Source organism: Haliea sp. E1-2-M8 (genome assembly GCF_030649675.1).
Classification (GTDB): domain Bacteria; phylum Pseudomonadota; class Gammaproteobacteria; order Pseudomonadales; family Halieaceae; genus Haliea.
Map to the genome: position 1 here is coordinate 56490 of NZ_JAUTDR010000005.1, position 57212 is coordinate 113701.

49 protein-coding genes and 1 tRNA gene (2 of these 50 cut by a window edge) are annotated in these 57212 nt (G+C 63.8%); 23 read left to right on the top strand and 27 right to left on the bottom strand.

From position 1 onward, the window contains the following. The 4 genes in view from Q6D67_RS05595 to Q6D67_RS05610 are tightly spaced (each overlapping or abutting the next) and all read left to right on the top strand, a layout consistent with a single transcriptional unit that may run on beyond the window. On the top strand, positions 1–1087 hold the 3' portion of the coding sequence (locus Q6D67_RS05595) for a monovalent cation/H+ antiporter subunit D family protein (RefSeq protein ID WP_304704603.1). 407 nt of this gene lie to the left of the window's left edge; the window shows 1087 of its 1494 coding nt (coding positions 408–1494); the start codon falls outside the window, past its left edge; its stop codon occupies positions 1085–1087. Then, on the top strand, positions 1087–2553 hold the full coding sequence (locus tag Q6D67_RS05600; RefSeq protein ID WP_304704604.1) for a monovalent cation/H+ antiporter subunit D family protein: 1467 nt from the start codon (positions 1087–1089) through the stop codon (positions 2551–2553). Before Q6D67_RS05595 ends, Q6D67_RS05600 begins: the two co-directional genes overlap by 1 nt. Continuing rightward, positions 2550–2798 carry a hypothetical protein gene (locus tag Q6D67_RS05605; RefSeq protein ID WP_304704605.1) on the top strand — a complete coding sequence of 83 codons (249 nt, stop codon included), beginning with the start codon at positions 2550–2552 and terminating at the stop codon, positions 2796–2798. Before Q6D67_RS05600 ends, Q6D67_RS05605 begins: the two co-directional genes overlap by 4 nt. Continuing rightward, positions 2791–4479 carry a Na(+)/H(+) antiporter subunit D gene (locus tag Q6D67_RS05610; protein WP_304704606.1) on the top strand — a complete coding sequence of 563 codons (1689 nt, stop codon included), beginning with the start codon at positions 2791–2793 and terminating at the stop codon, positions 4477–4479. The genes Q6D67_RS05605 and Q6D67_RS05610 overlap by 8 nt, the downstream gene beginning before the upstream one ends. Positions 4480–4491: 12 nt before the next feature. Here the strand turns inward: Q6D67_RS05610 and Q6D67_RS05615 are convergent, their stop codons facing one another. The 9 genes from Q6D67_RS05615 to Q6D67_RS05655 form a co-directional block, all read right to left on the bottom strand. After that, entirely contained in the window at positions 4492–5907 is a 1416-nt protein-coding gene (locus tag Q6D67_RS05615) for a M20/M25/M40 family metallo-hydrolase (protein WP_304704607.1), read from the bottom strand. 19 nt (positions 5908–5926) lie between these two features. Next, a complete protein-coding gene (locus Q6D67_RS05620; protein WP_304704608.1) occupies positions 5927–7150 on the bottom strand; it encodes an amidohydrolase family protein in 1224 nt (407 codons plus the stop codon). Between the two features lie 106 nt (positions 7151–7256). After that, a complete protein-coding gene (locus Q6D67_RS05625) occupies positions 7257–9581 on the bottom strand; it encodes a TonB-dependent receptor (RefSeq protein ID WP_304704609.1) in 2325 nt (774 codons plus the stop codon). 2 nt (positions 9582–9583) lie between these two features. Continuing rightward, positions 9584–11236 carry a tetratricopeptide repeat-containing sulfotransferase family protein gene (locus tag Q6D67_RS05630; protein ID WP_304704610.1) on the bottom strand — a complete coding sequence of 551 codons (1653 nt, stop codon included), beginning with the start codon at positions 11234–11236 and terminating at the stop codon, positions 9584–9586. After that, on the bottom strand, positions 11217–12518 hold the full coding sequence (locus Q6D67_RS05635; RefSeq protein ID WP_304704611.1) for an APC family permease: 1302 nt from the start codon (positions 12516–12518) through the stop codon (positions 11217–11219). Before Q6D67_RS05635 ends, Q6D67_RS05630 begins: the two co-directional genes overlap by 20 nt. Continuing rightward, complete coding sequence (locus Q6D67_RS05640; protein WP_304704612.1) at positions 12515–14527, bottom strand: S9 family peptidase; 2013 nt, start codon at positions 14525–14527, stop codon at positions 12515–12517. The genes Q6D67_RS05635 and Q6D67_RS05640 overlap by 4 nt, the downstream gene beginning before the upstream one ends. Further along, positions 14524–17043 (bottom strand): CehA/McbA family metallohydrolase, encoded by a 2520-nt coding sequence (locus tag Q6D67_RS05645; RefSeq protein WP_304704745.1) that lies wholly within the window; start codon positions 17041–17043, stop codon positions 14524–14526. The genes Q6D67_RS05640 and Q6D67_RS05645 overlap by 4 nt, the downstream gene beginning before the upstream one ends. A 5-nt stretch (positions 17044–17048) precedes the next feature. Continuing rightward, positions 17049–17534 (bottom strand): GNAT family N-acetyltransferase, encoded by a 486-nt coding sequence (locus tag Q6D67_RS05650; RefSeq protein WP_304704613.1) that lies wholly within the window; start codon positions 17532–17534, stop codon positions 17049–17051. A 66-nt stretch (positions 17535–17600) separates the two neighbouring features. After that, a complete protein-coding gene (locus tag Q6D67_RS05655; protein WP_304704614.1) occupies positions 17601–18551 on the bottom strand; it encodes a 3-keto-5-aminohexanoate cleavage protein in 951 nt (316 codons plus the stop codon). Positions 18552–18639: 88 nt separating this feature from the next. Between Q6D67_RS05655 and Q6D67_RS05660 the strand changes: the two genes are divergently transcribed. The 3 genes from Q6D67_RS05660 to nhaC are packed head-to-tail and all read left to right on the top strand — an operon-like array spanning position 18640 to position 22527. Then, complete coding sequence (locus tag Q6D67_RS05660) at positions 18640–19665, top strand: LysR family transcriptional regulator (RefSeq protein ID WP_304704615.1); 1026 nt, start codon at positions 18640–18642, stop codon at positions 19663–19665. Next, entirely contained in the window at positions 19662–20990 is a 1329-nt protein-coding gene (locus Q6D67_RS05665) for an aspartate aminotransferase family protein (RefSeq protein WP_304704616.1), read from the top strand. Before Q6D67_RS05660 ends, Q6D67_RS05665 begins: the two co-directional genes overlap by 4 nt. 22 nt (positions 20991–21012) lie before the next feature. Next, positions 21013–22527, top strand: a complete 1515-nt coding sequence (gene nhaC / locus Q6D67_RS05670; protein ID WP_304704617.1) for a Na+/H+ antiporter NhaC — start codon at positions 21013–21015, stop codon at positions 22525–22527. A 48-nt stretch (positions 22528–22575) separates the two neighbouring features. Here nhaC and Q6D67_RS05675 read toward each other — a convergent pair. The 6 genes from Q6D67_RS05675 to Q6D67_RS05700 all read right to left on the bottom strand — a co-directional run bounded on the left by Q6D67_RS05675 (position 22576) and on the right by Q6D67_RS05700 (position 28369). Further along, positions 22576–22651, bottom strand: a tRNA-Ala gene (locus Q6D67_RS05675). A 230-nt stretch (positions 22652–22881) separates the two neighbouring features. Continuing rightward, entirely contained in the window at positions 22882–24285 is a 1404-nt protein-coding gene (locus Q6D67_RS05680) for an L-serine ammonia-lyase (protein ID WP_304704618.1), read from the bottom strand. Positions 24286–24352: 67 nt separating this feature from the next. After that, a complete protein-coding gene (locus tag Q6D67_RS05685) occupies positions 24353–25090 on the bottom strand; it encodes a sulfotransferase (RefSeq protein ID WP_304704619.1) in 738 nt (245 codons plus the stop codon). Between the two features lie 7 nt (positions 25091–25097). Beyond that, complete coding sequence (gene gltX / locus Q6D67_RS05690) at positions 25098–26591, bottom strand: glutamate--tRNA ligase (RefSeq protein WP_304704620.1); 1494 nt, start codon at positions 26589–26591, stop codon at positions 25098–25100. A 125-nt stretch (positions 26592–26716) separates the two neighbouring features. Continuing rightward, positions 26717–27235: a hypothetical protein gene (locus Q6D67_RS05695; protein WP_304704621.1), complete on the bottom strand. Its 519-nt coding sequence runs from the start codon at positions 27233–27235 to the stop codon at positions 26717–26719. A 126-nt stretch (positions 27236–27361) separates the two neighbouring features. After that, the gene (locus Q6D67_RS05700; protein WP_304704622.1) at positions 27362–28369 is read right to left on the bottom strand and encodes an LLM class flavin-dependent oxidoreductase; all 1008 of its coding nucleotides are present in this window, start codon (positions 28367–28369) and stop codon (positions 27362–27364) included. A gap of 219 nt (positions 28370–28588) precedes the next feature. Between Q6D67_RS05700 and Q6D67_RS05705 the strand changes: the two genes are divergently transcribed. The 3 genes from Q6D67_RS05705 to Q6D67_RS05715 are packed head-to-tail and all read left to right on the top strand — an operon-like array spanning position 28589 to position 32462. After that, the gene (locus tag Q6D67_RS05705; protein WP_304704623.1) at positions 28589–29629 is read left to right on the top strand and encodes a Fe(3+) ABC transporter substrate-binding protein; all 1041 of its coding nucleotides are present in this window, start codon (positions 28589–28591) and stop codon (positions 29627–29629) included. Next, the gene (locus Q6D67_RS05710) at positions 29620–31290 is read left to right on the top strand and encodes an iron ABC transporter permease (protein ID WP_304704624.1); all 1671 of its coding nucleotides are present in this window, start codon (positions 29620–29622) and stop codon (positions 31288–31290) included. Before Q6D67_RS05705 ends, Q6D67_RS05710 begins: the two co-directional genes overlap by 10 nt. After that, the gene (locus Q6D67_RS05715; RefSeq protein WP_304704625.1) at positions 31287–32462 is read left to right on the top strand and encodes an ABC transporter ATP-binding protein; all 1176 of its coding nucleotides are present in this window, start codon (positions 31287–31289) and stop codon (positions 32460–32462) included. The genes Q6D67_RS05710 and Q6D67_RS05715 overlap by 4 nt, the downstream gene beginning before the upstream one ends. Here the strand turns inward: Q6D67_RS05715 and Q6D67_RS05720 are convergent. Continuing rightward, positions 32407–32718 carry an antibiotic biosynthesis monooxygenase gene (locus tag Q6D67_RS05720; RefSeq protein ID WP_304704626.1) on the bottom strand — a complete coding sequence of 104 codons (312 nt, stop codon included), beginning with the start codon at positions 32716–32718 and terminating at the stop codon, positions 32407–32409. The two genes, Q6D67_RS05715 and Q6D67_RS05720, sit on opposite strands and share 56 nt — an antisense overlap. Before the next feature lie 106 nt (positions 32719–32824). Between Q6D67_RS05720 and dusA the strand changes: the two genes are divergently transcribed. The 3 genes from dusA to Q6D67_RS05735 are packed head-to-tail and all read left to right on the top strand — an operon-like array spanning position 32825 to position 35249. Next, a complete protein-coding gene (gene dusA / locus Q6D67_RS05725; protein ID WP_304704627.1) occupies positions 32825–33838 on the top strand; it encodes a tRNA dihydrouridine(20/20a) synthase DusA in 1014 nt (337 codons plus the stop codon). A gap of 17 nt (positions 33839–33855) precedes the next feature. Further along, complete coding sequence (tal, locus tag Q6D67_RS05730; RefSeq protein WP_304704628.1) at positions 33856–34809, top strand: transaldolase; 954 nt, start codon at positions 33856–33858, stop codon at positions 34807–34809. Then, a complete protein-coding gene (locus Q6D67_RS05735) occupies positions 34806–35249 on the top strand; it encodes a TerB family tellurite resistance protein (RefSeq protein ID WP_304704629.1) in 444 nt (147 codons plus the stop codon). Before tal ends, Q6D67_RS05735 begins: the two co-directional genes overlap by 4 nt. A gap of 35 nt (positions 35250–35284) precedes the next feature. On the opposite strand, the gene Q6D67_RS05740 is transcribed toward Q6D67_RS05735, so the two are convergent. The 7 genes from Q6D67_RS05740 to hrpA form a co-directional block, all read right to left on the bottom strand. Further along, the gene (locus Q6D67_RS05740) at positions 35285–35767 is read right to left on the bottom strand and encodes an STAS domain-containing protein (RefSeq protein ID WP_304704630.1); all 483 of its coding nucleotides are present in this window, start codon (positions 35765–35767) and stop codon (positions 35285–35287) included. 1 nt (position 35768) lies between these two features. After that, positions 35769–36953 (bottom strand): PP2C family protein-serine/threonine phosphatase, encoded by a 1185-nt coding sequence (locus Q6D67_RS05745; protein ID WP_304704631.1) that lies wholly within the window; start codon positions 36951–36953, stop codon positions 35769–35771. Positions 36954–37077: 124 nt separating this feature from the next. After that, positions 37078–37797, bottom strand: a complete 720-nt coding sequence (locus tag Q6D67_RS05750; RefSeq protein WP_304704632.1) for a VacJ family lipoprotein — start codon at positions 37795–37797, stop codon at positions 37078–37080. A gap of 90 nt (positions 37798–37887) precedes the next feature. Continuing rightward, a complete protein-coding gene (locus tag Q6D67_RS05755; RefSeq protein WP_304704633.1) occupies positions 37888–38625 on the bottom strand; it encodes a DUF2063 domain-containing protein in 738 nt (245 codons plus the stop codon). Next, on the bottom strand, positions 38618–39475 hold the full coding sequence (locus Q6D67_RS05760) for a DUF692 domain-containing protein (RefSeq protein WP_304704634.1): 858 nt from the start codon (positions 39473–39475) through the stop codon (positions 38618–38620). Before Q6D67_RS05760 ends, Q6D67_RS05755 begins: the two co-directional genes overlap by 8 nt. After that, positions 39475–39774, bottom strand: coding sequence for a hypothetical protein (locus tag Q6D67_RS05765; RefSeq protein WP_304704635.1), 300 nt, complete (start codon positions 39772–39774; stop codon positions 39475–39477). Before Q6D67_RS05765 ends, Q6D67_RS05760 begins: the two co-directional genes overlap by 1 nt. Positions 39775–39914: 140 nt before the next feature. Further along, complete coding sequence (gene hrpA, locus Q6D67_RS05770; RefSeq protein WP_304704636.1) at positions 39915–43670, bottom strand: ATP-dependent RNA helicase HrpA; 3756 nt, start codon at positions 43668–43670, stop codon at positions 39915–39917. Positions 43671–43762: 92 nt separating this feature from the next. Between hrpA and Q6D67_RS05775 the strand changes: the two genes are divergently transcribed. Continuing rightward, entirely contained in the window at positions 43763–44230 is a 468-nt protein-coding gene (locus Q6D67_RS05775; protein ID WP_304704637.1) for a MaoC/PaaZ C-terminal domain-containing protein, read from the top strand. Positions 44231–44307: 77 nt separating this feature from the next. On the opposite strand, the gene Q6D67_RS05780 is transcribed toward Q6D67_RS05775, so the two are convergent. Beyond that, positions 44308–44814: a hypothetical protein gene (locus Q6D67_RS05780; protein ID WP_304704638.1), complete on the bottom strand. Its 507-nt coding sequence runs from the start codon at positions 44812–44814 to the stop codon at positions 44308–44310. Positions 44815–44992: 178 nt separating this feature from the next. On the opposite strand from Q6D67_RS05780, the gene Q6D67_RS05785 reads away from it, so the two are divergent. Genes Q6D67_RS05785 through Q6D67_RS05800 form a run of 4 tightly spaced genes read left to right on the top strand, consistent with a single transcriptional unit; the run spans position 44993 to position 51543 of the window. Continuing rightward, positions 44993–45751 carry an SDR family NAD(P)-dependent oxidoreductase gene (locus tag Q6D67_RS05785; RefSeq protein WP_304704639.1) on the top strand — a complete coding sequence of 253 codons (759 nt, stop codon included), beginning with the start codon at positions 44993–44995 and terminating at the stop codon, positions 45749–45751. Positions 45752–45762: 11 nt separating this feature from the next. Continuing rightward, positions 45763–47778, top strand: a complete 2016-nt coding sequence (gene mnmC / locus Q6D67_RS05790; RefSeq protein WP_304704640.1) for a bifunctional tRNA (5-methylaminomethyl-2-thiouridine)(34)-methyltransferase MnmD/FAD-dependent 5-carboxymethylaminomethyl-2-thiouridine(34) oxidoreductase MnmC — start codon at positions 45763–45765, stop codon at positions 47776–47778. After that, positions 47775–48557, top strand: a complete 783-nt coding sequence (locus Q6D67_RS05795; protein ID WP_304704641.1) for a glutaminyl-peptide cyclotransferase — start codon at positions 47775–47777, stop codon at positions 48555–48557. The genes mnmC and Q6D67_RS05795 overlap by 4 nt, the downstream gene beginning before the upstream one ends. A 34-nt stretch (positions 48558–48591) precedes the next feature. Next, positions 48592–51543: an insulinase family protein gene (locus tag Q6D67_RS05800; protein ID WP_304704642.1), complete on the top strand. Its 2952-nt coding sequence runs from the start codon at positions 48592–48594 to the stop codon at positions 51541–51543. Positions 51544–51621: 78 nt separating this feature from the next. On the opposite strand, the gene Q6D67_RS05805 is transcribed toward Q6D67_RS05800, so the two are convergent. Continuing rightward, positions 51622–52134 (bottom strand): Spy/CpxP family protein refolding chaperone, encoded by a 513-nt coding sequence (locus Q6D67_RS05805; protein WP_304704643.1) that lies wholly within the window; start codon positions 52132–52134, stop codon positions 51622–51624. 169 nt (positions 52135–52303) lie between these two features. On the opposite strand from Q6D67_RS05805, the gene Q6D67_RS05810 reads away from it, so the two are divergent. From Q6D67_RS05810 to Q6D67_RS05820, 3 genes are read left to right on the top strand one after another with little or no spacing between them, the layout of a single operon-like run. Beyond that, the gene (locus tag Q6D67_RS05810; protein WP_304704644.1) at positions 52304–53002 is read left to right on the top strand and encodes a response regulator transcription factor; all 699 of its coding nucleotides are present in this window, start codon (positions 52304–52306) and stop codon (positions 53000–53002) included. Further along, a complete protein-coding gene (locus Q6D67_RS05815) occupies positions 53002–53961 on the top strand; it encodes a HAMP domain-containing protein (RefSeq protein WP_304704645.1) in 960 nt (319 codons plus the stop codon). Before Q6D67_RS05810 ends, Q6D67_RS05815 begins: the two co-directional genes overlap by 1 nt. A gap of 12 nt (positions 53962–53973) precedes the next feature. Continuing rightward, a complete protein-coding gene (locus Q6D67_RS05820) occupies positions 53974–54357 on the top strand; it encodes a cell wall metabolism sensor histidine kinase WalK (protein WP_304704646.1) in 384 nt (127 codons plus the stop codon). 21 nt (positions 54358–54378) lie between these two features. Here Q6D67_RS05820 and Q6D67_RS05825 read toward each other — a convergent pair whose 3' ends face one another. Beyond that, complete coding sequence (locus tag Q6D67_RS05825) at positions 54379–55131, bottom strand: SDR family NAD(P)-dependent oxidoreductase (protein WP_304704647.1); 753 nt, start codon at positions 55129–55131, stop codon at positions 54379–54381. A 212-nt stretch (positions 55132–55343) separates the two neighbouring features. On the opposite strand from Q6D67_RS05825, the gene Q6D67_RS05830 reads away from it, so the two are divergent. Both Q6D67_RS05830 and Q6D67_RS05835 read left to right on the top strand, forming a co-directional pair. After that, positions 55344–56102, top strand: a complete 759-nt coding sequence (locus tag Q6D67_RS05830; protein WP_304704648.1) for an SDR family NAD(P)-dependent oxidoreductase — start codon at positions 55344–55346, stop codon at positions 56100–56102. Between the two features lie 49 nt (positions 56103–56151). Beyond that, complete coding sequence (locus Q6D67_RS05835) at positions 56152–56346, top strand: hypothetical protein (RefSeq protein WP_304704649.1); 195 nt, start codon at positions 56152–56154, stop codon at positions 56344–56346. On the opposite strand, the gene Q6D67_RS05840 is transcribed toward Q6D67_RS05835, so the two are convergent. Further along, positions 56313–57212: the 3' portion of an alkene reductase gene (locus Q6D67_RS05840; protein ID WP_304704650.1), read on the bottom strand. Its footprint extends 174 nt past the window's final position; 900 of the gene's 1074 nt are visible here — the last part of the coding sequence; the start codon falls outside the window, past its right edge — the gene reads right to left on this strand; it ends in the stop codon at positions 56313–56315. The genes Q6D67_RS05835 and Q6D67_RS05840 overlap by 34 nt on opposite strands.

Below are 57212 nucleotides of genomic sequence, written 5' to 3' on the forward strand. Positions count from 1 at the left end.
CGTGTTCGTGTTCATGGAAATTTCCTCCCTGGCCACCTACATCCTGATTGCCGCCGGCCGCGACCGGCGCGCGCTGTCGGCGGTGTTCAAGTACCTGATCATCGGCACCATCGGCGCCACTTTCTACCTGATCGGGGTCGGCTTCATCTACATGATGACCGGCACGCTGAATTTCGCCGACATGGCCCTGCGCCTGGATGACGTCATTGAAACCCGCCCGGTCATTATCGCCGCGGGCTTCATCACCATCGGCCTGGCGCTGAAAGCGGCCATTTTTCCGCTACACATCTGGTTGCCGCGCGCGTACACCTATGCGCCCAACGCGGTCACCGTTTTCATTGCCGCCTGTTCCACCAAGGTTGCTATCTACGTCCTGCTGCGGTTCAACTTCACTGTGTTTCACGGCAACCTGCTGGGCCACTCCGACCTGTTCAGCGTGTTCATCATTCCCCTGGCGCTGTCGGGCATCCTGCTGGCGTCCGCGATAGCCATTTACCAGGGCAACGTGAAGAAGATGCTGGCCTTCTCTTCAGTGGCGCAAATCGGCTACATCGCCCTGGCTGCAGGCCTGGCCTCCCAGGCTGGCCTGATGGCGGCGCTGCTGCACATGTTCAACCACGCGCTCGCCAAGGGCACCCTGTTTCTGTGTGTACTCGCATTTATCCTCACTTCCCGCAGCGCCATTATCACCGATTTGCACGGCATTGGTCGCCGCATGCCCTGGACCATGGCGGCCTTTGTCCTCGCAGGTCTCAGTCTGATCGGCGTACCGGGCACTGCAGGCTTTATCAGCAAGTGGTACCTGATAGTCGCCGTGATGGAAGTGCCGGGCTGGGGTGTGCCGCTGGTCATGGCGATTATCGCCAGTTCCCTGATGGCCGTGGTTTACCTGTGGAAGTTCATTGAGGCCGCCTACTATGGTGAACCGCCACCCGGCGGGGATACGGCAGCGTTGGAAGTCACGCTGCCACTGCGCGCGCTGATCTGGGTGGCGGCCCTGAGCAACGTCTACTTCGGGCTGTTCCCGCAGCTGCCGCTGGCCCTGGCCCAGAGCGGTACCGGCACCCTGCTCGGAGGCCTGAACTGATGGGCGCGAACAGCCTGCCAATCATTCTGCTGGTGCCACTGCTCGGTGCAATCGGCATTGCCCTGACCGGGCGCTGGCCCAATGTCCGGGAAACGATCAGCCTGGTTACCGCACTGGCACTGGCGGTGCTGGTATTCTCCTGGTTCCCGGAAGTTCTGGACGGTGCGCGCCCTCGTTTCACGCTGTCGGAGCCGCTGCCCGGTCTGTCCCTGGCGCTGTCCCTGGAGCCGCTGGGGATGATGTTTGCCTGTATCGCCTCGTTCCTGTGGATTATCAATACCATCTACTCGATTGGCTATATGCGCAGCAACAATGAGAAACACCAGACCCGGTTCTATATTTGTTTCGCACTGGCCATCGCCGCCGCGATGGGCATAGCCCTGTCCGACAACCTGTTCACCCTGTTCCTGTTCTACGAGATTCTCACCCTCTCGACCTACCCTCTGGTGGCGCACAAGGGCGACCCCAAAACCATTGCCTCGGCCCGTGTCTATCTCGGCATACTCATCGGCACCTCCATTGGCCTGTTGCTGCCTGCCATTATCTGGACCTATGTCGCGACCGGCACCACCACCTTCACCCTGGGCGGCATCATCCAGGGCAACGTGCCAGGCCCTGCGGTAGGACTGCTGCTGGGGCTGTTTGTGTTCGGTATCGGCAAGGCCGCGGTGATGCCGGTGCACCGCTGGCTACCGGCGGCCATGGTGGCGCCCACCCCGGTCAGCGCCCTGCTGCACGCGGTGGCGGTAGTGAAGGCAGGCGTCTTTTGCGTCACCAAGATCATCATCTACATATTTGGCGTCGACTTCCTTTTCAGCCAGCCCAGCGCCCAGTGGCTGCAGTATATCGCGGCATTTACCATTATCAGCGCCAGTATTGTGGCGCTGTACCAGACCAACCTCAAGCGCATGCTGGCCTACTCCACCATTGCCCAGCTGTCCTATGTGATCATGGCAACGGTGATCCTCAAGCCGTTGGCAGAGATTGGCGCTGCCGTGCACATCGCGGCTCATGCCTTCGGCAAGATCACCCTGTTTTTCGCCGCCGGCGCCATTTACACAGCCGCCCACAAAACCGAGCTGTGGCAGCTGGCGGGCATCGGCAGGCGCATGCCCATTACCATGGCAGCCTTTACCATTGGTGCGCTGAGCATGATCGGCGTGCCTCCAACTGCCGGCTTTGTCTCCAAGTGGTTCATCCTGGCCGGCGCCTTCCAGGCGGAGAATTACCTGGCGATCTTCACCATCATTGCCAGCACGGCCCTGAATGCGATGTATTTCCTGCCCATCGTCTATTTTGCCTGGCTGGCCCCGGACGCGCCCGACGTCGACATGAACCACGGCGAAGCGCCGGCGGCCATCCTGCTGGCGCTGGGGGTGACCGCCACCCTGACCATTGTCTTTTTCTTCTTCAATCAGCCCCTGCTGGATCTCGAAGGCCAGCTGGTGCAGAGTCTGCCGCTATGAACGCACCCGACAATCATTGGCTCACCCGCCCCGGCACCATCCGCTGGCTGTGGATCATCGGCTACAGCACCCTCGCCATCACCGTTGGCCTGCAGTGGCTGATACCGATAAAGGGCTATTTTGGTGTGGATAGCTGGCTGGGGTTTGGCGCCCTGTTCGGCTTCTTCAGCTGTGTGTTGATGGTGTTTGGTGCCAGGCTACTCGGCGTTCTGCTAAAACGCCCGGACACCTACTACGATGTTTGAATCCCTGCCACCTGCCCTCGCCCTGATCGGCGGTGCGCTGCTGACCGCAGCGATCAGCTCGCGCCAGATCCGTGCCTTCGTGGTCATTGGCGCACCGCTGGTGTGCCTGTACGGCATCTGGCAGGTTCCCGATGGCGTGAGCCTTGAGGCGTCCTTCCTCGGCTACACACTGGAACTGGTGGAGGGCAGCCCCGTACGCAGGCTCTTTGCCACTATTTTTGCCCTCATGGCGGCGACCGGCGGCCTGTTTGCCTTCAACCACGCCCGGCGCACCGAGCTGGTCGCAGCCCAGTTCTATGCCGCCGGTGCGGTCGGCGTCTGCTTCGCCGGCGACCTGCTGACCCTGTTCCTGTTCTGGGAGCTGATGGCCCTGTTTTCCACGGTGGTTGTGTGGTGCGGAGGCACGGAAAAGGCGCGTGCCGCGGGCGTGCGCTACGCCATCATGCATCTGCTGGGCGGCGTGATTCTGAAGGTGGGCATCGAAGGTGTGCTGATCAGCACCGGGTCGCTGGATGTGCGGCCACTGCAGGCGACGGATTTCAATACCTGGATGATCCTGATCGGCATCCTGATCAATGCCGCCGCGCCGCCCCTGTCGGCCTGGCTATCCGACGCCTACCCGAACGCCAGCCCCACCGGCTCGGTCTACTTGTCCGCCTTCACCACCAAGACTGCAATTCTCGCCTTGATCCTGCTGTTCCCGGGCGAATCGATCCTGATCTGGGTTGGCGTGTTCATGATCTTCTACGGCATCATCTATGCCCTGCTGGAAAACGACATCCGCCGCATCCTGGCGTTCTCCATCGTCAACCAGGTGGGTTTCATGGTCTGTGCCGTGGGGATCGGCACCGAGATGGCGATTAACGGCGCCGCCGCCCACGCCTTTGCCCATATCATCTACAAGGCCCTGCTGTTCATGAGCGCGGGCGTGGTGGTGATGCGTACCGGCATGCACCTGTGCACCGACGTCGGCGGCCTGTTCCGCACCATGCCCATCACCATGTGGTGTGGCATCATCGGGGCGCTGGCGATCTCCAGCTTCCCGCTCACTTCCGGCTTCACTACCAAGAGCATGATTTCCCAGGCCTCCGTCGACGAGGGCCTGATGCTGGTGTACTTCCTGCTGGCCGCTGCTTCCGCGGGCGTGTTCCTGCACGCGGGCATCAAGTTTCCCTGGTTTGTATTTTTCCAGAAAGACTCCGGGCTGCGGCCCAAGGATGCGCCCTGGAACATGACCCTGGCGATGCTGTTCTTCGCCGGAATGTGCATCCTGCTGGGGGTTTTCCCGCAGCTGCTCTACCCGCTGTTGCCCTACGCCGTGGAGTATGAGCCCTACAAGGCAAGCAAGGTGCTGTTCTACCTGCAGCTGCTGCTGTTCTCCGGGCTCGCCTTCTTCCTGCTGTTACCGTGGATGCAGCGCACCCTCACCATCTCGCTGGATGTGGACTGGCTCTGGCGCAAGGGCCTGCCGCTGCTGGCGCGCTTTGGGGCAAGGGTGGGTTCGCCGCTGGTCAATGCGGCACAATCCCGGCTCGACGATGCCTTCAATGCGGTCACCACCTCAGCGCGCAACACCATGGGCCACGCCGGCCCCCTGGGGCGTTCCTGGGAGATCGGCACCACCGCCCTGTGGATTGTGCTGCTGCTGATGGTGTACGTGTTCGCCTACTACCTGTTCTGAGTAGTGGCCGGGTCAGTCCCCGGCCAGGTCAGTCAACAGTGCGTGCCAGAGGGTCAGCGAGTTCGGCAGGCTGAATACGGTAACGCGCTCGTTGAGGCCGTGGGCAAATTCATCCTCCGGCTTCAGGAATATACCCGTCAAGGTGTAGCTGGGTATTCCGGCAGCGCGGAAGTGCAGCGCGTCAGTGGCTCCGGAAGCCATGGCGGGAACGATAGGCACCCCGGGATAATCGATATGCACAGCCTGCTCTATCGCCGCGAACAGGTCCTCCCGCAGGGGTGAGGGATCGCTCGCTATCGGATTGTCCAGAATCGCCCAGGACAGAGTATCGTCCGCGACCACCGCCTGCAGTTCTGCCAGGGTTTCCTCAATCCCGATGCCGGGAAAAATTCGACAGTTGATGGTCGCAGTGGCGGACTGTGGCAGTGCGTTCTCGGCGTGACCCGCGCTGAGCATGGTTGCCACACAGGTTGTGCCCGTAGTGCCCGCGTACTCTGGATGCTCCCGCAGCAGGGCTACTGCTGCAGGATCGTCGGAACCGTCCGCAAACGCCTGCATGGCGGCGCCGACTTCACCCCCGACCAGCGGCGCGCTGCGAGCGAAGAACGAACGCGTCAGTTCCGTAGCCATCACGGGGAACTCATGGGCCTGCAGCTTGCGCAGAGCCTGCGCAAGGTCGTAGATTGCATTATCCTTGCGTGGCAATGAGCTGTGACCGCCGGGATTGCGTGCGGTCATGGTAAAGGTGGCGTAGGTCTTTTCCGCAGAGGTGACGACAAAGGAAAAAGGATTACCATCTTCGTCAAGCTGGCCACCGCCACCATCCACCACAAAGGCGAATTCCGCATCAATCAATTCGCGGTACTGGCTGGTCAGCAATTGCGTCGTGGCCATCTCGGTCTCCTCGTCGCCGGTAAAGGCAATGACAAGATCCCGCGAGGGGACAAAGCCCTCGGACTTCAGGCGCAGGAACGTGGTAGTGAGCACGGCGATATCAAATTTGTTATCCGCCACACCGCGACCGAAATAAAAGCCGCCCTCCTCAATCAGGGTGAAGGGGTCGCGCTCCCAATCCTCCGGATAAGCGTCCACGACATCCATATGCGCCGAGAGAAGAATCGGTTTTTTGCCGGAGCGTCCATCGCCGCGATAGCGCACCACCAGGGCAGCTGTATCGGCGTGAGGAATCACCATGACATCCTCCTGCGGGAAGCCGCCCACGAGAAAACGCTGCTCGAGGAAGCTTGCAAGCCTCGGCACCTCGCCGAACCCTGCCGCCGTGCGCATCGGAATACTGTCGCGCAGAATGTCGAACGCCACGCGGTGGAAGGGCACAGCCTCTTCCTCCAGTACTGCCTCCTGGGCAGTGGTGGTTGTCGCGGCCATCGCCACGGTTATCATGCCTAGCCAACGCGTTATTGCTGCCATTTGTAGTCTGTCCTCGCTCTCAGTTGCGTGCCGGCTCAAGGTAAACCGAGCCGCCCTTCATGACCGCGACCACGGTCTCCAAAACGGTTATATCTTCAAGTGGGTTGCCTGGCACGGCAACCAGGTCGGCCCACTTGCCGGGGCCAATCGACCCGACCTGCTCTTCCCAACCCAGCATTTCAGCGGCCGACAGGGTCGCGGCGCGGATCGCCTGCATCGGTGTCATACCATAGCGCACCATCCAGGCAAACTGCAGCGCGTTGTCGCCGTGAGGGTATACCCCGCTGTCGGTGCCATAGGCCAGCCTGACGCCGGCCGCATGCGCCTTGCGGAAGTTTTCCCGTTGCACGTCTGCCGTGGCATCGTTCTTGGCCAACATTTCTGCCGGCCAGCCCTCCAGTCTGCCCGCGCGGTCGATGTATTCCGCGTTGTAGATGTCCGCTACCAGCCAGGTGCCGCGCTCGCGCATCAATTCGATACTCTCAGCATCGAGCAGGGAGCCGTGTTCAATGGAGCGCACCCCCGCGCGCACCGCGGCCTTGATACCCTCGGCACCATGGGCATGGGCGGTGACGTAAACCCCGTACTGTGCTGCCTCTGCAACGGCGGCCCGCAGTTCTTCCTCACTGAGCTCCTGGGCACCGATTTGGGTACCCGTGGTCAGTACCGCCCCGGTAGCCAGGGTCTTGATGAACGTTGCTCCATTCTGAATCAAGGTGCGCACCCGCTCGCGAACCTCGTCCGGTGAGCGGACCACGCCAAAGCGCAAATCCGCAGGAACCGCAACATCGAACGCCTGCCCGGTGATATCGCCAGCGCCCCCAGGTACCGTTATATAGGCACCGACCACCGCCATGCGCGGCCCGGGGACGATACCGCCATCAATGGCGTCGCGCAGGGCAACGTCGTTGAACGCCCGCCAAACCCCCACATCGCGCACCGTGGTGAAGCCGGCCAGCAGCGTTCTTTCGGCGTGGGCCACACCCTGCAATACACTCTGTGCAGCGGTCATTTCCAGCGGTGCCAGCACGTTCGCACTCTGGGCAGAGTCCGCCAGATGCGTATGCATATCCATCAGCCCGGGCAGCACTGTCCAGGCCGACCAATCGTGCACTGTGGCATTTTCGGGCACCGCCGCGGCAGACCAGGGCTGCACCGCCAGGATCCGGCCGCCCTGAATGGTGATCATCTGGTCCGACAGCAAGCGTTCGTTGACGATATCCAGAAGACTGCCGGCACGCACGACCGATACCACCTCCCCGGCGGAACTCCCGATCAACGGCAGCAGTAACAAGAGGGCCGTCAGGACAGCCCTGCACAGCCCGGTTCTCCACCACCCAGCCACCGGCCTAGAATCGCTGGCCAAAGCGGATTCCGTAACGGGCAGGTCGGTTGGTGTAAATCGGCAGGTCGACAAAATTGTCCTGACTGGCAAGGATAACCGCGCGTTCGTCGAAGATATTGTCGGCGAACAGTTCCAGCGTCCAGGAACCTTTCTCGACACCGAATGCAACGTTGACCAGATTGTAGGACGGCTGTCGTATACGGCTGCTTACGTCGAGCGAGTTCCAGCTGTCGTCAGTGTAGGACCAGGCCGTCTGGATATAGGCGGGGAAGCTGCCAATGTCCATGGTATAGCGGCCCGTTGCAGTCAACTTGAGCTCCGGCACGAAGGGCATTGCGGTCCCGTCGGGGGCGGTAACGATGCCAGCGTCGCGAGCATCCTCGCCCTGAAAATAGTCCTCATCCAGTTTGGCATCGTTGTAGCTGCCGGAGAAGGTCAGGGTGAGATCCCGGGTCGCGGCAAAGCTGGTATCGAACTCAAAACCCTGGGTCCGGGCCTGCCCCACGTTGGTAATCAGGGTCAGGGGCGAAATGGCGAAGTCCAGGAAAGAGTACTGGAAGTCCTCCCATTCAAGCATGTACACCGCACCGTTGAACCGGAGGCGATTGTCGAGATAAGTGGATTTCCAGCCTATCTCATAGTTGTAAACAAAGTCCTGCTCGTAGGCCGGCGCGATCACGCCCGTCAGCGCCCGGTTCACCCCGCCGGGGCGGAAGCCCTTGGAGTAGGTGGCATACATCAGCACATCGTCGCTGAAGACATAGGACGCATTCAGCTTCCAGGTCTCACCATCCTCTTTGACTTTCTTGTCCAGGTTGGGGTGGTCGATACACGGGTATGCCGAACAGTAAGTGGAACCGGTATTGCCGTAGTAGCCCTTGAGAGAGTTCTCCAGCTCGTAAAAGCGCATACCGGCAGTCACAGAGAGCGCAGTGGTCAGGTCATAGGTTACTTCGCCGAACAGGGCCCGGTCCTCGTCGGTGCGCAGCTGTTTGGTAACCCAGACCAGGGGCTCACCCGGAATCGGCGAAAATTCCTCGCCGGTTGGAACATCCGGCGCCAGCCAGCGAAAGTCAAAGTCGTGTTCGTGCTTCTGGTAGAAGGCACCCGCTATCCAGCGCAGGCGGCCCTCGCCGTCGGAAGAGATGCGGATCTCATGGCTCTGGCGCTTGAAGTTTTCATCGCCGGTTATGCTCTGGGTGGGATCAGCACAATCTCCCAGCTCATCATAGTAGAGGCAGTAGTAGCCGTAGTCTGCGTACAGATCCTCGAAATACTCCGCATACCAGCTATAGTCTGTGTCTGATTCGTTGTCGCGATCCAGCAGCGCACCGGCGTAGACCACATCCAGGGTGCCGATCCGACCGTTCAGGGTCAATGTCCCCTGCACGAACTCATCGTCCGCGAATTCATCGCCAAAGCTGCGGTATTTGCGATCACCGAGATCATCCGGGCGGTGGGCCCAGACACCTTCGGACTCCTGCTTCTGGTAGGCAACGGCGGGCGTTACGGTCCAGTTTTCGTTGAGATCAATCTTCAGTGCAGCGCGCAGCCCCTGGGTCTTGACGTCATTGAAGTCGTCTTCCACGTAGGCGCTGTTGTCGATGCTGATGCCCGAGGCCGCGTAGTTGCGCTCGCCGTAGACATTGTCGATATAGCCGCCCTCTTTCTCATGCCACATGACCAGACGCAGGGCGGCGGAGTCGGACAGGGGCTGGTTGACGAACCCTTCCAGGGTATAGCCCGCTTCGCCGCCGTCCACCTGGTTGCCCGCTACGTCGTAGCCGGCAGAGAACTCCGACGGATCGGGCTGGTTGGTAATGATGCGCATGGTACCGGCCTGGCTGCTGGAGCCGTACAGCGTACCCTGGGGGCCTGCCAGGGTTTCTATCCGCGCAATATCGTAAATGTGCAGGTCGAGCACATTGTTGATGGTCGTGATCGGCTGCTCATCCAGATATACCGCTACGCTGGGCTGGGACCCGGAGTGGATACCGTCACCACCGGAGGAAATACCGCGCATGTAGACCTGCGCCAGGCCCGGCGCGTAGGACACGTAGGACACGGTGGGCAGAAATTGAATGTAGTCGTCAAAGCCCTTGATATTGAGATCCTGGATCGACTTGCTGGTGAGCGCCTGCACTGCCAGCGGCACATCCTGCAGGTTGCCAGCGCGCTTGGTGGCAGTCACGATGACTTCCTCCAGCATCGCGTTCTGGCCCCAGGCCGGAGTCTGCAGGGCAGCAGAGGCTACCAGCGCGGACAGGGCCGCCTGTATCGTGTGTCGCTTCCTGATGCCGACAGGCACCTTGCGAATTGGCTTGTTCATAGTCATCCTCTCGAGTCAGCTGGTTTTATTGGATACCGCGCCAACAGCTCCGGGCCCAGCGCTGTAATCAGCGGCCCCAGGTGCGGTAGAAAGTGGCGCCAGTGTTCTACAGCGTCAGTGAATACAGGCTGGCGCACCTGTTCACTGCTTGCGGTGCGCACAGCGCGCTGGTTTTCATGGAAGGCAAGACAGCCGCTTTCAAATTCCAGGCCGCAATAGTCGAGAAGCTTGCGCACCTGGGGTTCAAAGTCGGCCACCAGTTCCTCGTACTGAACCCGGTGGACACGGCCTGGAAGCACGGTGTCGTAGTGGTCCATCAGTGCCACATAGTCCCGGTAGTAGTGACCGATGTCCTGCAGGCTGTAACTGAAGCGCTGGCCCCGGGCAAAATACTGTTTGAACCCGCTGAGGCAGCAGGCCAGAGGATGGCGCCGCGCATCAATGATCTTCGCTTGCGGCAGCATCAGGTGAATAAGCCCTATGTGCTCGAAGTTGTTGGGCATTTTGTCGATAAACAGCGGGGCCGCATCGCGGTAGCGCCGGGTACGGCGCAGGTACTCTTCACCCAGCTCCCGCAACTCAACGGGCCCGAGCTCCGCAAGAACTTCGGGGTAGCGCGAGTCTTCAGCGGGGCGTTGCTTCCCTCCCAGACGACGGGCCATCGCGATAATGTCGGGTAATTCCTGGGTGCCTTCGACACGGCTGTGGCTGGCAAGAATTTGCTCCAGCAGCGTCGATCCGGCCCGCGGCAGCCCGACAATGAATATCGGGTCCGCAGCATCGCAGCCGCTGCCTGCACGTTGGCTAAAAAACGCGGCGTCCTGGCTGCCGATGGTACGCTGGATCTTGTCGTGCTGCGCTGCGGCGCTATAGCTGGACTGTCGACGCCGCACCTCGTTCCCCTCCGCGTAATGGGTGAACGCCTGATCGTACTGGCCCCGGTCTTCGAGCGCCTTGGCCAGCGCAAAACTGAGCTGGGCCGCATCCTCTGGTTGCAGCCCTTTCTTGCCGAGGGCAACCCGGATGGATTCCAGTTCAGCATCTGTGAGACTCACCGTCTTCAGGTTGGCAAGCGACCAGTACGCCTCGCCGAGTTCGGGTGCCAACTCGATCGCCGTACGGTAAGCGGCGATACTGTCTTCTTGCCGACCTACCGTTTTCAGGGCGTGGCCGTAGCTCAGATAAACCTTCGGCTGCCGGGGGGCATCGGCAAGCAGGCGCTGGTAAATTGCGATGGCCTTGTCGAAGTGGGCCAGGCGTACCAGAGTCGCAGCCTGCAGAGTGCGGTAACTGGGGTTGTCTTCCTTCTGCAGCAGGGCATCGAGTTCTGCCAGTGCCTGTTCGTAGCGGGTCTGGCGGCTGAGGACAAAAGCGTAGTTGTAACGAGCCAGGTGAAAATCTGGCGCCAGTTCCAGGCACCTGACCAACAGGTTCTCGGCATCGGACCAGCGCCCCAACTTGATCGCCACATCGGCCAGCAGACGGATTGCCGTGACATCCGTCGGACACTTGTGCAGGTGCTGGCGGCAAAGCCGTTCGGTCTCGCCGATGCGACCGTCAAGCAGCGCGTCCATGGCCTCGCGCAATACTGGTGGCAGCCGCCCCAGGGACCGCTCGGTCCGAGAGCGGGATCCGTTAGGGAGTGGAGTGGACATCCGTCACCTCCAGCGCTGGCGAGCGAACACGTGATCGGCGCCAAAAGACGGCGCAGCCAAGCGCCAGATACACGAGCGCGCCAGTGGTCCGGGTCAGGGAATCCTGCGCTACAAATGCAAGGAAGAAGCCCGACACCAGTATCAGACCCCAACCGACGAAGAGCATACTCCGGGGGCCAAGTCGCAACGGTGCGTTGTCGAACTCAGTCGAATGGGTGTACAGACGCAGTAGCGCAATCCCCACCAGCACCTGGAAGATCAGCGTGAACGCTGACACCCACACCGCATACCCGATTACGGTTTCCCCCAGCCCGAGGCACAGCAGGGACAACAGCCCGGCCAGCAGGACGCTGCGGCCCGTGCTGCCGTTGGCAACCAGCCAGCGCGGCAGGCAGCCATCCGCAGCCATGGCATAAATATCGCGGGACGCCACCAGCAGCAGCGCGTTCACCGAGGTCGCTGCGGCGCCAAGAATGGCCAGCGTCACCAGCAGGCCACCGACGCTGCCGAACAGGTCCAGCGCTACCACCCGGACCGGTGCTGCTGTAGCACCGAGCGTCTGCCAGGGCATAACACCGACGAGGGTCAGGGCGAGGGCGACATACGTCACTACAACCAGCACAAAGCTGATTGCCAGCGCCCGCGGAATAGTGCGCGCCGGGTCGCGAATTTCGCCGGCCAGCTCCATGACCGCCATAAAGCCGCCGTAGGAGAAGAACGCCGGAACCGCAGCGAAGATCACCGGGTACCAGCCCGCAGGGGCGAAGGGGCGCAGATTGGCCGGCTCTGCCTCGCCCAACCCGACACCGATCACCAGCACCAGTGCCAGCATGAAGCCCAGCACCAGCAGCCCCTGTACCCGCACCATGAGTCCGGCACCACCCAGATTCAGCAGGGTGAACAGCACGATCACCAGCGCCGCCACCAGCAGTGCATTGGCACCCGGAACCAGCGCGACAAAGTATTCGGCAAAGCCGAGCGCGATCAGGACGATGGCCAGGACAAACACCGCCAACATCAGCCAAATCCCGATGAAGCCCGCAAACGGGCTCAACAGGCGCGAGATGGCAACGTAGCCCGCTCCCACCCTGGGAAACACGACCCCGAGCTGCGCCGCCGCAACACAGGAGAAGGCGGCGATGATCGCCGCCAGCATATAGGACACAACCACCGCGGGGCCGGCACTGCCCGCCAGCGACCCGGGCAAAATAAAGATACTGGCACCGATGACATAACCCACCAGGGTTGCAATAACGGCGAGCAGACCCAGGTTGCGGGTCACGGCGCGGGTGTCGCTGCCAGCCAGCGCTGGTACCAGTCAAGGTTACGCTGCATGCGATCGCGCAGGTAGCTGGGGACCTGCAGCGAGTGGTTTTGCTCGGGGTAGATAACCAGCTGGGTGGGCACCCCCAGTGAGCGCAGGGCCTGGTACATCTGCAGGCTGCCGCTGCAGGGCACATTGAGGTCGCTCCCGGCACACTGGTACAGGGTCGGCGTGGTGATCCGGTCGGCATTGAGGAACGGATAGCTGGCGCGATCGTAGTTTTCGCGGTTGGACCAGGGGGTGCCCAGCTCCAGCTCGTACTCACGGGAATACTGGTCGAGCCCGTAGCTACCGTAAATGTTGGAAACCCCGGCACCGCTGACCGCTGCCCGGAACCTGCTGTCAGCGGCGATCATTGAATTGGTCAGGATGGCGCCATAACTCCAGCCACCAACGCCCAGACGCGACGGGTCGATAATGCCCTGCCCCTGCAGATACTCGACCCCGGCGTGGATATCGCTGACATCGACATTACCCCAGTCTGCGTAAATGGCAGCGGCAAAATCGAAGCCCTTGCCGGAGGAGCCGCGCGGATTGATCCCCACCACCGCGAAGCCCGCAGCGGCATACAGCTGCCAGTCGACCATGAACTCGTGACTGAACTGGTACACCGGACCACCGTGCAGGCGGAAAATCGTGGGCAAGGGGATAGCCGGGTCCGCGTCCGCCGGCAGCACCAGAAAACCATCCAGGCTGTGACCATCGTTCTCGAAACTGAACGTCCGCGTGACGGCGAGCTGTACCTCGTCCAGCCACGCATTGTGCTGGGTCAGGGGACGCAGGGTCTCCCCTTCCACGGCGAACAGCTCAAAGGGCCGGTTATCGGTGCTGTCCAATAACACCAGGTGGTCATCTTCGCCACCCAGGGCAAAATCGAGCGCAAACCGCTTGCCCGTGCTGAGACGGGTCATGTCGCCATTGTCGCTGTCTATCCGCACCAGCCAGGTGGACAAGGGGTCCTCCTGCAGCGCATAGATATAGCGGCCATCCGCCGACCACTTGGGCACAAAGAAATTGCGGTCGACGCGTGCCAGGGGGCGGTTGGTAGCGGTCGCAAGGTCCGCTACCGTCAGCTGCCAGGGCGCGTAGTAGATCCACTTGCTGGCGCCACTTTGCAGCCAGGCCAACTGCTTGCTGTCCGGGGACCAGGCGGGTGGCGACATCCAGTAGGGGTCGACGTCGGTGCCATCGAAATCGCTGATACGACGGGGCGCGCCCTCCCCGCTGGCGGGGATGACAAAGACATCGGAGTCCATGTTGCGGTCGGGATCATTACCTTTGTCTTTCGACACGTAGGCAATATAGCGTCCATCGGGAGACCAGCTGGGCAGCCAGTGGTCCTGATCGCCCCGGGTAAGCTGGCGCGTGGCACCGCCCTGGAGATCCACAATGGATAGCTGCCGGCGCGCACCCGCCAGATAGCCAACGCCGTCCTCGAGGAACTGGAAGCGCTCAATGACCACCGGCGCTGCAGTGCCCGCGGCATTGGGTTCAGCGCCGCCGACAAAAGACGCCACTACCAGCTGCGAACTGTCCGGCGCCCAGTCGTAGTCAACCACGCCACCGGCCATCGCGGTAAGCTGACGCACCTCACCGCCCCTGCGATCCAGCAGGAACACCTGACTGTAGGCTTCGTCACCCGCCGCCTCGAGATAAGCAAGGTAGCGCCCATCGGGGCTGAACTTCGGCGTCGAGGCGCTGACGCTGTCCACTGCCGTCAGCTGACGCGGTTCGCCGCCCGCCCAGGGCACCTGCCACACATCGCTGACAATCGCATCCTGCTCCAGGTTGTGCACGGACACGACATAAGCGACTTGCTTGCCGTCCGGCGACACTGCAGGCTCCGAGACATCGGCTACGGCATGGATATCGTCGACGCTCAGGGGCCGCAGCCCGGCGCTCTGTCCCAGGGGCGGATAACACAGTACCAGGCAGACCAGAGCCACCATCTTGTTGCGCAGATTCATTGCTCGCTGAGTTCCTTGTAGATCAGGCGGGCGCGGCGGATCTCATCGAGGATCTCCTCCCGCTCCCAGTCGTGGTTGTAGTCCTCGCGAGCTGAAGCGTGTTCAGCAATACGGTCCAGCCAGGCGAGAAAATACGCCGCATCTTCCGGCGCACGCCGGGGCGCCCCCGGGATATCGATCCACACAGGGTTGGTCGTGGCGTAGGTATAGAGGTCCTGCACCGCGGGGTGGGCAGTCTTGTTGACCGCCCGCAGCAGCATCCAGCCGCTGCTGTCGACTGGCACCTGCAACAGCTGCTCTGCCGCGAGTCCGTTGTCGTCCACTGCAACGGTGGCCACCACATTTCCGTTGTAAACCAGCTCCAGCTGCGCCACCGGCATAGCTGAGCGAAGTGCCAGGTCAACCTTTAGCGATGCACCGGAAGCAACCTTGAGCCTTGAACCTGGCCCCTCACCGTTCACCAGCAAGCCCAGCAGGGGACCGTTGCTGACGAAGCCGCGGCCGCCCTTGATCGCTGCCTTGAGCGTCTCTGGCCGGTCGGGCTGGACGCCCTCCAGAAATATCCGGTTGAGGCCAATCGGGCCGCGCAGGGAGGCGTAGTTGGTCATGGCGTCGGTACCCGCGCCCGCCGTCAGGGGGAAACCCAGGTTGAGAAACCGGTACCAGACATCGGCGGTATTCTCGTGGTTGGCGAAGGAGACCACCTCAAGATAGTCGGTCTTGCCCAGCGCCACATCCACCGGCAAGGCATGGGTAAGCTTACCCTCCGCCGCCGGGTCTGGTATGCCGTCGAAGGGGTGCACGTAACCCGTGACCGCGCCCTGGGCACGGGCAAGTTCCTGAATCAGGGTGTTGGAGGGATAGGCCGAGGCCAGGCCCGTGTGCCAGTAGGAGGAGAAGTCCGGGGTCAGGAAGTGGCTGTCCAGATGCAGCAGGCCGAGATGCCCCCAGTAGCTGCTGTGGTACTCCTGCGCCTGATACACGGTCACCCCGTCAAAGGACTCGTGGTCGGTCCGAAACAGGGCAATGTCGGGAATGCGCTCTTCCTTGTTTACAATCAGGTTATAGACAATGTCCAGGTTCTCGGCGCGCGCGCCGGCGGCCATGCTGGCGGTAGTCTGACGATAGACGCCCCCGTAGTTCATGTGCACATGCAAGTCGGCGCTGTGGTAGCTGCCAAAGCGTTCCGGCAGAGGCTGTGCCGCCAGTACCAGCTCGAGACGGTCAGCCGCGGGCACTGAGTCCAGCGACTGCTGCACCAGCCGATGCTCGAATCCGTGCATGGCAAAAACCTGTAACGGCCCTTCCGGGACTGTCACCGTACATTCGCCGGGGCAGTGGAAATAGTGGTTCTCATGTTCAGCGGTGGCGCTGTCTACATAATCGTCACCGTGCACGAGCGCATTGTCGGGTGCGTAGTGACGGCCGTCGGCGGCCAGCAGGCTGACCCGCGCCGGCAGCACCTGACCGCGCTCATTACTGACCTGCAGCTGCAGGGTGCGCATGGGACGTTTGTAGTTGCGCACCTCGGGGTTGAGGACCCGGGTCGCTCCGCCGACAAAGCTGTGCAGCATCAGCTCAAGCCCGCCCGAGGCATTGCTCACATACAGCAGCTGTCTGTCGTCGGGACTCCAGCGGGGCTGCCACAGGTCGTGGTCGCCAAACGTTATGGGCAGCGGGTATTCGCCGTCGCGATTGGTGATCCACAGCTGGTGCCACTGGCGGCCGCGGTAGCTGCTGTACAAAAGGCGTTTGCCATCGTGAGCCAGCTGGGGACGTGCCGCCCAGGTGGTCTCTTCATTGATGAGCTGGCGCGCCTGCTGCGGCTGGTCGACCGGCACCTCCCAGATGCCACCGGAACCCCAGGCCACTTCGGGATTGGTGACGTAGAGAATGGATTTACCGTCCGCTGACCAGGACGGGTTGATCGCGTGGTCGGCCGCGGAGTAATAGTAGCGATATTTTTCGGATACGTTGCCGGCCACCAGGGGCCGCTCTTCGGCGATGGCGTTGCCCCGCAGGTTTGCCAGGTAGATGCCGAAGTAACCGTCCGCATCGGTGCGGACATAGGCGAGCCGGTGCCCCTCGGGGCTCCAGCGCGGCTCCAGATGCACGCCCCCGCCGCTGGTAAGCGCGGTTTCCTCGCCGCTCTCCAGGTCCAGCAGTATCAGGTTCAGGGCATTGTGTTGCTGACGGGCAAATACCACGCGGCGCCCATCGGGGGACCAGTCTGGCTGAAAATCGTAGCCGGGGCCGGCAGTGATTTCCTCAGCCGCGGCAGCATCCAGGGCCTGGCGCCACAGGGAGCCCTGCATACTGTAGATCACACTGGCACCGTCCGGGCTGAAGGTCCCGGCGCTCGGGCCGGCCGTCAGCTGCGGCATATACATTTCACGCCAGTAGTAATTGTGCGGATGTGCCACCTGTGCCAGCACCGGCACCCGGGTGGCCTCCTGCGCTGCCGCTGTGGGCAGCAACACCAGCATCCCCAAAATACCGACCATGGCGCGCCCCACGGCGATCAAGATACGGCTCCGGACTGCAGGGCCTGATAAGCCTCCCCGTGTAACAGCATCAAACTATCCTCCTCCATAACCCTGAAGCCAAGACGCTGGTAGAACCGGGCGGCCCCCAGGTTGGCGTTGTCTACTGACAGGCGCAAATAGGCTGCGTCAACGCTGCGGCCATGTTCTGCCGCGGCAAGCAGCAGGCGCTTGCCCAGGCCAGTGCCACGCAGCTCTGGATTCACAAAAAGATCCTGGATAAACACGCCACGCTGCGCGCGCCAGGTGGAAAACTCCCAGAAATACACAACCATCCCCACCGCCTGGTCGTCTTCAGTGGCGAGACGGGCAAAAAAGGCGGGTTCCGGGCCGAAGCCGTGGAGAGCCAGGGCAGCGGAACTGCCGAGGTACTTGTCCGACTGGCCCAGGCTTGCCGCGAGCCCGCGCAGCATCCGGTCCATGGCGGTGGTATCGGCCGCGGTTGCCGGACGAATCGCGATCACCAGGGATGGCACCCTGTTGGCCAGCGCGCGGTTATCGTTGCTGTGCTTGCCCTCATCGGAACCTCCCTAAAAATCCATCCGCACCCGGTCGCGACCCTTCAGCTGCAGCAGGGTCCGAGCCTCATCGGGTGTGGCCACTGCGTAGCCAAGCTCTTCGATGATCCGGCGTATCTTTACCACCTGCTCTGCGTTGCTCTCCGCCAGCCTGCCGGGAGGGATGGTCAGACTGTCCTCCAGCCCTACCCTGACATTGCCGCCGAGAATCACGCCCAAGGTTGCGAGCTCCATTTGCTGACGGCCCGCCGCCAGCACCGAAAACTGATACGCATCCCCCAGCAAGCGATCCGCGCTGGCCTTCATGGCCAACAGGTTTTCCGGCGTTGCACCGATACCGCCCATGACCCCGAGCACAAACTGCACATACAGGGGGCCCTGCACCAACCCCTGACGCAGGTAGTAGGCAAGCGTCTCGATATGCCCCATGTCGTAGCACTCGAACTCGAAACGCGCGTCGTGCTCCTGCCCCAGCTCCGCGATGGTGTTCTCGATATCCTGATAAGTGTTGGCAAACATCCGGCTGCGCGTGGCCTCCAGCAACTCCGGCTCCCACTCGTGCTGCCAATCCTTGTATTTGCGCGCCAGGGTGAAGATGCCGAAATTCATCGACCCCATATTCAGGGAACACATTTCCGGCAGCATCGCCCGCGCCGGAGCCAGCCTCTGGTCGAGACTCATCAGGGAACTGCCGCCGGTGGAGATATTGAGTACCGCATCGCAGGCGGCGTCGATACGGGAAATGAAGTTGCGGAAATGTTCTGGCTCCGCGCTGGGGCGGCCGTCCTCGGGCACACGGGCGTGCAGGTGGATAATTGCCGCGCCCGCCTCTGCCGCCGCGATGGAGGATTCAGCGATCTCCTCTCCCGTCACCGGTAAATACGGCGACATGGTTGGCGTGTAGATCGATCCGGTGATCGCACACGTTACGATGACTTTCCTGCCCACCCTGTGCTCTGTCATATATTTTGCCAAGGATATGTTCCACAATTGCTGATGATTTGATACCTTGATGATACTCAAGTCAATCATAGTTTTAGTAAATGACATTATGCGACTGAAAGATGGATCGGGTGCCTCGCGCGAAGACAGCGAGCTACAGGGTGCGGGCCGTTTGAGCTGGAACCTGGACTGGAATCTGCTGCGCACATTTCTCGTCATCGCCGAGAAAAACAGCATTACCGGAGCCGCCATTGAGCTGGGCCTGAAGCAGCCGACGGTGAGCAACTCCCTGAAACGTCTGGAGCTTGTCCTCGACACACCCCTGGCCGAGCGGGACCCGCGCAACTTTGTGCTGACCCGCCAGGGCAAGGCGCTATATCGCGAATGCCTCGATATATTCGGCTCGGTTTCGCGCCTGCCGGACCTCCTGGCCAGCCTCAGCAACACCGTCGAGGGGCATCTCAAAATCTGTATGGCCAGTCATATCACCACCCCGCTGCTCGACAACACGCTGGCAGAGTTTCATCGCGAGAACCCGCGTACCTCGTTCTCCGTCTCCATAATGAGCAGCCATGAGGTGCAGGAGGCGGTGCTCGCCAAAACGGCAAGTTTCGGCGTCTGTCTGGCGCTGCCAGCGCGAACGGACATCCAGAGCCAACTGTTCTATCGCGAGCACTTCGGTTTCTTCTGCGGCCCGGGTCACCCGCTTTACGGGCGCAAAAAACTGAACCTCGAGGATTTGCGCGGCCACGAGCGCGTGACCTTTTTCAGTGATGAGCCCGGGGATGTACTGAACCCGGTAGCAGCACTGCGGGCCCAGGCCGGCTTCAGTGACCGGGTCGCCGGGGCCTCCAACAACCTGGAGGAGGTGCGGCGCATGATCGGCGCGGGACTCGGCTTCGGCCCGCTTCCGATCCACGTGGTGGAACGCGACATCGAGAGCGGGCGCCTTTGGCAGCTACCGCCTTACCGGCATACACCGGCGGTGGATATCACCCTGCTCAGCAATTCACGCGCCAACCTGAACGTGGCGGAAGCAACCTTCCTCCGCAAGTTGACGACGCTGATTGCCAACACACCACTGGCACAACGAACCTATGGCAACATCACTCCCAAAAGGCCCAGCATCAAATGAAGGAATCGCACCTGTTCTACCAGAGTCGACTGCGCCGGCCCATGCTCGACCGCGCCGAGGGCGTGTACATGTGGGACTGCGCTGGCAAGCGCTACCTGGACGGGTCCAGCGGCGCGATGGTCTCCAACATCGGCCACTCCAATCCGGCGGTGCTGGCGGCCATGCGGGCGCAAATGGCGCAGGCAACTTTCGGCTACCGCCTGCACTTTGAAACCGCACCGGCGGAAGAGCTCGCGGCGCGCGTCGCCGCACTCAGTCCCGCCGGACACAACAAGGTGTTCTTTGTTTCTGGCGGCTCCGAAGCCGTGGAGAGTGCACTCAAACTCGCCCGACAGTATGCGGTCAGCCGTGGCGAGGGCAGCCGCGACCAGGTGATATCGCGCACTCCCTCCTACCACGGCTCCACCCTCGGCGCCCTCGCGGTCACGGGTTACGGGCCGCTGAATGATCCGTTCCTGCCCATGTATCGGGACATGCCGAAAATCGCCGCGCCGCGCTGCTATCTGGATCAGGACGAACTGAGCGATGCGGAGCGCGGGCTGGCGTATGCCGACCTGCTGCAGGCAAAAATTGAAGAGCTGGGCCCGGAGAACGTGCTGGCATTCATCATGGAGCCGGTCGGCGGCGCCTCCACCGGAGCACTGGTGGCACCTGACAGCTACTATCAGCGCATCCGCGATATCTGCGACCGCTACGGCGTCCTGCTGATCTATGACGAAGTGATGACCGGCGTCGGTCGTACCGGGCGTTTCCTGGCGGCGGAACACTGGAGCATCAATCCGGATATCGTGGCTCTGGCCAAAGGCTTCGGCGCCGGCTACATTCCGCTGGGTGCGATCACCGCGCAGGATGTGATTGTCGAGGCAGTACTCGATAGCGGCGGTTTCCAGCACGGCCACACCTATGCCGGCAACCCGATCGCCTGCACCGTCGGCCTGGCCGTACTCGATGAAATCGAACGCCAGCAGTTGCTGGCGAATACAGAACAGGTCGGCGGGTTGCTCAAGGCCGGGCTGCAGCAACTGCAGGCGGAATTCCCGATCATCGGCGATGTGCGCGGCAAAGGTCTGCTGCTGGCCTTTGAGCTGGTTGCCAATCCGGACACCATGGAGCCGTTGCCGGCAGAGCTGAATGCTTACCTCAAGCTCAGCGACCTCGCCTACCAGCGCGGCCTGATCATCTATCCGCGCCGCAGCCGCGGCGGCTACGTTGGCGACCACTTCATGGTCTGCCCACCGATGATCAGTAAACCGGAGCACATCGACGAAATCATCGACACGCTGCGCGCGAGTCTGGCGGACTTTTGCCGCCAGAACCGGCTGTGAAGCGCACTAGCCAGGACAGACCATGACAGAGCACGAGGGGAGCAACGCGGTGGCAGAAACACGGGACAGCACCCACCCAGAGCCGGCCGCCGGAAATTTGTCCCTGTGGCTGGCCCTGCTGCCCCTGGGCTGCCTGGTGCTCATGCTGGGCCTTGCAGTGGCTCTGTTTGGCGACGACGCCTCGGGCGGACCCAGCCAGCTGGCGCTGATTTTCGCGGCGGCCATCACGGTGCTTATCGGGGTGCTGCGGGGACAGCCCTACGAGGAGCTGGAGGACGCGATCATCGACAGCATCAAGCTGGCCTTCAAGGCCTGCCTGATCCTGCTCATGGTCGGTTCCATGATTGGCAGCTGGATGCTCGCGGGCACTGCACCGGCGGTGATACACCTCGGCCTCGGCGTGCTGGACCCGGGCTGGTTCTACCCGGCAACCCTGATCCTCTGTGCCTGCGTCTCTGCCGCCATCGGCAGTTCCTGGACCACGGCGGCCACGGTGGGCCTGGCGCTGGTCGGGGTTTCCCATATCCTCGGCCTGGCGCCGGAGATCACCGCGGGTGCCGTGATTTCCGGCGCCTACTTCGGCGACAAGATGTCGCCGCTGTCGGACTCTACCAACCTGGCGCCGGCCATGGTCAATGTCGAGCTGTTCACTCACATCCGCCACATGCTGTGGACTACCACGCCCTCCTTTCTGATTGCGCTGGTGCTGTTTACCTGGATTGGCTGGGGGCAGACGGAGAGCATGCAGACCATTGCCGACGTCAATACCACCCGGACCCTGATCGAGCAGAGCTTTACCCTGGGGATACCCGCGTTTCTACCGCTGGTTCTGCTGCTGACCCTGGCCTGGCGCAAGTGGCCCGCGCTCCCCACCATCACCATTGGCACCCTGGCAGGTTGCCTGATTGCGGTCGTGGCTCAGGGCAGCGTTACCCGTGACTTCGGCGACCCCGGCGGCGAGCTGGGCAGCGTGCTGGCGACGTTCAGGGGACTGTGGCTGGCGATGACCGACGGCTTTCAGGCCAGCACCGGCAACGCCGCACTGGACGACCTGCTGTCGCGGGGGGGCATGAGCAGCATGCTCAATACGGTGTGGCTGATCATCGCTGCCATGTGCTTCGGCGGGGTCATGGAAAAAACCGGACTGCTGGCCCGCATCGTCACCACCGCACTCAAGAGCGTGCACGGCACCGGCTCGCTGATCCTGGTCACAGTGCTGACCGCCATCGGCATGAACATCATCGCCGCCGACCAGTACATTTCCATCGTACTGCCGGGGCGGATGTACCAGCTTGAGTTCAAGCGTCGGGGCCTGGCACCGGAAAATCTGTCCCGCACCCTGGAAGATGCAGGCACCATGACTTCAGCCCTGGTGCCCTGGAATACCTGCGGCGCGTTCATGGCAGCGACCCTGGGCGTCGCCACCTTCGCCTATGCGCCCTATGCCTTCTTCAACCTGATCAGCCCCCTGATGGCGGTGACTTACGGCTTCCTCAATATCCGCATCGTCAAGCTGGTGCCTGCGCCCGATGCCTGAGAGACGCCCATAAAAAAACCCCGGACCTGACGGCCCGGGGTTGTTTTTTGGTGGAGCTAGACGGGATCGAACCGTCGACCTCTTGCATGCCATGCAAGCGCTCTCCCAGCTGAGCTATAGCCCCGAAACTCTGAGGACGCGAATTCTAGTGAGGCGGCAATGCGGTGTCAAGCGGATGCGGCAGAACCTTCGCGCAGGAGCGCCTTTGCGCGCGATCGCCCGCGGACAAGGTGAATGGCCGCTCAGCACACAGAGAAGGTGGCCTGGGCCAGCGGGCTCCTACAGGTTCCGTCCCAAGGCGTAGGAGCGCACTCCGTGCGCGATCGCCCGCGGAGCGGGCTCCTACAGTCGAGGTTAGCAGTCGACAAAATTGACGGGCACCTCCAGCACGTTGACCGCGAGGCCGCCGCGGGCGGTTTCCTTGTACTTGTCCTGCATGTCGCGGCCGGTGTCTTTCATGGTCTTGATTACCTGGTCCAGGGACACGTAGTGCTCGCCGCTGCCGCGCAGGGCCATGCGGGCCGCGCTGATGGCCTTGATTGCGCCCATGGCATTGCGCTCGATACAGGGCACCTGCACCAGCCCGCCTATAGGGTCGCAGGTCAGGCCAAGATTGTGCTCCATCGCGATTTCCGCGGCATTTTCAACCTGCGCGGGGGTACCACCCAGGGCATCCGCCAGTGCACCTGCAGCCATGGAACTGGCCGAGCCCACCTCACCCTGGCAGCCGACCTCGGCACCGGAGATGGAGGCGTTGATCTTGTAGAGGATGCCGATCGCGGCGGCAGTCAACAAATAGCGGGTGACGTCGTCTTCGTTGGCGCCCTTGCAGTGCGTCAGATAGTACTTCAGCACCGCCGGGATAATTCCCGCGGCACCGTTGGTCGGCGCGGTGACGATGCGCCCGCCAACGGCGTTTTCCTCGTTTACTGCCAGCGCATAGACGGTGACCCAGTCCATGGTATTGAGCGAGTCGTCCCCCAGGCCCCCGGCGCCGGCCTTGAGCTGCCGGTACAGCTGTGCCGCCCGGCGCTTGACCTTGAGCCCGCCGGGGAGGATGCCTTCGGCGCGGCAGCCGCGTTGGATACTGGCATCCATCACCCGCCACAGGGCGAGCAAGCCATCACGGATCTCCTGTTCGCTGCGCCAGGCTTTCTCGTTTTCCAGCATCAGGACGCTGATCGAAAGACCGCTGATCTTGCACTGACGCAGCAGCTCATCCGCGGTGGTGAAAGGCCAGGCCTGCTCGGTGGGGTCATCGACAATGACGTCGCCCCCCTCCGCGGCGGCCTCGTCGACCACGAAGCCGCCGCCCACGGAGTAGTACACCCGCGTCAGCAGCGCCTCGCCGCTGGCGTCGAAGGCGGTAAAACGCATGCCGTTGGCATGCCAGGGCAGGGACTCGCTGCGGTGCATGACCAGGTCGTCCCGATAGCTGAAGGCGATTTCGTGGCGCCCAAGCAGCTGCAGGCGGCCGCCCTCGCGCACACCTCCCACCCGGGCCGCAATGTCCTCCACCACCACCCCTTCCGGGGTCTCGCCCTCCAGCCCGAGAATGACGGCCTTGGGCGAGCCGTGCCCGGCCCCGGTGGCGGCAAGGGAGCCGTACAGTTCCGCGGTGACACGTTGGCATTGCTCCAACTCGCCCGATTCATCGAGCGTCAGGGCAAAACGGCGGGCCGCATTCATCGGCCCGACGGTGTGGGAGCTGGAGGGACCAATGCCCACCTTGAACAGGTCAAATGTACTGATAGCCAAGTTCGATTCTCCGCGCGTTGCGACAGAAACCATTGTAGGCTCCCGCCGCCAGAATAGCACCGGCGGTTCAGTGGTAGCCGCAGCGCCTCAGTTCGGGCGCAATCAGGGCCACGCAGGGATGCGCCGTATCGAGGTCGGTTGCCCTGCCGGGATCAATCCCCGGGCGGCGGTAGGCCGGCGGCATGCCCGGATGCATGGTGCCCTCACCGCTTACGATAGCGGGCTCGAATTCAACCCCGAGGAATTCCAATACCCTCCCCAGCTCCCGCTCGGGGGCAAGCACCAGGTCTTCGAAACGCAGGAACAGGGTGTTGGGCCGCTGTTGCAGAAATTCATACACTGCTACCGCATAGCGCCAACTTTCACAGGCCTGCTCCAGACTCTGGGCAGTGCGCGCCAGCTTGGACTGGACGCAGGCGCGGCCATCACGCAGCAGGTAGATGACCCGAAGCTCTGCGAGCACGTTATTGAAAAAGGCGTCCAGGATATCCAGCGGCGGCGCGTGATAGAGATTGTGCTTGTTGAGACCCGCGAGCTGCTCGGTAGTGATCTTGTTGCCCCACATGGCGGCCGATGACTCCGCGGCCGCCGCGATACAGCGCTCGACAAAGGCGCCGGTACGCTGCTGGAACAGTCGCGCCGGTTCATCCACCAGTGCGCGCCCGCGCAGGCAGTCGATACTGCCGACTTCAAACCCGACCTCCAGCCGCGAGTGCTGATCCAGCAACGCGGTCAGCAGGCTGGTGCCGGAGCGGCCGGCGCCGACGATCAGGAACCGGAAGCGGCTGTCCGCGGGAATGGCCAAGGACGCCTCAGGCGTCCTGCCCAAGTTCGGCGTAGGCCTTTTCGAGGCGTTTTGTGGCCTTCTTCGACACGCCGCCCAGTACTTCGATGGCGTGACGCAGGCGCGCGCGGCTCATGTCCGGGCCGATCATGGCCATGGAATCGACCACCGAAAAGGACGCGCTGGAACCTGCAATGGCAACAAACAGGGGCGCCAGCAGATCCTTGATCTTGATGCCAAGGGCATCCGCCAGACTTTTCAGCGCGTTCCACACCGCGTCCCGGTCCCACTCGCGCAGGGACTCCAGGCGCCAGAGCGCGAACTGCAGATTGTTCACCAGGTCTTCGCGCCCGGCCTTGATATCCGCGAAAGACGCCTCGGTAATGGGCAGGGTGCCGGACACCAGGAAGGCCGCCAGCGGCGCAAAGTCGCTGAGGGTTTCCATCCGCTTCTGGGCGTGGGGCAGCACCTGCATAAGGTTGTCCATGTTGAAGGCCCACTGCACCAGGCGCTGGGCCAGCTGCTCTTCGCTGAGGTCTTCGCGGATCCAGAGCCCATTGAGCCAGCGCAGTTTCTCGATATCGAAGATGGGCCCGCCGAGAGACACCCGCTGGATATCGAAATGCTCGCGCATCTGCTGCAGGGAGAACTTCTCGCTTTCGTCGGGCATGGACCAGCCCATGCGCCCCAGGTAGTTGAGCAGCGCCTCGGGCAGGAAGCCCATGCGCTGGTAGTAGAGAATACTGGTGGGGTTCTTGCGCTTGCTGAGTTTGGACTTGTCCGGATTGCGCAGCAGGGGCAGGTGGCACAGCACCGGCATGTCCCAGCCAAAGTACTCGTACAGCAGCTTGTGCTTGGGCGCGGAGTTGATCCACTCCTCACCGCGCAGGACGTGGGTGATGCCCATCAGGTGATCGTCTACCACATTGGCCAGGTGGTAGGTAGGCATGCCGTCGGACTTCAACAGGATCTGCGCATCCACCATGCTCCAGTCCAGCTCAATGCTGCCCCGCAGCAGGTCCTCGATAACACAGGCGCCGGGCTCATCCGGCACCAGCATGCGGATTACATAGGCCATGCCAGCGGCCTCGCGCCGAGCTACTTCGTCTGCAGGCAGGTGCAGATCGGCCGGCTTCAACGCGGTGCTGTCACCGGCGGCGCGGCGCGCCTCCCGCAGCTCGTCCAGCTCTTCCGGAGTGCGATAGCAGACAAAAGCCTTGCCCTCGCGCACCAGCTGCTGGGCGTACTCACCGTACAGCTCCATGCGCTCGCTCTGACGGTAGGGGCCACAGGCCCCGCCCACGTCCGGGCCTTCATCCCAATCCAGCCCCAGCCAGCGCAGGGAGTCGAGAATCGCCTGTTCCGAGGCCGGCGTACTGCGAGCCTGGTCGGTATCCTCGATGCGGAGGATGAACTGGCCACCGTGGGCCCGGGCGAAACACAGGTTGAACAGGGCGATGTAGGCGGTCCCGACATGGGGGTCGCCGGTGGGAGATGGTGCGATGCGGGTACGAACGGTCATGGCTAAGCGGGAACCTGATTGGGAGAGCGCGATTATACGGGCTGCACTGACCCCTGCCCACCGCTGCAGGCCAACAAGGGCGACAGGACGCTGGCCGCGCGCTGTCCCCTGAGCACCCAGTCACCCTACAAATCGGGCTCGGGCTGGTCGCGATCCCGCTGCCGCAATTGCTCCTGGTCCTGGTCCCGCAGGCGGGGCTGTACTCCGTCCCCGGTCTGCAGCTGGTCGCGATCCTGCTGCCTCAGCCGGTCCTGATCCTGGTCCTGCAGACGGGGCTGTACTTCGTCCCCGGTCTGCAGCTGGTCGCGATCCCGCTGCCGCAATTGATCCTGGTCCTGATCCTGATCCTGCAGGCGCTGCTGCTCCGCGGCCGGGCCCTGACCGTCCTGCGGCGCGTGTATTCTCTGCTGGTCCCGGGTTTGTTTCTGGTCCCGGATCTTCTCCTTGTCCCGGGATTTCTGCTGCGCCTGCTTGTTCTGCTGGGACAGGCCGCCGCCTCCAGCACCCATGGGTCCCTGGCCAGCGCCACCACCAGGGCCGCTACCACCTGCTGCATAGCTGCCCGAAGCCAGTGCGAAAACTCCGATAAACACCGCCGCTGCCATTCGCAGCAGCGCCTTGTTGCCCCGTTTCAGTATCGACATGGTTACACCCTCTGGTTGCATCAACAATAGACCGCGTGAGCGCGACCGGTGCTTTCCTGGCGACCTGGGTCGCCCAGCCCCACAGACTTATTAGATCCTGCTAAAGTATAGCACCACAATGCACTCTTATCCTGCCACAGCAGGTGCTCCGCGCAGCCCCGCGAGGATCTCCAGCGCATGGCGGCGCAGTGCCGGGTCATGGATATCCACGGTAAACATCAGCTCGTCAACCTCCACCGTCGCCAGTAGCTCCTCCAGCTGGCGGCGCAACGTCGCCGGGCCGCCGCAGAGCTGCAGACCCAGGAAATCCCGCACCGCGGCTTCCTCCTGGGCGCTCCAGAGGCCATCCATGCTGTCTATGGGTGGTTCCGTGAACAGGGGACGGCCGCGCAGCAGGGCGAGAATACGCTGCTGGCTGGTAGTCGCCAGCAAGCGCGCCTCCGCATCCGTATCCGCCGCAATCGCCGGTACCGCCAGCATGGCATAGGCTGTATCCAGCTGACGCGAGGGTTGAAAATGCGCGCGGTAGGTGTGTATCGCCTCCCGGTATAAACGCGGGGCAAAATGACCGGCAAAGGCATACGGCAGGCCGAGCATGCCCGCCAGCTGAGCGCTGTAGAGGCTGGAGCCCAGCAACCAGATGGGCACCTCCGTGCCGGCACCGGGTATCGCCTTGACTGCCTGGCCGGGGCGCAGCGGGCCCAGCAGGGCCTGCAGCTGGGCGATGTCGTCCGGGAACGCTTCCGCGCCCGGTCCCGCCCGGCGCAGGGCGCGACTGGTGACGGGATCAGTGCCGGGGGCCCGGCCCAGGCCGAGGTCGATACGTCCGGGATAAATGGATTCCAGGGTGCCGAACTGCTCGGCAATGACCAGCGGCGGGTGATTGGGCAGCATGATGCCGCCGGAGCCAACCCGGATGGTATTGGTGGCGCCGGCAATATGCCCGACCAGCACCGCCGTAGCGGAACTGCTGACCCCTTCGATATTGTGGTGTTCTGCCAGCCAGAAGCGGGTGAAACCCAACGCCTCTGCATGCCGGGCGTAAGCGACGCTGTTGGCCAGCGTCTGGCCGACGGAGTCACCCGCGCGCACCGATGCGAGTTCGAGCAGGGACAGGGGAAGGTCTGGGGACATACAGGTCATTCTCCGGCAGGTAACGCCCCAGTGTACGCGCCGTCGGCAGCACGCTGCAAAATTCCATGACCGCTATGAAAGGCGGCCAGCCCGTCGGTAGCGGGTTCCAGCATTTATACTATCCGGGTCGATAGCAGAGAATGGGGTTGCTATTGTTTTTTAAATGAGAATAATTAGCGTTATCAATCCGCGAGACGCCCAGCCAATAGTGAGGTATACATGTTTAATCAATTCCGCGGCGCTTCCATTGTCCGGCGAGCACTTGTGCTGCTGGTCCTGCCACTGGCGCTGACCGCCTGCTCCGGCCCGGAGTCAGTCAATGTTTACTCGGCACGCCAGGAGGCGTTAATCAAGCCGCTGCTGGACCGCTTCAGTGCGGAAACCGGGATTCCCGTCAACCTGGTAACCGGGGATGGCGACGCCCTCCTCGCGCGCCTGCGCAATGAAGGCCTCAACTCACCCGCGGACCTGCTGCTCACCAGCGATGCGGGCAACCTGTACCGGGCCCAGCAGGCAGACCTGTTGCAGCCGGTCACGTCACCGGCTCTGGAGGCGTCGGTGCCAGCCCATTTGCGCAGCGATGAGGGCTTCTGGTACGGGCTGTCCCTGCGCGCCAGGGTGCTGGTGTACGCGCCAGACCGGGTTGATCCCGCCGAGCTGTCGGACTACGCGGCGCTGGCGGAGCCCGCCTGGCGTGAGCGAATCTGCGTGCGCTCCTCTGGCAACATCTACAATCAGTCCATGGTAGCCGGCATGCTGGCCACCCGGGGTCCTGATGCCACCCAAGCCTGGCTGGAGGGTTTTGTCGCCAACTTCGCACGTCCGCCCCAGGGCGGTGATCGCGACCAGATCAAGGCCGTGGCCAGCGGCCAGTGCGATATCGCCCTGGTCAACAGCTACTATCTCGGTGGCATGCTGCGTTCGGACAGCGCCGAAGAGCGGGCAGCTGCGGAGCAGGTGCGCCTGTTCTGGCCCAACCAGACCGGTCGCGGTGTACACGTCAATATCAGCGGTGCCGGCATCACCCGCTCCGCGGCACATCCGCAGGAGGCGCGGCAGCTGATCGAGTTCCTGCTGCGTGAGGACAGCCAGCAGTGGTATGCCGAAGCAAACAACGAATACCCGGTGCGGCCCGGCGTCGCTCCCTCGGACCTGCTGCAATCCTGGGGCGAATTCCGGGCTGACCCGCTCAAGGTCAGCGAACTCGGTCGGCTCAATTCTGCCGCGGTCATGGCCATGGACCGGGCGAATTGGAAATAGCCAGCCCCACGCCTACGGCAGTCCGCGGGCACCCGTTACAGGCCAACCTGTGGCGGGCTCTGTTGTTGCTCAGCGCCGCGGTGATCGCGGTACCGATCCTGGTGATCGTCGCCAGCCTGCTGGGGCCCTACAGCGCCGCCTGGGGACACTTGATCGACACCGTGCTGGCGGACTATGTCATCAATTCCCTGCTGTTGATGCTCGGCGTGGGCAGCGGCACCCTGCTGCTGGGCGTCAGCGCCGCATGGCTCACTGCCATGTGCGAGTTCCCCGGGCGGCGCTTCTTCAGTTGGGCCCTGCTGCTGCCGATGGCGATACCCGCCTACATCATCGCCTACACCTACACCGGCATGCTGGACTACGCCGGCCCGCTGCAAACCCTGCTCCGCGACAGCTTTGGCTGGGGCTTCGGTGAGTACTGGTTCCCGCAAATCCGCTCCCTCGGCGGGGCCATCTGCATGCTGTCGCTGGTGCTCTACCCCTATGTCTACCTGCTGGTGCGGGTCGCCTTCCTGGAGCAGTCCACGGCGGTACTCGAAGCCAGCCGCAACCTCGGCAAGACCCCGTGGCAAACCCTGTTTCTGGTGGCTTTGCCCATGGCCCGGCCGGCCATCGCCGCGGGGGTCAGCCTGGCCCTGATGGAGACCCTCGCCGACTACGGCACCGTGGCCTACTTCGGCGTCAGCGCGTTTACCACCGGCATTTTCCGCACCTGGTACGGCCTCGGCGAATTGCAGACCGCGGCGCAACTCGCAGCCTTCCTGCTGCTGTTCGTGTTCACGCTGTTCATTCTCGAGAAGCGGTCGCGGGCACGGCTGCGCTTCCACAAGAGTTCCGCCCGCAGCTTTCCGGCCCGGATACCGCTGCGCGGCTGGCGCGCTGCCGCCAGTTTCAGCGTCGCCCTGGGCATTCTCAGCGCCGGCTTCCTGCTGCCCGCCGCGCAACTCGGAGTGTGGGCGGCGGGCAACTATGCCGGCGTGCTGGACCAGGCCTTTCTGCGGCTGGTCGGCAACAGCTTCCTGCTGGCCGCCATCGCCTCCCTCTGCTGCCTGCTGTTGGCTCTGCTGCTGGGCTACGGCCGGCGCCTGTACCCGGGCCGGGCCGAGACCATCGCCACCCGGGTTGCAGGCATGGGTTATGCGGTTCCGGGCACGGTGATTGCCGTCGGCGTGCTGATCCCCTTCGCCTGGATCGACAACAGTATTGATAGCTGGCTGCGCCAGCAGTTCGGCGTTTCCTCCGGCCTGCTGCTGAGCGGCACCCTGGCCGCGCTGGTGTTTGCCTATGTCGTTCGCTTCCTCGCAGTCTCCCTGCAAACAGTGGAGGCCGGGCTGGCCCGTATCCGTCCCGGCATCGATGAGTCCGCGCGCTCCCTGGGCCACTCGCCCATGAGCGTGCTGCGGCGTATCCACCTGCCCATGCTGCGCGGCAGCCTCCTCACCGCCCTGTTGCTGGTGTTCGTCGATGTGCTGAAGGAGTTGCCGACCACCCTGATCCTGCGCCCCTTCAATTTCAACACCCTGGCGGTGCGGGCGCACGAGCTGGCATCGGACGAACGGCTCGCCGACGCCGCACTGCCCGCCCTCGCCATCGTGCTCATCGGCCTGCTGCCTGTTATCCTGATGAACCGCAGCATGCCCCGGGAGCAGGAACACGCATGAACAACCAGCTGGAAGTGCAGCAGGTTACCGTGAAATACGGCGATTTCACCGCGGTGGAAGAGGTCTCCATGACCCTGCAGACCGGGCAGATCGGCTGCCTGCTGGGGCCATCGGGCTGCGGCAAGACCACTTTGCTGCGGGCCATCGCCGGCTTTGAATCCATCAGCGCCGGCAGCATTTGCCTGCGCGGGACTACCATCAGTACAGCCGGGCGCGAGTTGCCACCGGAACAGCGCAAGGTGGGGATGGTGTTCCAGGACTTTGCCCTGTTTCCACACCTGGATGTGCGTCGCAATATCGGCTTCGGCCTCAGCCACCTGCCGCGCAAGGCGCGGCGCGAGCGGGTGGAGAGCATGCTGCAGCTGGTCGCCCTGAGTGAATACGGCAACGCTTTCCCGCACGAGCTTTCCGGAGGGCAGCAGCAGCGCGTGGCGCTGGCCCGGGCCCTGGCACCCAACCCGGAGATCCTGCTGCTGGACGAGCCATTCTCCAGCCTGGACACCGAGCTGCGCACCGAGCTGGCTGCGGAAATCCGCGAACTGCTGAAACGCAATGGCGTCACCGCCATCCTGGTGACCCACGACCAGCACGAAGCTTTTGCCATGGCCGACCAGGTGACCCTGCTGAACCGGGGGCGGGTAGCCCAGACTGACACCCCCTACAACCTCTACCACAATCCCGGCAACGAGTTTGTCGCCGAATTCATTGGCCAGGGCACCATGATATCGGTCACGGTAAATGCCGCCGGGGAAATGAACGACGGCCTCGGGGTACTCGATCGCGGCCATCCTCACTGGCAGCCCGGCGAAGAACTGCGCCTGCTGGTGCGTCCGGACGACATCGAATATGAAGAGGGCAGCCACGTCTCCCTGCGGGTCGTACACAAGGCATTCCGCGGCGCCAGCTACCTCTACGATTTGCTGCTGCCAGACGGCCAGCGTGTGCCCTGCCTGACCCCCAGCCACGTCGATATTCCGCTCGGCGGCCTGCTGCCGGTGCGTTTCAACTTGCAGCACGTGGTGGTATTCGATGGAGACTGTCCGCGGGAGTGCTGTTGCTCCCCGTCCACGGTGATTGCGCAGCAGGAGGTGGGGGAAATCCTGTCGCCTCCTGCTCTCAGCCCGGCGGCAGCACCGTCCACTCCGGCGCCTCGAACTCGCCAATCAGGTTGATCTCCACATAGGGCACCTGTTCCGCAATGATCTCCTGCACCTGGTCCGGCAGGTCCGATTCCATGGCATCCCGCGCCGCCTTGCTCTCCCAGGTCGCTATTGCCAGCAGCCGCGATGGATCTCCGATCTTGCGGTGCAGGCGGGTACCCCGGGCCCCCGGCGCCCGCTGGATGATCTCGCTGGCGCGGATCCAGGCGTCCGCATACTGCTCGGCGCTGTAGCCGGGCTTCAGGGTAACTTCAAAAATATAGTGCATCGGCGCCCTCCCCGGCGGCAGCGACGGTTGCGTGTGAAAACCGAGTATAGCCAACTGCGCGGGCATCTCGGGTACAATAGCCCTTCACCTCCGACACTACTGCCCGATGTACACCACCTGCAACAGTCACCGTTTCTGCATTGCCCCCATGATGGACTGGAGTGACCGCCACTGCCGTTACCTGTGGCGCCTGCTGAGCCGGCATGCGCGCCTGTACACCGAGATGGTAACCACCGGCGCACTGATCCACGGCGATCGCGCACGGTTTCTGCGCTTCGACCCGGTGGAACAGCCGGTGGCCCTGCAGCTGGGCGGCAGTGACCCCGCGGACCTGGCCCGCTGCGCGCGCTGGGCCGAGGACTGGGGCTATGACGAGGTCAACCTCAACTGCGGCTGCCCCTCGGACCGGGTGCAGTCCGGGGCCTTCGGCGCCTCCCTGATGGCGCACCCACAGCGGGTGGCGGAATGTGTTGCAGCAATGCGCGACGCCTGCGCCCTGCCGGTGACGGTCAAACACCGTATCGGCATTGACGACATGGAGTCCTATCAGCAGCTGCTGGACTTTGTTGGGCCCAGCGCCGAAGCGGGCTGCTCGGTGTTTATCGTCCACGCGCGCAAGGCCTGGTTGCAGGGGCTGTCGCCAAAGGAGAACCGGGAAATCCCGCCCCTCAACTATCCCTGGGTATACCGGCTGAAAGCGGACCTGCCCCAGCTCACCATTGTCCTCAACGGCGGCATCGCTACGCTTGCAGAATGCCGCACGCATCTGGCGCAGGTGGACGGGGTCATGCTGGGGCGGGTAGCCTATCATGACCCGTGGCTGCTGGCGGATGTGGACCGGGCCCTGTTCGGCGCGGAAAATCCGCTACAATCCCGGCATGCGGTAATTGAGCAGATGCTGCCCTACGTGGCCCGGGAACTGGCCGCGGGCGCCCAACTCAACCACATCACCCGGCACCTGCTGGGGCTGTACCAGGGCCTGCCCGGAGCGCGCCAGTTCCGCAGACATATCAGTGAAAACGCCCACCGCAAGGGCGCGGGCATTGAGGTACTGGAGCAGGCTTGCCGCCTGGTGCGCGCTGCCGGCGAGCGGCAGCAGGCCCCCGACTCCGTCGCCTGATACAGGAAAGGACCACTATGACCAGTAAACTCGAACAACTTAAAGGCATGACCGATGTGGTGGCCGATACCGGTGACATCGAGGCCATCCGCCGCTTTCAGCCCCAGGACGCCACTACCAACCCCTCGCTGCTGCTGAAGGCCGCCGCCCTGCCCCACTACGGCGAGCTGCTGGCCCAGGCCCGCAGCTGGGCCGCCCTGCAGGGCGGCTCCAATGCGGAGCGGCTGGCCAACTGCTGCGACCGGTTCGCGGTCGATGTCGGCTGCGAGATCCTGGACATTGTACCCGGGCGTATTTCCACGGAAGTTGACGCGCGGCTGTCCTTCGACACCGAAGCCACCATTGCCCGGGCACAACGGCTGATCGACCTGTACGAAAAAGCCGGTGTCTCGCGGGAGCGGATCCTGATCAAGGTCGCCTCCACCTGGGAAGGTATCCGCGCCGGTGAGCAGCTGGAAAAGGAGGGCATCAACTGCAACCTGACCCTGCTGTTCGGCTTCGCCCAGGCCGCCGCCTGTGCCGATGCGGGCGTCTACCTGATCTCGCCGTTTGTCGGCCGCATCCTGGACTGGCACCTGGCCAACAGCGGCCTGGTGGTCAAGCAGCCGACCGACGATCCCGGTGTGCAGTCCGTGCGGCGCATCTACCGGTACTACAAAACCCACGGCTACAACACCGTGGTGATGGGCGCCAGCTTCCGCAACACCGGCGAGATCGAGGCGCTGGCCGGTTGCGACCGCCTGACCATCAGCCCCACGCTGCTGGAGAGCCTGGCGGGGGATGAGGGAGACCTGCCGCGCCAGCTTGCGCCGGACGACACCGGTTCGGAGGATGCCCGCGAGGCGCCCAGCGAACCCACCTTCCGCCTGGCCCTGAATGACGATGCCATGGCGACGGAAAAACTGGCTGAAGGTATCCGCAACTTCATCGCCGACCAGATAAAGCTGGAACAGGTGATTGTCCAATCATGATCAATGCCCTGAAATCACTGTTCGTCCTGCCCGCAGGCGACAGCCCCGAAGAACACTCGCACCGGGTGCACCTGGCTTCCGCAGCCCTGTTGATCGAGACAGCGCGGGCCGATTTCACCCAGGATGCAGATGAGGAAGCGGCGCTGGAGAATCTGCTCTGTGAATCACTGTCGCTGTCGCGGGAGGAGGTTCATGCACTGGTCGAGCGGGCTTCGAATCGGGTGGACTCGGCCACCTCGCTGTATGAATTTACCCGGGTCATCAACGACCAGTACGGCCCCGCCGAGAAGCTGGAGCTCATCGCGGCCATGTGGCGGGTGGCCTACGTCGACGACAACCTGGACAAGTACGAGGAACATTTGATCCGCCAGGTCGCGGAACTGATCTACGTGCCCCACCAGGACTATATTCGCAGCAAGCTGGAAGCCAAACCCGACTGACTGTGGCTCACTGACTGGGGCTGACTGGCGTTGGTTCAGCTGCGCTCCAGCACCACCATCAGGTCCTTGAACCGGGCGCGGTTCTCCTCCGACAGGCCCATGAGAACCCGATGGGCGTCCAGGACCTGTTCCTTGACCGCCTGTTCGCTGCCCTCGACCAGAGGCACGCGGCGGATACAGCCGGGCTTGGCACAGGCGTCCTCGTGCAATTCGAACAGACGCTGAAAACCCATACTCTTGATCAGACGGGTGATCCCGGGGTTGTTGCTGTAGATCGCGGGCATGAAGCCGTAGCGTGCCCGCACCTCCAGCGCCAGCTTGGCCAGCAGTCCCAGAGTGGTGCTGTCTATGCCCTCGGCACCGCAGAGATCGACCCAGACACTGGCAAAATCCGGATTCTCGAGCATCTTGTGCACATAGTCGTCGATCGTGGTACACAGGGTCAGACGCACATCGCCAGTCAGGCGAATGACATAGGCGCCGTCCTGGCTCGCTGCAAGTATTCGGCCCTCTTTCATCCTAACCCCGCTTGCTGATGAACAGCGCAGCAATATCGTCGGGAGCGGTTTCGACACGGTCGAGTCCCAGCCGGGTGACAATCTCCTCTGGCGACTCGGCAGACTCCTCAAACACTTTCAGGAAGTACTTTTCCTTCTCTATCAGGTTCTGCGGCGGCAGGATCTCCAGGATCCCGTCGGAAAACAGCGCCAGCATGAAACGCTGGGGCAGGTCGATCAGGTGCTCTTCGTAGGCCACATCCTCCATGATGCCCACCGCGGAGCCTTCGCCGCGCAAATAGCGCGCGCCCTCTCCCGACACCAGCACGGGCTGCGGCAAATGCCCCGCAACACTGTAGCGCAGGGTGTTGGCGGCGGTATCCAGCAAGCCAACCACCATGGTGGCAAACTTGCCCACACCCAGGCCCAGCAATTCCTTGTTGGCACGCTTGAGCATGGCCACAGGGCTCAGGATGGTGTCGTCGCTGCGCCGCAGGTAATCCGACCGCTTGCGGGCAAAGAGGTTCTTCAACAGTACCGTGGCAAAAGCGGAGGAACTGCCGTGGCCGGACACATCGGCCATGAAAAAGGTCACGTGGTGTTTGCCGACGATGAAGTAGTCAGTGAAATCACCGCTCAGATAGAGCGAGGGAATCACCGTGTGACTGAAGACATAGTCGCCCCGGATCATGGGGCTTGCGGGCAACATTCGCAGCTGGACCTGGCGCCCCGCCTGCTGGTCCTGCTCCAGCATCTTGACGGTGCCGCGCAGTTCGATATTCGCCACCTCCAGGCGTTTGCGGGATTCCTGCAACTCGCGACGCAGCTGGCGCTGGCGCACGCAGCGCTCGATGGACTTGAGCAGGGCTTCGGTATCCTCGATCGGGCGCACAAAAAAGTCGCTGGCGCCAAGACGCAGGGCCGTCATCATCTTGCCCACTTCGGCGCGATCGCTGAATATGATCGCCGGTATCTGCAGGTCGAGCTCGCGCAGGGAACGACGCGCCTCCGCCCAGGACACATCCTCCAGATCCAGCTCGCAGAGAATGACATCGAGATCCTGGTTGCCGTCGAGAAAATGATAGGCCGCAATGACGTCGGTATAGACTTCAGTGCGGTACCCGGCCGCCGCGACAGTCTCCGCCAGCGCTGCTGCACGAGCGGGATCGTCGTCGATCACCAGCACATAGCCTTTGGAATCCATCATGTGTTACTTGCGGGGAGCTTGCGTGCAGACACTACGCCCTTGGCTGGGGGCGGGCAACCGTTGTGCACTGTGTTTGGGCAGCATTTCACAGTTTTGGTACAGGTGGAAAAAGAGCGAGCAGGGCTCAAAATTCCTCGTCCCACTCGGCGTCGTTAAAGTCGGAGAAATCGTCAGCCACCACGCCGTCGCTTACCTGGGACCGGCGCTGTTGCAGGTAGGCATCGCGGACAAAAATGTAGCGGTCACCGGAGATCAGGTCTTCCACCCGCAGCAGTCGGGCGCGGCTGTCGACCAGGTCAAGCGTGCGCAGGGAATTGCGCAGGCTCATATCGTCGATGCTGCCTTCGACTGACGTCAGGGCATCAAAGACAGAACCGGTGCCGCTGCGTACAGTCCGGGGCCCAAACAGGGGCACCATCACGTAGGGCCCGGAGGGCAGCCCCCAGATCGCCAGGGTGTGGCCGAAGTCCGTGCGGTAGGGCTCTACGCCCATGCGGCTGGCAACATCAAACAGACCCAGCATGCCGATAGTCGAATTCAGCAGGAAGCGGCCGCCGGCCCGGGCGACGCCGCCCGGGCGCCCCTGCAGCACCGCGTTGATGGTGGAGTTCGCATCCCGCAGGTTTCTGAAAAAATTGCCGACACCCTTTTCCGCAGGATCGGGCATAACCGCCTGATAACCCTTCGCTGTAGGTTTCAGCAGATACTGGTCCAGGCGTTCATTGAACTCGAATATGGGCCGGTTGAGGCCCTCCCAGGGGTCGGGATTGACCGTCTCCTGGGCCATCGCGGGCGCAAATAACAGCAGGCAGAGGAGACCCAATGTCGGTCGCAGCAGTTTCATGGCGGTGTCGGTGTAAGGTAAAAGTGCCGGAATGTTACGCTTGTGCGACAAGGGGAGCAACACGGGCAAAAGGGCAAAAGTTGGCTTGCATCAGTTCAGCACTATGACAGCTCGGCTGGCAAAGTCCGCCAGCTGCGCTCCGCCGAAGCCGAGAACCGCTTCCCGATCCATACCCAGCTCCGCCGCCAGCTGCTGCAACAGGTCCGCGCCGGTGCCGGTCTCGTTGTCACGGGCGAGTTCCAGCAGGCGGGCGCTCGCCGCATTCAGCGCCATGAAGCGGACCACGTCCTCGCGGTCGCGGTAGACCACCAGGTACACCGGTTCGCCCGGTTCCGGGGGCCGGAAGTCGGCACCGATCCGGTGTACCGGAAAGCGGTAGGCCAGTACCCAGGCCAACGGCGACAGCCGCACTACCACCCGCAGCGGGTCGCCCTCCTCAGACCCTGGCGGCAGGTCCCCGTCCGCGACCGACAACGCCAATTCCACCCACTCGTAGTGAGCCAGCTCGGCAATGAACGGCGGATCTTCCGGCCCGGGCTGGTGGCGCTCGAGCAAAAAGCGCAAAAACTCCTGGCTGATCTCAAGAAAATACGGGGTACGGCAGCGATGACCGTCGATGAACTGCCGCACCAGGATGTGCCAGTCCCGGTCGCTGTACAGGCTGCGCAGCACCGGGAACCCATTGCTGATAAACCCCTCGATATTGTTGTAAATGAGGTCCTGGTAGATCTTCAGGCGGCGCGGCTCGATACCCGCCGGCGGAGGTACGGACCCGGGGTTGCGCAGGTAGCCCGCCAGCGCCAACTGGCTGCCGCGCAACTCAGCCATGTGCCAGTTCCGCCACAGAGTCGGCGCCGTAGGCGGCTTGCAACTGCCGGATCTGCGCCACTTCCTGCAGCAGCTCCGCCAGCGGCGGCAGGTTGAAGTCACGCTCCAGCAGGGTTGGTACCGGCCCCAGTAGACTGTAGGCCTCCGCCAGCAGGTTCCACACCGGGTCTATGACGTTGGCGCCGTGAGTGTCTACCTTGAGGTCCGGCGCTTCGTCGTAGTGGCCGGCCACGTGAATATAGCGGACCCGCTCCAGGGGCAGCGCGCGCAGGAAGGCAGACGCCTCGTAGCCGTGGTTGATACTGTTGACGTAAATGTTGTTCACATCCAGCAGCAGATCGCAGCCTGAGGCCTCAACCACCGCATTGATGAAATCCGCCTCACTCATGTCGGCGTGGGCCTGGGCGTAGTAGGAGGCATTTTCCAGCGCGAGCGGCGCACCGATGATGTCCTGTACCTGCTGCACGCGGTCTGCGACATGGCGCACTGCCTCCTCGGTAAAGGGTATCGGCAGCAGATCATAGAGATGCCCTTCTGCGGCGCACCAGGACAGGTGTTCGCTGTACAGGCTGACTCCCAGCTCATCCATCAATGCGCGCACGGCGTGCAGCAAATCCTTGTCCAGCGGGTCGGGGCCGCCGATATCCAGCGACAATCCATGAAAGACCAAGGGGCAGCGCTCCACCAGCTCGCGGAACTGGCGGCCATAGCGGCCGCCGACGTGAATCCAGTTCTCCGGCGCCACCTCCAGAAAATCGACCGCTCCCCGGTCCGCTGAAAGCAACGGGCCCATCAGGGCCCGCCGCAATCCCAGACCCGCTCCTGCGGGCCCGCTGTTACTTTCCGGCATCAGGCGCCGCCGCACTTCCCTTCTCCGCACTTGCCTTCGCCGTCCTTGCCTTCTCCATCTTTCTCACCACACTTGCCTTCACCACACTTGCCTTCGCCTTCCTTCTCGCCGCACTTGCCCTCACCGCACTTGCCTTCATGGTCGCCTTCACCGTGAGAACCGTAGTTGGCCAGGTTGTAGCCGGTATTGAGCTGCTCCGCTGCAAAGGGGTTGGCTTCCGCGGCTGCCATGGGTACGACGGAGCTAGCCAGGAAAGCTGCACCAAGAGCCAGCGCGAGGGGTTTTTTTGACTGTGCCATGAGCGATATCCTTGTTGTTGGGTGGACGTATTCAAACACTTGTTCCCGGCCGGCGGAAAACGCCAACCGACAGTGCTGTGACTCAGCGTTGGCGGGGAAGTTTCCCCGCACCCGGATGAGCTTTGTTACTATTTCACATATCAGGCAGCCGAGCCACCGCCCGGATGGGCATCCAGCCAGGCTTGCACCGACTCCCACTGCTCCTGCAGCCGCTTGTCCGAGACCGGCACCCGGGTGCCGAGCTGCTGGGCGAACAGCGACACCCGAAACTCCTCCAGCATCCAGCGATATTGCTGTGCGGAGACACACAACGCCAGCAGTCCCGGCCGCCGCAGGCAGGCCTCCTGCAGGGGAAGCGCAAGGCGTTGCAGCATTTCGCGCTGGCTGGTGTCGCGGGGCAGTTGCCCGTTGAGTCGCTCCAGGCGCTGCTTCAGGGCCTTCATGTAGCGAGGATACTGGGGCAGCCAGTCCGCCGGAGTATCGCGCTGGAACCCGGGTTGCCACAGCTGCGCCAGTTGCTGGCGCATGTCCGCGAGCGCCGGGGCCCAGGACGCATCGCTGTAGCGAGCCAGCAGGGGCTGCAGCTCCGCCAGCGGTTTCAGGGCGTTCAGCAGGTTGGTTTCCAGCTCCGTCGCCCGCGCTACCACCTCGCCACTGCGTGCCAGCAGTGCCTTGAACCCGGTCTCGTCCCGCGGCAAGGCATCGTTGAGGCCCGCAACCTGGACCCAGGCCGCATCAATCAGATCGTCGACCAGCGGCACCCGCTCCTGCCCTGCCGCCGCCAGCAACAGGCTGGTCTCGTTGCCGAGCAGCAGCTGCTTGCGCAGAAACCTGACCTGCTGCTTCTGTTGCAGCCGCAGCAGCCGGAGCACCCCGAGCCGGTGCTGCAGCAGGGCCTGCCCAGGGTAGTCGCACAACTCCACCGCCACCGATTCACCCTTGTCCACCAGCGCCGGCCAGGCCACGATCTCGGTGCCCGCCTGACGGAAGCGCCACTCCCTGGGCAGCGCGTCGATAGCCCAACTGGTGAGACCTTCACGGGCGGGACTGCTCGCCGTGGCCGAGGTGATCGTCTGCCGGGTATCGCTGCGGAACTCGGTGACCAGCGCCGCCAGGTCCCGCCCCTGATTCAGCAGCTTGCCGTCGGCGTCAACCACGCGGATATTCATGTGGTAGAAGGGATCGAGTTTTTCGGGCTGCAGGTCGCGCGCCGCGACCGGCACGCTGCCGAGTCGGGACAGTACCCGGGCCAGCGCCACGCAGAGATCCTCGTCCGCGGGCTCGAGTACCGCGAGGGCGCGATCCACGGTGTCGGGCACCGGTACCAGCTGCTTGCGCTTGTCCTTGGGCAGTCCTTTTACCAGGGCGATACACTTGTCCCGCAGCAAGCCTGGTACCAGCCAGTCAAAGCGAAACCGCGGCACCCGGTTCAGTAACCCCACCGGCACCGTCACCGAGACCCCATCTGCCACCTGACCGGGTTCGAACTGGTAACTCAGGCGGAATTCCATGTCGCCCCAGCACAGCCGGTCCGGGAACTGCTGGCCCAGGGCGGAGCCCGGGTCCCGGGCCAGCAGCAACTCGCGGGGTACCCGCAGGCTGGCATCCGCGCCTTCCGTCGCCGCCACCCAGGCGCGCAGCCGATCGGCGGTGGTGATGTCCGCCGGCAGCCGTTCGTCATAAAAGCTGAACAGAACCTGTTCGTCCGCCAGCAGGTCCCGCCGCCGGGCCCTGGCCTCGAGGTCTTCCAGGGTACGCAGCAGCTTCAGATTGTGCTTGAGAAATCCGGGGTGACGCGGAAAGCGGCCCGCAATCAGGCCCTCGCGGATCAGCAGCTCCCGGGATTCTACCGGGTTGATCGGGCCGTAGTGCACCGGGCGCTTGTCGGCCACGGTCAGCCCGTACAGCGTGACCCGCTCCGAGGCCATGGCTCGCCCCTGGCGTGCCTCCCAGCGCGGCTCGTAATAGTGAAACTTCAGCAGCTCGGGATTGGTCTCCAGCACCCAGGCGGGGTCGATGGTGCCTACCGTGCGCGCAAACACCTTCGAGGTTTCCACAATTTCAGCCGCCACCAGCCACTTCGGCCGCTGCCGCCCCAGGGCAGAGCCCGGGAAAATCTGCAGCTTGCGATTGCGACTGCCCAGGTACTCGCGATCCTCCTGGTGCTGGGCAATATTCGACAGCAGTCCCGCCAGCAGTGCCTTGTGCACCGCGTCGTAGCTCTCCTCCTCCACCGCGGGCAGCCCGGCCGCGGGGTGCAGACCTAGCTGGCGGCAGCTGATCCGCAGCTGGGCGTGCATGTCGCGCCACTCGCGCAGGCGCAGGAAGGATAGGAATTCGCGCTGGCAGAGCTTGCGCAGCTGGCTCTGGCTAAGGGCCTGGCGCTGTTCCTCGTAGTAGCGCCACAGCGCCAGCCAGGCCATGAAGTCCGAGCGCGGGTGGCGAAAGCGCGCGTGCATCTGGTCCGCCTGGGTCTGCTTGTCCGTGGGTCGCTCGCGCGGGTCCTGGATCGCCAGCGCCGCCGCGATCACCAGTACTTCATCCAGGCAGCCGAGCTGCTGCGCCGCCAGCACCATACGTGCCAGGCGCGGATCCACCGGCAGCCTGGCCATGCGCTTGCCGGTCGCCGTCAGTTTGCCGCGGCCGGTCACCGCCCCCAGTTCCTGCAGCAGCTTGTAGCCGTCACGCACCATGCGCGGATCCGGCGGATTGATAAAGGGGAAGCGCTGCAACTCGCCCAGACCCAGCTGCAACATCTGCAGAATGACCGCCGCGAGACTGGTACGCAGGATTTCGGGGTCAGTGAATTCCGGCCGCGAAAGGAAATCTGCCTCCGTATACAGGCGAATGCAGACCCCGGCGGCGACGCGGCCACAGCGGCCCTGGCGCTGGTTGGCGCTGGCCTGGGAGATGGGCTCGATGGGCAGCCGCTGCACCTTGGTGCGGAAACTGTAGCGGCTGATCCGGGCTTCGCCGGGGTCAATCACATAGCGGATACCGGGCACGGTCACGGATGTCTCCGCCACATTGGTCGCCAGCACCACTCGCATACCCCGCCTGCGCTTGAGATCAAACACACGGCTTTGCTCAGCCTGGGTCAGGCGGGCATAGAGCGGCAGCACCTCCAGCCGCTCCTGACCCCGCAGCTGCCGCGCCAGCTCGCGGATATCGCGCTCACCGGGCAGGAACACCAGGATATCGCCGCGCTCGCCGAAACGGCCCGCCTCTATCTCACCGACCAGGCCCACGATCTGCTCCTGCAGGCCCAGGTCGCGGTCCTCCGCGGGGTCCAGGTAGACCGTCTCCACCGGGTAGCTGCGGCCGGAAACCTCGATGATCGGTGCGTCGCCAAAGTGGCGGGAAAAGCTGTCGACGTCGATGGTCGCAGAGGTAATGATCAGCTTCAGGTCCGGGCGCTTCGGCAGCAGCTGTTTCAGGTAGCCCAGCAGGAAGTCGATATTGAGGCTGCGCTCGTGGGCCTCGTCAATAATCAGCGTGTCGTACCGGCGCAGCAGCCGGTCGTGGCGAATTTCCGCCAGCAGGATGCCGTCGGTCATCAGCTTGATGGCGGAGGCGTCGGACACCTGGTCGGTGAAGCGCACCTGGTAGCCCACCGTATCCCCGAGGGGCACCTGCAGCTCCTCGGAGATGCGCTGGGCAACCGTCCGCGCCGCCAGCCGCCGGGGCTGGGTGTGGCCGATGCGGGCCTCGCGGCCGCGTCCCAGCTGCAGGCAGATCTTGGGAATCTGGGTGGTCTTGCCCGAGCCGGTTTCGCCGGCGATGATCACCACCTGATGCGCGCTGATGGCCGCCGCGATATCCTCCCGGCGCTGCACGACGGGCAGCTCGGGGGGGAAGGTAATCGGCGGAATGGCGCGAACCACCGCTTCCGGCATGGCTCTGCTCCTGCGGGTTGGGCTTGGGGGTGTCTGGGGTCGGCTACACTAAGGTATCATCGCGCCTCCGACAATCCCCGCAGGACGACCTCATGCCTGAAGTGCGCAATCATACCTTCGACGAACTCAGCATCGGTCAGCAGGCGGAGAGCACCCACACCGTAACCATGGAAGACCTGCGCCTGTTCGCCGCCGCCTCCGGTGACCACAACCCGCTGCACCTGGACCCGGCCTACGCTGCCAGCACCCGGTTCGGGGGCTGTATCGCCCACGGCATGTTCAGCGGCGGCCTGATTTCAGCGGTGCTGGCCATGCAAATGCCGGGGCCGGGCACCATCTACCTGGGTCAGTCACTGGCGTTTCGGCTGCCGGTGAATGTCGGCGACACTCTGACCGTGCAACTGACCGTGGCGGACAAGCAGCCGCGGCGGCGCCAGGTCACCCTCGACTGCCAGGTGAGTAACCAGCACGGGAAAACGGTGGTCACAGGTACGGCAGAGGTGATTGCGCCGGCGGAGCGGGAGACGGTGACGATCACACCGCCACAGGTGCATGGCTAGGGGCGCCCGGCCAGGGGCGCCCGGCTAGGGGCGCCCGGCCAGGGGTGCCCCGCTGAGGCGCGACCGCGGTCAGGGGGTCAGGCTGCCGGGGGCACAGGCGCTGCCTCGGACTCCGGTGCGAACTGCGCCGGGTCCAGGTATTGCAGACGCAATTCGATAGAGCCGCGAGTCTCGCTGGAATCGACCCCCAGCACCAAAACGTTGACTTCGCCCTCGTCTTCGGTGGCCGCGGTCAGACCGAAAATGACATTGTCCGGATTGTTCTCACTCGAAAACACCTTGATGTCCTTGTCCGCGCGCAGGGCGTCGCTGAGCTGGGCGACCAGCATTGCCAGGCTGGCGCGGAAAGCGCCAAAATTCAGCTTGCCGCGAAACTCCGTGTGGTCCAGGGAAATATCGAAGCGAACCTGGGACCGATCCTCCATCTGCACGTTGGTCAGGTGCACCGACCTGCCCGCCGCCATGTCGCGGAACACGTTCTTGGCTTCAGTGCGCTTGTTCTCCAGAAAAGCCTTGTACAGCAGGTTGGCCGCGATAGTCAGGAACTTGTCCCGGGGGATGGTTTGACTCTGGTTCTGCGCCATGGAATGTCCTCACAATCAAGGGGCGCAAGTCTACTGCCTGCCCGCAGCAAAAACCAGCGCCGGGCCCTGTGCCAGCTCCGACACCGCGGCGCAATAGCTCCCCGGAAAGCGATCTGCTAGGCTTCCGCAGCGGCCCGACTCACAACCCCGACGACCCAATCACAACAAGAGCATAACCATGGCAAACAATACAGCAAACTTTGATTTCAGCGGGGCAAAAGTACTGGTGACCGGTGGCACCAGCGGCATCGGCGCGGGCATTGCCGCGGCCTATCTGGAGGCCGGCGCCGAGGTCACCATAACCGGCACCCGGGCCAGCGCTGCAGACTACGCTGCGGACCTCTCGGGCTTCCGTTACCTGCAGCTGGATGTGGAGAACATGGCCCAGATCAACGAGGTAGCGCGAGCGCAGACCCAGCTGGATGTGCTGGTCAACAATGCCGGGATCGCGCTTCCCAGCCTGGGCCTGGACGAATGGGATCCGGACAACTTCAGCCGCGCCATCAATATTCACCTGGTCTCGGGATTCCGCCTGGCGCGGGGCTGCCGCGATGCCCTGCAGGCGAGCGACTTTACCGGCGGCGCCTCCGTCGTCGGCATCGCTTCAATGACCTCCTACTTCGGGATCGGACTCCTACCCGGCTACGGTGCCGGCAAGACCGGCCTGCTGGGTGTCATCCGGGCGATGGCGATGGAATGGGGTTCTCTCGGTATTCGCGCCAACTGCGTGGCCGTAGGCCTGTGCGAGAGCCGCATGACCTCGGCGACCATCGCCAACCCCGAGTGGTCAGCTCCCACCCTGGCGCGCACGCCCCTGGGCAGACATGGCGTACCCGAGGATGTGGCAGGGGCCGTACTGTTTCTGAGCAGCGCCCAGGCCAGCTGGATTACCGGGCAGACCCTGCCCATCGACGGCGGCTATACCGTCTCGGGTTAGCGCCCGGCGACATGCAGCGCTCCAACACACCGTGGCCGGCCCTGAGCGGCCCCTCGCTGCTCTGGCAAGAGGACGGCAGCCCCTTTTCGCCCACTTTCGCGGATTTCTATTATTCCCCCGACAACGGCCTGGCCGAGGGACGCCATGTGTTTCTTGCCGGCAACGGCCTGCCGGAACGCTGGCAGCGGCATCGCGCCGACCCGTTTGTCGTGGCGGAAACCGGGTTCGGCACCGGGCTCAACTTTCTCCTCACCTGGCAGGCCTGGCGCGCCCGGCGCAAAACCGCCGACGGGCGACGACTGCACTATCTGGCGCTGGAAAAGTACCCCCTGGCCGTCGCGGACCTGCGCCGAGCGGGGGCCGCCTGGCCAGAACTGGCGCCCCTGCTGGCGGAGCTGCTGGCACAGTATCCGCAGCCGCTACCCGGGGTTCACCGCGCCCTCCTCGATGGCGGCTCGGTGCTCCTGGACCTGTGGTGGGGCGACGTGGAAGCGGTACTGGAGGATCTCGGCCGCGCCCGAGCGCCGCTGGTGGACGCCTGGTATCTGGACGGCTTTGCCCCCGCGCGCAACCCTGCCATGTGGCAACCCGGGCTGTGGCCCAAAGTCGCGGCGCTGAGCCGCCCCGAAGCTACCTTCGCCACATTCACCGTGGCCCGCGCGGTGCGATTCGGGCTCACAGAAGCCGGCTTCGCGGTGCGCAAGGTTCCTGGCTTCGGCCACAAGCGGGAACAGCTGTGCGGGCAACTCACCAGTCGCCAGCCGTTGCCGCCACTGCAAGGCACCCCCTGGGAGCTTGCCGGGCACAGACAGGAAACGCCGCAGCAGGTGCTGGTCATTGGCGGCGGGCTTGCGGGCTGCCACACCGCGGCTGCCCTCGCCCGCCGGGGCATCCGGGTCACGGTGCTGGAGCGCGGCCAGGTGGCCGGTGAGGCCTCGGGAAATCCCCAGGGCGTGCTCTACACCCGGCTGTCCCATCGCCATTCGCCGCTGACGGATTTCGCCCTCGCCAGTTTCGACTTCGCCAGCCGGCAGTACCGCGCCGGGTTTGCCGCTGGCACCCTGCAACCGGGCAGCGACGGCGAGCTTTGCGGCAGTTTCCACCAGGTGGCAGACAGCGCGGAACTGGCGCGCATGCGGCCGCTGCTGGCGCCGCTGCCCGAGCTGGCGCAGGTCCTCGAGGCCGACAGCGCCTCGACGCTGCTGGGTATCGCCCAGCCCGGTGCGGGTTACTGGTACCCGAATTCCGGCTGGATGTCCCCGCCCGCACTGTGCCGGCATCTGCTGCAGCATCCGCTTGTCACTCTGCATGAGGGCTGTGGTGCGATCCGCTTGCAGTGGGCCGACGATGCCTGGCAGGCGGTGACCAGCGCCGGTACGCTGGCCCGCGCGCCGGCGGCAGTGGTGGCGGCGGGAACACACTGTAGCGAACTGGACCATCTCGACTGGCTGCCGCTCAACCCCATCCGCGGCCAGACCACCCAGTTACCGCCGCTACCGGCCCTGGCTGCGCTGCGCGCGGTTCTCTGTCACAGTGGTTACCTTGCCCCGGCCACGGCGGATGGGCACTGTATCGGCGCAACTTTTGCCCCTGGCGACACGGATCCGGAACTGCGGCGCGGCGATCGGGTCCAAAATCTGGAGCAACTGGCGGCCGCAATACCCGCTGTGGCGGGTGCGCTGGCGGGCCTCGCGGACACCGAGCTGCCGGGGAGGACCGGCTGGCGCTGCGCCAGCCCGGACTACCTGCCGCTGGTAGGGCCGGTGCCAGACCGCAGCGCTTTTCTGCGGGACTACGCCGGGCTGCGCGACAATGCCCGCAGCGGTATTCCGCTGCCGGGGAAGTATCTGCCGGGGCTGTACCTGAATACCGGCCACGGCTCCCGGGGGCTCACCTCGACGCCGCTGGCGGCGGAGCTGCTGGCGAGCCAGCTCTGCGCCGAACCGCTGCCACTGGAACCGGAGCTGGTACGGGCGCTGGCGCCGGCGCGCTTTATCATCCGCGATCTCGGGAGAAACCGAATTTGAGCAAGCCAATCGCGCATTGCATGTTGTTGCTTTGTCTACTTGCCAGCCCCGCTATGGCGGTGGAGCAATTCAGCTATCGGGTGCTGGAACAAAAACCCCTGCCTCGCGACAGCTTTGTTCAGGGGCTGCAGATTGTCGACGGCAAGCTTTATCTGAGCAGCGGCCTCTACGGTCGGTCGCGTCTGCTCCGCTACCGTTTTGCGGACGGCGAACTGCTGGACCAGCGGCATCTGCATCCGCGCCTGTTTGCCGAGGGTCTCACGGTCTTCGGCGACAGGGTGTTCCAGCTGACCTGGCGAGCCCGGCGCATGCTGGTGTTTACCCGGGATGACCTGAGCCCCGCCGCAGTCTTCACCCTCCCCGGCGAAGGCTGGGGCCTCACCGACAATGGCCGCGAACTGATTTATACCGATGGCAGTCACTACCTGCATTTTCTCGACCCGGACAACGGGCGCCACCTGCGCAGCGTCGCGGTGACCGAACAGGGCCGGCCCGTTGTGCACCTGAATGAGCTGGAGTGGATTGACGGCAAGGTCTGGGCCAACGTCTGGCAAACGGATCGCATCGTCGTCATCGACCCCGCCAGCGGCGAGGTGTCAGCCAGCGTCGACCTGCGCGGCCTGCTCCCCCCGGCCGAACGTCAGCCAGACACCGACGTACTGAACGGGATTGCCAGCAACCCCGAGGACAACAGCCTCTGGGTCACCGGCAAGAATTGGCCCTGGCTCTACCGCATCGAGTTGGTGCCAGCCACAGCAGGACCGGCGGAATCGCGCTAGAATACTCCGCTCATTTCAGACAAGTTGGACGACCATGAATCAGATCACCCCGGCTGCCGTCAGCCATGCTGCGTTTCGCCTGTTGCGCAGCCACGAGATCGAGTCCCTGCAACTGCGGGTAGATCAGTACGAGCACCAGGCGACCGGCGCCATGCACTACCATCTGGCAGCGGACAGCAGTGAGAACGTATTCCTGGTGGCATTGCGCACAGTGCCGACGGACTCCACCGGGGTTGCCCACATCCTCGAGCACACTGCCCTCTGCGGCAGCGAGCGCTACCCGGTTCGCGACCCCTTCTTCATGATGCTGCGACGCTCTCTCAACACCTTCATGAATGCCTTTACCAGCAGCGACTGGACCGCCTACCCATTCGCCAGCCAGAACCGCAAGGACTTCGCCAACCTGCTGGACGTCTACCTGGACGCGGTTTTCTTCTCGCGCCTGGATCCGCTGGACTTTGCCCAGGAGGGCCATCGGGTAGAGTTCGCCGAGCCCGGCAACCCCGACAGCGATCTGGTATTCAAGGGGGTGGTGTTCAATGAAATGAAAGGCGCCAGAAGCTCGGTGCCGAGCACCCTGTGGCAAACCCTGTGCGAGCATCTGTTCCCGACCACGACCTACCACTACGACAGCGGCGGTGACCCCAAAAACATACCGGACCTGAGCTACGCGCAGCTGAAGGCCTTCTACCAGAGCCACTACCACCCGAGCAACGCCATCTTCATGACCTTCGGCGACATACCGGCCCACGAGCACCAGGCTGTGTTCCAGGATCTGGCCCTGCAGCATTTCCAGCGCCTGCCGCAGCGCATCGAAGTGCCCCTGGAGCAGCGCTACAGCGCACCGCGCCGCGTCGAGCGTCCCTATGCCCTGGACGATTCCGGTGACACCAGCCGCAAAACCCACATCGTCATGGGCTGGCTGCTGGGGGAAAGCACCGATCTGCAACAGCTGCTCGAGGCCCAGTTGCTGACCAGCGTATTGCTGGACAACAGCGCCTCACCGCTGATGCAGGCGCTGGAGACCACCTCCCTGGGCCAGGCGCCATCACCCCTGTGCGGGCTTGAGGATTCACAGCGCGAGATGGTCTTCAGCTGCGGCATCGAAGGTGGCGAAGCGGCTTCTGCCGATGCGTTGGAAACGCTGGTTCTGGACGTTATCGAAACCGTGGCCCGGGACGGAGTCCCGGCGGCCCAACTGGAGGCCGTGCTGCACCAGCTGGAATTGCACCAGCGGGAAATCAGCGGTGACGGCTTCCCCTACGGGCTGCAGCTGATCCTGCAGGCGCTGAGCCCTGCCACCCACTATGCCGACCCGGTCACGGTACTGGACCTGGATCCGGTGCTGGCCACGCTGCAGGAAAATATCCGTGACCCGGAGTACATCAAGGCTCTGGCGCACCGCCTGTTGCTGGATAATCCACACCGGGTCACCCTGGTCATGACGCCGGACACCGAGCTGTCGGCGCGGCGCCTGGTGGCCGAGGCAGAGCGCCTGGCGGCTCTCAAGACAGAGATGACCGCAACAGACAAGCAGGAAGTCGTAGCGCTGGCGCAGAAGCTGGAGCAGCGCCAGCAGCAGGTGGGTGACATGAGCATCCTGCCGAAAGTCACTCTGGCCGACGTACCCGCCAGCCTGCCGGAACCGGAGTACCGCGAGCAGCAACAGGGCGACCTGAGCCTGACCACCTATACCCAGGGCACCAATGGTCTGGTGTACCAGCAACTGGTCAGCCCGCTGCCGGCAATGGATCTTGCCACAACCGCGCTGCTGCCCCTCTACACCCGGCTCCTGACCGAGGTCGGCCTCGGCAGCGAGGACTACCTGGCGGTGCAGCATCGTCAGGCCGCCACGGTCGGCAGCATCGGCGCCTCCACCACCCTGCGCGGTGCGGTGGACGACGAACAGCAGCTGCAGGGGTTTTTCACCCTGGCCTCCAAGGCGCTGGCACGCAATAGCGAGGCCCAGGTCGCACTGATGCGGGACAACTTGCAGCAGGTCCGCTTTGATGAAAGCGGACGCCTGCGGGAACTGGTGGCACAGGCCCGGGCGCGCCGGGAACAGTCCGTGACCGGCAACGGCCACGGCCTTGCGATGACCGCCGCCAGCGCCGGCATGAGCCCGCTGGCTCGGATCAACCATCTGCTCGGCGGGCTGGAGGGCATCCGTTCCCTGAAAACACTGGACGACAGTCTGGCCAGCGACAGCAGCGTACAGGGCTTTATCGGCACTCTGGAGGGCATTCACAACTCCGTCACCGGCATGCCACCGCGATTGCTGGCCATCGCCGACGAACACGCCATCGACGCGGTCAGTCGCCAGGCCCTGTCAGCCTGGAGCGCCGTCACCCACCCGGATGCGAGCGGGACTCCCTTCAGTGCAGAGCCAGTGCGCGAGGCACGCCGCGAGCTGTGGATCGCCAATACCCAGGTCAACTTCTGCGCCCGGGCTTATCCCACTGTGCCGGTAGGTCACCCGGATGCGGCGGCCCTGACCGTGCTCGGCGGCTTCATGCGCAACGGCTATCTGCACCGGAGCATCCGCGAACAGGGCGGGGCCTACGGCGGCGGCGCCAGTCAGGACTCGGGCATTGCCGCATTCCGGTTCTATTCCTATCGCGATCCGCGGCTGCTGGACACGCTGGCGGACTTTGACCGCGCCATCGCCTGGATGCTGGAGACGAAACACGAGGCCAGCGCGCTGGAGGAAGCGGTACTGGGCGTGATCAGCAGTCTGGACAAGCCCGCTTCTCCCGCCGGCGAGGCGAAACAACATTTCTACCAGCGTCTGTTTGGCCGCAGCCACGAGCAGCGGGAAGTCTTTCGCCGCGCCATTCTGCAGGTGAGCCTGGAGGATCTTCGCCGGGTGACGCAGCGCTACCTCGACCCGGCCAGCGCCAGTACCGCGGTTGTGACCAGCCGCAAGCAGCAGGAAGCGCTGGGTTCCGCGGTGGCCGAGCTGGGGCTGCGGATCGAGGTTTTATAGGCACACCGCCGCAACGCAAAATGACCCGGGGCCAGCCTGGAAGGCAGGACCCGGGTCGCTGGACGGAGCTGTCAGCGCCTAGCTGTCACTGGCTTCGCTGTCCCCCGCCTCCTGAGGACCACCCTTCCCCTTGACCTTGCCCGCGCCCTTGCCGTGCTTGCGCCCGTGCTCGCCGCGCTGCGCTTCCATGGCCTCCAGCTTGCTGCGCTGCTCCTCATCCAGCAGCTCGTGCATTGCAGCGCGGGTTGCGGTCATGCGGTAAGTACTGCGCGCCGTTATCTGGCCCAACTCATCCGCCAGGGCCCGGGCGACACCAGCGTCAAAGCTGTTGGCCTGGGCCCGCAGCTGCGTCTTGATCTCCTGCATCCGTTCACGGTCCGCGGCGCCCGCCTCGCGAGCCTCGTCCATCAGTTTGGCAACGCTGGTTTGCTGCTCGGCGTCCAGATCCAGATGACGGGTCATCTTGCCCAGCATGCGCTCGGAACCGGCCTCGTCTCCCGGCTGGGCCAGGGCGGGTCCAGCGACAGCTGCGGCGCTTATTGCCAGCGCCAGTGCGCTGGCGCGGAAAACTGAAAATTTAGGTGTTTGCATGGATTTTCTCCGGTTGGCTGAACACGTAAACAGTATCCTCAAAGCCTGTGTAAGTGTGAGCCCCCGGAAGGTAAAAAACTGTAAAGAAGCGTAGCAGTCGGTTGTCGGAGCATGGCTTTTCCACCCCGACGACTCCACACTACAAACTGATGCAACCCGACTGACTGCCATGACCGAGCGCCTGCTGATCATTGATGACGACCGCGAACTGTGTACCCTGCTGCGGGAGTTTCTGCAGTTGGAAGGCTTTGCCGTGGATCTTTGTCACGATGGGCGCGAAGCCCTGCTGCGCTGCCGGCAGGAGAATTTTGATGGCATCGTCCTGGATATCATGCTCCCGGGCATGTGGGGCCTCGAAGTGTTGCGCAAGCTGCGTGAGCGGCTGGATACTCCCGTGCTTATGCTGACTGCCCGCGGCGAGGACACGGACCGCATCATCGGCCTCGAGCTGGGTGCCGACGACTACCTGCCCAAACCCTGCAACCCGCGGGAACTTGCGGCCCGACTGCGCGCCATCCTGCGCCGTGGGCGCAGCGCGGAGCCGGCCGGGAACGGTGACCTGCGGGTGGGCCTGACCCACTTGAGCAGCGCTGACCGCAGTGCCTCCTGGAATGAACGGGACCTGGAACTGACCAGCGCCGAGTTCAACATCCTCAACACACTGTTGACGCACGCCGGCAGTGTGGTGGACAAAGAGTCGCTGAGTCGCCAGGCCCTGGGGCGATCGTTGTCGGCCTACGACCGCAGTGTCGATGTCCATGTCAGCAAGATCCGCAAGAAATTCGCTGCCTGCGGCGCAGACAATCCGATTGTCAGCATCCGCGGCGCGGGCTACCAGTTCAACGTGTCCGCCGCGGAACACAACTGATGCCGGCGTCATCCCTGTTCGTGAAGATCTTTTTCGGTTTCTGGGTAGTCACCATCGCCGTGCTCGCCAGTTGGCTGGTGGCCGGCCACTATCTGGACTCCCTGCTGCCGGATGAAAGCCAGACGCGCCGGGGCGACGGCCCGCCACGGTTTGTCATGCGCCTGCTCTACGACCTGCAGAATGAACCCGCTGATCAGCTCTCACAGGTCATCACCGACGTGCAGCAGGAATACCGGGTACGGGCCTGGTTGCTCAATGCCAGCGGCGAGGATGTTCTCGGGCGGCGCGTACCGGACAACGTGGCGACGGTTGCGGCGCGGGTGAACGAGAGCGGTAAACGCGCGTTCCTGCGCGACGCTGGTCGCCATCTGGTGGCTCACCAGCTTTACCGTGACGACCTGGGGCCCATGCGCTCGGTCCTGGCGTTCAAACCCAACCGTTCACGCCTGGCCCACACGCTGGGCAGCAACCTGTGGCTGCGGGCAGCGCTGGCGGTGCTGGTGTCGGGCCTGCTGTGTTACCTGCTGTCGCGGGTGCTGACCCGGCGCCTGGGCGGGCTGCGGCAGGCGGCCGGCAAGCTCGCCGATGGCGACCTCGCGGTGCCGCTGGCAGTACGCGACCGGGGCGGTGACGAAACAGACGATCTGGCCCGGGACTTCAATAGCATGGCGGCCCAGCTGCAGCAGCGCATCGATGTCCAGCGGCGCCTGCTTGCGGATGTATCCCATGAACTGCGCTCGCCCCTGGCCCGGCTGCGGGTCGCGCTGGCGCTGGCCGAGCAGAACCCCGCCGCAGTCGCCCCGCAGCTGCAGCGGATTGAACGTGAAGCCACGCGGCTGGACGAACTGATCGCGGAACTGCTGAGCAGCCAGAGCGAAGACTGTGCCATGGACGAACACATTGACCTGGTGCCCCTGCTGCAGGACCTGTGCAACGACGCCAGTTTCGAGGGTCGTTAGAGCGGGCGCAGGGTGCACCTGCAGTGCGCCTGCGAACAGGCCCTGGTGCTGGGCGATGGCGGGCGCCTGCGCAAGGCCTTCGACAACGTGTTGCGCAACGCGCTTTACTACAGCCCGCCGGCTACGGAGATCAGCGTCAGTGTCAGTGCGCGTGCGGGCGAATTGACGGTCACCATTGCAGACCGGGGGCCCGGGATTCCCGCGGCCGAGCTGGCCCGGGTGTTCGATGAATTCTACCGGGTGGATTCCGCCCGCACCCGGGACACCGGCGGCTATGGTCTGGGTCTGGCCATAGCCCACCAGGCCATCGTCCAGCACGGCGGGAGGATCACCGCCCGCAACACCAATCCCGGCCTACGCATGGAAATCACCCTGCCGCTATTTGATCATCTGTGAGCCGCAGCCCCTGGGCCAGAATCAGCCGAGGAAGGCCTGACCACCGTCCAGCGCTATGCTCTGACCGTTGACGTAACCGGCCCCCTCGGAACACAGCAGGGCCACAAAGCGGCCGATGTCCTGCTCGCAATCGCCGATCCGGCGCTGGGGTATCTGGGCAAAAAACGCCTCCGCTTCTGCGGGGTCACGCTGCAGCCACCATTCCAGGGCCGGCGACAGTGCGTGGGGCAGAATGGCATTACAGCGGATATTGTCCGGACCCCACTCACAGGCCGCCGCCCGGGTCAGGGAGCGGATAGCTTCCTTGACTCCCGCGTAGGCGCCGTAGCCCGCCATGTCCCAGCGTTTGGCGGCCGAGCTGCCGAGGTTGATGATTACCCCGTCGCCCTTGAGATGGGGGTAGCACAGCTTCATCAGGCGCAGGGTCGCCATGGGGCCGGATTCCCAGCCTGCGGTCACCGCGTCATCGGTAACCTCCAGCAGACGTCCCAACGGCACCTCCTGGGCGTTGTTGACCAGGATATTGAGGCCATCCCAGTTGCTGATTACGGTGTCCACACAGGCCTGCAGCGACTCGGGAGACTTCACCTCGCACACAATCGGCAACGCCTCGCCGCCACGCTCCCGAATCTTTTCGACCGTCGCTTCCAGCTTGGCCAGGGTGCGGCCGCTGACGGCCACCTTGGCGCCCTGGGCCGCCAACGCCAGGGCGATGCCCTGCCCGACTCCCTGCCCGGCACCGGTTACCAGCGCCACTTTATCTTGCAGATTCATTCACTTTCTCCACTTGTCATGTGAGCTCCAGCATACCGTTAGCCGCGCTGCGGCAACAGGCCGGGCCGCGGTGACAAGCCCCGCGTTGAATGCTTTCCCGCAAGCATACTGCCATATTGTACCCGGCTGTTGATGTTGCCCATGACGCCCTGAACCGGCGCGCCATTCGCGCTACCATCCGCACATCACAGCGCAAAACAGAGGAGCAAGCCATGGCTATTCTCGAGGGCAAGATCGGCATCGTCACCGGCGCCGGCCAGGGCATAGGACGGGCCATCGCCCAGTGCTTCGCCCGCGAAGGGGCGAAGGTGCTGATAGCGGACTTCAATGCCGAGTCCGGCGAGGAAACCGCGGCCAGCATCGTGGCGCTGGGCGGCGAGGCGCTGTTCATCCACGGCGACGTCAGCGACGAAGCTTCGGTGAAGGACATGGTGGCCGCGGCCGTCAGCGCCTGGGGACGGCTGGATATCGCCTGCAACAGCGCCGCCCTGAGCCGCGGTTCCGGCCCTATTCACGAATTCACCCGGGACGTGTTCGACCAGACCGTGGAAATGTGTCTGACCAACACCTGGCTCTGTATGAAATACGAGATTGCCGCGATGCTGGCCGCGGGGGGCGGCGCCATCGTCAACATTTCCTCCAATGCCTCGCTCAAGGGCCAGGCCTTCAATACGGCCTACGCCGCTGCCAAGGGGGGAGTGAACATCCTGACCAAAAGCTCCGCTGCGGAATACGGCGGCCAGGGCATCCGCATCAACGCCGTGTCGCCGGGTGTCATCCGCACCCCGGGCCTGGAGAAGTATTTCAGCGAACAGCCGAAAGTCGCCGAGCAGTTGAAGAAAGTGGCGGTGCTGAACCGCCTCGGCGAGCCCGAGGAAATCGCCGAGGCGGTCGCCTTCCTGTGCAGCGACCGCGCCTCCTTCATCACCGGCCAGATTCTGTCCGTGGATGGGGGCGGCGCGGTTCGGTAGCGGCGTTCGACGACCGATCACTGCAATCGCCCGCGGAGCGGGCTCCTACGTGGGAGCCGACTCTGTCGGCGATGTTATCGCCCGCGGAGCGGGCTCCTACACCATTGTGGGAGCCGACTCTGTCGGCGATGCCATCGCCCGCGGAGCGGGCTCCTACACCATTGTGGGAGCCGACTCTGTCGGCGATGTTATCGCCCGCGGAGCGGGCTCCTACACACCGGCTTCCGCAGAAGCCGTCGGGTAGCTGGTGTAGCCCTCCGGGCCGGGCGCATAAAGAGTTGAGGGGTCAAACCTCGCCAGCGGCAGGCTCTGCCGCCAGCGCTCCACCAGGTCCGGGTTGGCGATAAACGGGCGCCCGAAGGACACCGCCGCCACCGCGCCGGATGCCACCGCGCCCTCGGCCTCGTCAAGTTTGTAACTCTCGTTGGCAATCAGACGATCGCCGAAATAGCGCTGCCCCAGCGCCAGATTGTCGACCCGGCCCGCGGGCATGCGGATCACGTGCAACCAGGCCAGGTCCAGTTTTGCTGCTTCCGCCAGCAGGTAGTCGAAGGTCTCCTCCGGGTTGTCGTCCGTCAGGTCATTGAAACCATTGTCGGGGCAGATACGCATGCCCACCCGGCCGGCGCCTGCCTCTGCAACCATTGCCTGCAACACTTCCAGCACAAAGCGCGCACGATTGGCGACCGAACCGCCGTAGTCGTCCGTGCGCCGGTTGGTGCCGGTAGACAGGAACTGGGCGGGCAGATAGCCGCTGGTGCAGTGCAGCTCGACACCGTCAAAGCCGGCAGCCAGGGCATTGGCGGTGGCCTGGCGGTACTCTTCGATAACGCCGGCAATCTCCTCCAGCGCCAGCGCCCGGGGCGCGTCCATGGGCTGCATGCCGGCCTGGTCCGTGTACATCTCCGCTTTGGCGGTGATTGGGGACGGTGCCACGGTCTCCGCACCGGCGGGCTTGTTGTAGTGGCTGGCCACCCGGCCCACGTGCATGATCTGCGCGACAATGCAGCCGCCCGCGGCGTGGACCGCGGCGGTGACCTCGCCCCAGGCCGCCACCTGTGCCGCGTTGTAGAGGCCCGGAGTGCGGCAATAGCCGAGACCGCTGGCGCT

Bases quoted from the DNA above. Each gene is read 5' to 3' on its own strand.
- Q6D67_RS05600 (WP_304704604.1), top strand. From the start codon at position 1,087: ATGGGCGCGAACAGCCTGCCAATCATTCTGCTGGTGCCACTGCTCGGT.
- Q6D67_RS05605 (WP_304704605.1), top strand. From the start codon at position 2,550: ATGAACGCACCCGACAATCATTGGCTCACCCGCCCCGGCACCATCCGC.
- Q6D67_RS05610 (WP_304704606.1), top strand. From the start codon at position 2,791: ATGTTTGAATCCCTGCCACCTGCCCTCGCCCTGATCGGCGGTGCGCTG.
- Q6D67_RS05615 (WP_304704607.1), bottom strand. From the start codon at position 5,907: ATGGCAGCAATAACGCGTTGGCTAGGCATGATAACCGTGGCGATGGCC.
- Q6D67_RS05625 (WP_304704609.1), bottom strand. From the start codon at position 9,581: ATGAACAAGCCAATTCGCAAGGTGCCTGTCGGCATCAGGAAGCGACAC.
- Q6D67_RS05630 (WP_304704610.1), bottom strand. From the start codon at position 11,236: ATGTCCACTCCACTCCCTAACGGATCCCGCTCTCGGACCGAGCGGTCC.
- Q6D67_RS05640 (WP_304704612.1), bottom strand. From the start codon at position 14,527: ATGAATCTGCGCAACAAGATGGTGGCTCTGGTCTGCCTGGTACTGTGT.
- Q6D67_RS05655 (WP_304704614.1), bottom strand. From the start codon at position 18,551: ATGACAGAGCACAGGGTGGGCAGGAAAGTCATCGTAACGTGTGCGATC.
- Q6D67_RS05660 (WP_304704615.1), top strand. From the start codon at position 18,640: ATGCGACTGAAAGATGGATCGGGTGCCTCGCGCGAAGACAGCGAGCTA.
- Q6D67_RS05665 (WP_304704616.1), top strand. From the start codon at position 19,662: ATGAAGGAATCGCACCTGTTCTACCAGAGTCGACTGCGCCGGCCCATG.
- nhaC (WP_304704617.1), top strand. From the start codon at position 21,013: ATGACAGAGCACGAGGGGAGCAACGCGGTGGCAGAAACACGGGACAGC.
- gltX (WP_304704620.1), bottom strand. From the start codon at position 26,591: ATGACCGTTCGTACCCGCATCGCACCATCTCCCACCGGCGACCCCCAT.
- Q6D67_RS05695 (WP_304704621.1), bottom strand. From the start codon at position 27,235: ATGTCGATACTGAAACGGGGCAACAAGGCGCTGCTGCGAATGGCAGCG.
- Q6D67_RS05700 (WP_304704622.1), bottom strand. From the start codon at position 28,369: ATGTCCCCAGACCTTCCCCTGTCCCTGCTCGAACTCGCATCGGTGCGC.
- Q6D67_RS05705 (WP_304704623.1), top strand. From the start codon at position 28,589: ATGTTTAATCAATTCCGCGGCGCTTCCATTGTCCGGCGAGCACTTGTG.
- Q6D67_RS05715 (WP_304704625.1), top strand. From the start codon at position 31,287: ATGAACAACCAGCTGGAAGTGCAGCAGGTTACCGTGAAATACGGCGAT.
- Q6D67_RS05720 (WP_304704626.1), bottom strand. From the start codon at position 32,718: ATGCACTATATTTTTGAAGTTACCCTGAAGCCCGGCTACAGCGCCGAG.
- dusA (WP_304704627.1), top strand. From the start codon at position 32,825: ATGTACACCACCTGCAACAGTCACCGTTTCTGCATTGCCCCCATGATG.
- tal (WP_304704628.1), top strand. From the start codon at position 33,856: ATGACCAGTAAACTCGAACAACTTAAAGGCATGACCGATGTGGTGGCC.
- Q6D67_RS05735 (WP_304704629.1), top strand. From the start codon at position 34,806: ATGATCAATGCCCTGAAATCACTGTTCGTCCTGCCCGCAGGCGACAGC.
- Q6D67_RS05740 (WP_304704630.1), bottom strand. From the start codon at position 35,767: ATGAAAGAGGGCCGAATACTTGCAGCGAGCCAGGACGGCGCCTATGTC.
- Q6D67_RS05745 (WP_304704631.1), bottom strand. From the start codon at position 36,953: ATGATGGATTCCAAAGGCTATGTGCTGGTGATCGACGACGATCCCGCT.
- Q6D67_RS05750 (WP_304704632.1), bottom strand. From the start codon at position 37,797: ATGAAACTGCTGCGACCGACATTGGGTCTCCTCTGCCTGCTGTTATTT.
- Q6D67_RS05755 (WP_304704633.1), bottom strand. From the start codon at position 38,625: ATGGCTGAGTTGCGCGGCAGCCAGTTGGCGCTGGCGGGCTACCTGCGC.
- Q6D67_RS05760 (WP_304704634.1), bottom strand. From the start codon at position 39,475: ATGCCGGAAAGTAACAGCGGGCCCGCAGGAGCGGGTCTGGGATTGCGG.
- Q6D67_RS05765 (WP_304704635.1), bottom strand. From the start codon at position 39,774: ATGGCACAGTCAAAAAAACCCCTCGCGCTGGCTCTTGGTGCAGCTTTC.
- hrpA (WP_304704636.1), bottom strand. From the start codon at position 43,670: ATGCCGGAAGCGGTGGTTCGCGCCATTCCGCCGATTACCTTCCCCCCC.
- Q6D67_RS05775 (WP_304704637.1), top strand. From the start codon at position 43,763: ATGCCTGAAGTGCGCAATCATACCTTCGACGAACTCAGCATCGGTCAG.
- Q6D67_RS05780 (WP_304704638.1), bottom strand. From the start codon at position 44,814: ATGGCGCAGAACCAGAGTCAAACCATCCCCCGGGACAAGTTCCTGACT.
- Q6D67_RS05785 (WP_304704639.1), top strand. From the start codon at position 44,993: ATGGCAAACAATACAGCAAACTTTGATTTCAGCGGGGCAAAAGTACTG.
- mnmC (WP_304704640.1), top strand. From the start codon at position 45,763: ATGCAGCGCTCCAACACACCGTGGCCGGCCCTGAGCGGCCCCTCGCTG.
- Q6D67_RS05800 (WP_304704642.1), top strand. From the start codon at position 48,592: ATGAATCAGATCACCCCGGCTGCCGTCAGCCATGCTGCGTTTCGCCTG.
- Q6D67_RS05805 (WP_304704643.1), bottom strand. From the start codon at position 52,134: ATGCAAACACCTAAATTTTCAGTTTTCCGCGCCAGCGCACTGGCGCTG.
- Q6D67_RS05810 (WP_304704644.1), top strand. From the start codon at position 52,304: ATGACCGAGCGCCTGCTGATCATTGATGACGACCGCGAACTGTGTACC.
- Q6D67_RS05815 (WP_304704645.1), top strand. From the start codon at position 53,002: ATGCCGGCGTCATCCCTGTTCGTGAAGATCTTTTTCGGTTTCTGGGTA.
- Q6D67_RS05825 (WP_304704647.1), bottom strand. From the start codon at position 55,131: ATGAATCTGCAAGATAAAGTGGCGCTGGTAACCGGTGCCGGGCAGGGA.
- Q6D67_RS05830 (WP_304704648.1), top strand. From the start codon at position 55,344: ATGGCTATTCTCGAGGGCAAGATCGGCATCGTCACCGGCGCCGGCCAG.